The sequence below is a fragment of the Plastoroseomonas hellenica genome, from assembly GCF_018129085.1.
Classification (GTDB): Bacteria; Pseudomonadota; Alphaproteobacteria; order Acetobacterales; family Acetobacteraceae; genus Plastoroseomonas; species Plastoroseomonas hellenica.
In genome coordinates, this window is record NZ_JAAGBB010000026.1 from 1 (window position 1) to 52,623 (window position 52,623).

Here is a 52,623-nt window from a genome sequence, read left to right on the forward strand (position 1 = left end):
TGCCGGTGGAAGACGTGTTCTCGATCTCGGGGCGCGGCACGGTGGTGACGGGTCGTGTTGAGCGCGGCGTGGTGAAGGTGGGCGAGGAAGTCGAGATCGTCGGCCTGAAGGCGACGGTGAAGACGACGGTGACGGGCGTGGAGATGTTCCGCAAGCTGCTGGATTCTGGGCAGGCGGGCGACAACATCGGTGCGCTGCTGCGCGGCACGAAGCGCGAGGATGTGGAGCGCGGTCAGGTGCTTGCGGCGCCGGGCTCGATCACGCCGCACACGAAGTTCAAGGCCGAGGCGTATGTTCTGACGAAGGAGGAGGGCGGCCGCCACACGCCGTTCTTCACGAACTACCGTCCGCAGTTCTACTTCCGGACGACGGACGTGACGGGCGTGGTGACGCTGCCGGAAGGCGTCGAGATGGTGATGCCGGGCGACAACGTCGCGATGGACGTGGAGCTGATCGCGCCGATCGCGATGGACGAAGGCCTGCGCTTCGCCATCCGCGAAGGCGGACGGACCGTCGGCGCCGGTGTCGTCGCGAAGATCGTCGCGTAAGCGCGGTATCAGGAAAGATCGGGCAGCCTTCGATGGACAGCCAGAACATCCGCATCCGCCTGAAGGCGTTCGATCACCGCGTGCTGGACACCAGCACGCGGGAGATCGTGAACACGGCAAAGCGGACGGGTGCGCGCGTGCGCGGCCCGATCCCGCTGCCGACCGAAATCGAGCGCTTCACGGTTAACCGTTCGCCGCACGTCGACAAGAAGTCGCGCGAGCAGTTCGAGATCCGCACGCATCGCCGCCTTCTCGATATCGTCGACCCCACCCCGCAGACCGTGGACGCGCTGATGAAGCTCGACCTCGCCGCGGGCGTGGACGTCGAGATCAAGATCTAAGGCCGGGGGAGTACACACCATGGCCGCGAAGAATGGCCGCACCGGCCTGATCGCCAAGAAGCTCGGTATGAGCCGTATCTTCAACGAGGACGGCTCGACCGTTCCCGTCACCTTGCTGCATGTGGACAATGTCCGCGTGGTGTCCCAGCGCACCCAGGAGACCGACGGCTACGTCGCGCTCCAGCTCGGCATCGGCAGCGCCAAGCCGAAGAATGTCTCGAAGGCCAACAAGGGCCACTTCGCGAAGGCCGGCGTCGAGGCGCCGCAGCGTGTGGTGGAATTCCGCGTCGCCGACGATGCGGTGGTCGCCGCCGGCACGGTCCTGAGCCCCGCGCATTTCGTGAAGGGCCAGAAGATCGATGTCACCGGCACCACCAAGGGCAAGGGCTTCGCCGGCGCGATGAAGCGCTGGAACTTCGCCGGTCTCGAAGCGACGCACGGTGTTTCCGTCAGCCACCGTTCACATGGTTCGACCGGCAACCGCCAGGATCCGGGCAAGACCTTCAAGAACAAGAAGATGGCCGGCCATCTCGGCGTCGAGCGCGTGACCACCCAGAACCTGGAAGTGGCCGCCGTGGACGCGGAGAAGGGGCTGCTGTTCGTGAAGGGCGCGGTGCCCGGCTCGGTCGGCACCTATGTGCTGGTTCGTGATGCGGTGAAGCGCGCGCGTCACGCCGATGCGCCGTTCCCGACGGTCGCGGCCTGAGGACGAAGAAGATGCAGGTCACCGTCATCACTCTCGACAACGCTCCGGCGGGCGAGATCGAGCTACCGGAGGCGCTGTTCGGCGCCGCGCCGCGCAGCGATATCATGGCACGCGTCGTGCACTGGCAGCTCGCGAAGCGTCGTGCCGGCACGCACAAGGCCAAGGGCCTCAGCGAGGTCTCGGGCACCACGAAGAAGCCCTATCGCCAGAAGGGCACCGGCAATGCGCGCCAGGGCTCGCTGCGTGCACCGCAGTTCCGCAAGGGTGGCGTGGTGCACGGCCCGGTCGTGCGCGACCATGGCTATTCACTGAACAAGAAGGTGCGCCGCCTCGGGCTCATCTCGGCGCTGTCGATGAAGGCGGCCGAGGGCAAGCTCGTGGTGCTCGACACCGCAGCGGTCGGCGATGACGCCAAGACCGGCGCGGTGGCGGCGAAGGTCAAGGCGCTCGGCTGGACCAGCGCGCTGGTGGTGGATGCGGCGGCGGATGCGAATTTCCTCCGCGTGATCCGTAACCTGCCGAAGGTGCAGGTGCTGCCGACCATCGGCGCCAATGTCTACGACATCCTCAACCACGACGTGCTCGCGGTGACGCGCGCCGGCGTCGAGGCGCTGAAGGAGCGGCTGGCATGAGCGAGGCCCAGAAAAAGGCGAAGCCCGTCATCTCGCGCGAGAAGATGTATCAGACCATCCTCGCGCCGGTGGTGACCGAGAAGGCGACGCTGCTGACGGAGAAGGGTCAGATCACCTTCCGCGTGCCGCTCGAGGCGACGAAGCCCGAGATCAAGGCCGCGGTCGAGGGTCTGTTCGGCGTCTCCGTGCTGGCGGTGAACACCATCGTCACCAAGGGCAAGACGAAGCGGTTCCGCGGCCGTCCCGGCCGCCGGTCCGACAGCAAGAAGGCGATGGTGCGCCTGGCCGAAGGCCAGAGCATCGACCTGACCACGGGGCTTGCGTAACGCCATGGCGCTCAAGCATTTCAACCCGGTCACGCCCAGCCTGCGCGGCACGATCCTCATCGATCGTTCCGAGCTCTGGAAGGGCAAGCCGGTCAAGGGTCTGACGGAAGGCAAGAGCCACTCCGGCGGGCGCAACAACCACGGCCGCATCACCAGCCGCTTCCGCGGCGGCGGGCACAAGCAGTCCTACCGCCTGGTGGACTTCAAGCGCCGCAAGTTCGGTGTGCCCGGTGCCGTGGAGCGCCTGGAGTACGACCCGAACCGCACCGCCTTCATCGCGCTGGTGAAGTACGAGGATGGCGAGCTCGCCTATATCCTCGCGCCGCAGCGCCTGAAGGTCGGCGACATGGTCGTCTCCGGCGAGAAGGCGGACATCAAGCCGGGCAATGCCATGCCGCTCTCGGCGATCCCGGTCGGCACGATCGTGCACAACATCGAGCTGAAGCCCGGTGCCGGCGGCAAGATCACCCGCTCGGCCGGCACCTTCGCCCAGCTCGTCGGCAAGGATGCCGGCTACGCGCAGATCAAGCTCAGCTCCGGCGAGCTCCGCGTGGTGCGTGCGGAATGCATGGCGACGATCGGCGCGGTGTCCAACCCGGACAACAGCAACCAGCAGATCGGCAAGGCCGGCCGCAGCCGGTGGCTGGGCCGCAAGCCGCATAACCGCGGCGTCGTGATGAACCCGGTCGACCACCCGCATGGCGGTGGTGAAGGCCGCACCTCTGGCGGCCGGCACCCGGTCACCCCGTGGGGCAAGCCGACCAAGGGCTACAAGACCCGCAACAACAAGCGGACCGACGGGCTCATCGTCCGCCGCCGCAACGCGACGAAGGGCTGATCGCGATGTCGCGCAGCGTCTGGAAGGGGCCGTTCGTCGACGGCTACCTGCTGAACAAGGCGGAGGCGGCCCGCGCTTCCACGCGCAACGAGATCATCAAGATCTGGTCGCGCCGGAGCACGATCCTGCCGCAGTTCGTGGGGCTGACCTTCGGGGTCTACAACGGGAAGAAGTTCATCCCGGTGCAGGTCTCGGAGAACATGGTGGGGCACAAGTTCGGCGAGTTCTCGCCGACCCGCACCTTCACCAGCCATGCGGCCGACAAGAAGGCGAAGCGGGGCTGATCCGATGAGCAAGCCGAAGCATCCCCGCGGTCTCGCGGACACCGAGGCGCAGGCGGTGACCTGGAACATCCGGGTCAGCCCGCGGAAGCTCGACCTGGTCGCGGGCCTGATCCGCGGCAAGGCGGCGAGCCAGGCGGTGGCCGAGCTCACCTTCTCCAAGCGCCGCATCGCGCAGACGGTGAAGAAGACGCTCGAGAGCGCGATCGCCAATGCCGAGAACAATCACCAGCTCGATGTCGACCGCCTGGTCGTGCAGAGGGCCGAGGTCGGTCGTGCGGTCGTCATGAAGCGTTTCGCGGCGCGCGGTCGCGGCCGCGCCTCCCGTATCGAGAAGTGGTTCAGCCATCTCAAGATCGTGGTGGCCGAGCAGCAGGTCGCGGCGACACAGCAGGAGGCCGCGTAACATGGGTCAGAAGATCAATCCGATCGGCTTCCGCCTCGGCATCAACCGCACCTGGGACAGCCGCTGGTTCGCCGATCGCGACTACGCCAAGATGCTGCATGAGGATCTGCGGCTGCGCGAGAAGCTGCGTGAGCGCCTGAAGGGCGCCGGCGTCAGCCGCATCGTGATCGAGCGCCCGGCGAAGAAGCCGCGCGTGACGATCCATGCTGCCCGCCCGGGCGTCGTGATCGGCAAGAAGGGCGCCGACATCGAGGTGCTGCGCAAGGATCTCATGAAGCTGGCCGGCGCCGAAGTGGCGCTGAACATCGTCGAGATCCGCAAGCCCGAGATCGATGCGACGCTGGTGGCCGAGAACATCGCCCAGCAGCTCGAGCGCCGCATCGCCTTCCGCCGTGCCATGAAGCGCGCGGTGCAGAGCGCGATGCGCCTTGGTGCTCTCGGCATCCGGATCAACTGCTCGGGCCGCCTCGGCGGCGCCGAGATCGCGCGCGCCGAATGGTATCGCGAGGGCCGGGTGCCGCTGCACACGCTCCGCGCCGATATCGACTACGGCACCGCAACCGCGAAGACCACCTATGGCACCTGTGGTGTGAAGGTTTGGGTCTTCAAGGGTGAGATCATGGCCCATGACCCGATGGCGCAGGACAAGCGCGCCGCCGATCAGGCGCCGCAGCGCTGAAGGATGAATTGAGATGCTTCAGCCGAAGCGCACGACTTATCGGAAGGCCCACAAGGGCCGCATCAAGGGTGTCGCCAAGGGCGGCTTCTCGCTGACCTTCGGCGCCTATGGCCTGAAGGCGCTGGAGCCGGAGCGCGTCACCGCACGCCAGATCGAGGCGGCTCGCCGCGCGATCACGCGTGCCATGAAGCGCGCCGGCCGCGTCTGGATCCGCATCTTCCCGGATGTGCCGGTCTCGACCAAGCCTGCCGAAGTCCGCATGGGTTCCGGCAAGGGCGCGCCGGAATACTGGGTGGCCCGGGTGAAGCCCGGCCGCATCATGTTCGAGATCGACGGCGTCCCGCAGGACACCGCGCGCGAGGCTCTCTCGCTCGGTGCTGCGAAGCTGCCGATCAAGACCAAGTTCATCGTGCGTCTGGGCGCGGAGGCCTGAGGCCATGACGAAGATCGCTGACGTTCGGGCGAAGAGCCCAGACGAGCTGCAGGGGATGCTGCTCGACCTCAGGAAGGAGCAGTTCAACCTGCGCTTCCAGCGGGCCACCGGGCAGCTCGAGGCGGTGAGCCGCATCAAGCTGGTGCGGCGCGACATCGCGCGTGTGAAGACCATCCTGGCGGAGCGCACCCGCGCTGCCGCCGCCAACGCCTGACGAGGAGACCGACGGCCATGCCGAAGCGCGTCCTCACCGGGCGGGTGACCAGCGACAAGATGGACAAGACCATCACGGTTCTTGTCGAGCGTCGCGTCATGCACCCGCTCTATAAGAAGTTCATCCGGCGCTCGAAGAACTACGCCGCGCATGACGACGCCAACCTGTGCAAGGAAGGCGACGTGGTGCAGATCGAGGAGTGCCGCCCGATCTCCAAGCGCAAGACCTGGGTGGTCGTGCAGCGCAATGGCGATGCCGTGGCGGTCCCGGGCTTCCTCGCCGAGGAGGCCGCTTCGGCCTCCGCCGAAGCGTAAGGAGCGCGAGCGATGATCGGCGTTGAAGCCAATCTCGACGTCGCCGACAATTCCGGCGCGCGCCGTGTCCAGTGCATCAAGGTGCTGGGCGGCTCGAAGCGGAAGACGGCCGGCGTCGGCGACATCATCGTCGTTTCCGTGAAGGAAGCGATTCCGCGCGCCAAGGTGAAGAAGGGCGAGGTGCATCGCGCCGTGATCGTCCGCACGGCCTATCCCGTGCGGCGCATCGACGGCACCGCGATCCGCTTCGACAACAACGCCGCCGTGCTGATCAACAAGCAGGGCGAGCCGATCGGCACGCGCATCTTCGGGCCCGTCGTGCGCGAGCTGCGCGCGAAGAAGTACATGAAGATCATCAGCCTCGCGCCGGAGGTCCTGTAATCATGGCCGCGAAGATCCGGAAGGGTGACACCGTCCAGGTGATCACCGGCAAGGACAAGGGCAAGCGCGGCGAAGTGCTGCGCGTGATGCCCGAGGAGAGCCGTGCGCTGGTGCAGGGCCGGAACATGGTCAAGCGGCACACCAAGCCGCGCGGCATGGGCCAGCCTGGCGGCATCGTGGAGCAGGAGGCCTCGATCCACCTGTCCAACCTGGCGCTGATCGATCCGAAGTCCGACAAGCCGACGCGGGTTGGTTTCCGCGTGCTCGAGGACGGCAAGAAGGTCCGGGTGGCGAAGTCCTCCGGCGAGGTGCTCGACGCATGAGCGACGTGAAGGAACTGCCGCGGCTGCGGAAGCAGTACGACGAGACGATCCGCAAGGCGCTCGTCGAGGAGTTCGGCTACAAGAATCCGATGGAAGTGCCGAAGCTCGAGAAGATCGTCATCAACATGGGCGTCGGCGAAGCTGCCGCCGACCAGAAGAAGCTCGAGGCTGCGGTCGGCGACCTCACCGCGATCGCCGGCCAGCGGCCGGTGAAGACGCGGGCCAAGAAGGCGATCGCCGGCTTCAAGATCCGCGAGGGTCAGGCGATCGGCACGAAGGTGACGCTGCGCAAGTCGCGGATGTACGAGTTCCTCGACCGGCTCGTCACCATCGCGCTGCCGCGCGTGCGCGACTTCCGTGGCATCCCCGGCAATCGCGGCTTCGACGGGCGGGGCAATTATGCCCTCGGCCTGAAGGAGCAGATCGTGTTCCCCGAAATCAATTACGACAAGGTGGACACGGTGCGTGGTATGGACATCGTCTTCGTCACGACGGCGAAGACCGACAAGGAAGCGAAGGCGCTGTTGAAGGCGTTCCAGCTTCCTTTCCAGAATTGATCTTGGAAAACCGCGTGGCGCCGCCACGCAGGTTCCGGAGGACCTGAGCGTATGGCCAAGACCTCGGCGATCGAGAAGAACAAGCGCCGCGAGCGCCTCTCGAAGCTGCACACTGCCAAGCGCGCCGCGCTGAAGGCTGTCGTCATGGACAAGGAACTCCCTGTGGAGGACCGGTTCGAGGCGACGCTGAAGCTCGCGCAGCTCCCGCGCAACGGCGCCGCCAGTCGCGTGCGGCTCCGCTGCGAGATCACGGGGCGTCCGCGCGGCAACTACCAGAAGTTCAAGCTTTGCCGGAACCAGCTGCGGGAATTGGCCTCCAAGGGCCAAATCCCCGGTGTGGTGAAGGCGAGCTGGTAAGGGAAGCGCGCCATGGCGATGACCGATCCGCTGGGCGACCTGCTCACCCGCATCCGCAACGCGCAGCGCGCACGGCAGAGCCGTTGCGTCGCCCCCGCGTCGAAGCTGCGTGAGAACGTCCTCGATGTGCTGAAGCGCGAAGGCTTCATCCGGGCCTGGAAGACGGAAGACGTCCGTCCTGGCATCCGGGTGATCGCGATCGAGCTCAAGTATTCCGAGGGCGAGCCCGCCATCAAGGAGATCACGCGCGTCTCGAAGCCGGGCCGCCGCGTCTACTCCAAGATCAAGGAGCTGCCGAAGTTCTACAATGGGCTCGGCATTTCCATCCTCTCCACGCCGCGCGGCGTGATGAGCGACCTTGAGGCCCGCGCCGCCAATGTTGGCGGCGAGGTCCTCTGCCGCGTGTTCTGACGGGAGGGCACAGCATGTCTCGCGTCGGCAAATATCCGGTTACGGTGCCGAGCGGCGTCCAGGTGGCGCTGCAGGGCCGGACCGTGGTGGCCAAGGGCAAGAACGGCGAGCTCAAGCTTGAGCTCACGGATGCCGTGGACGTCACCATCGAGAACAACCTGGTCACGGTGAAGCCGCGCGGCGGTGACCGCCGTGCGCGCACCCTCTGGGGCACCACGCGCAGCCTGATCAACGGGATGCTCACCGGGGTCTCCACGGGCTTCACGAAGTCCATGGAAATCAACGGCACCGGCTATCGCGCGGCAGTGCAGGGTTCGGACCTGGTCCTGAACCTCGGCTACAGCCACGAGATCCGCTATCCCGTGCCGAAGGGCATCAAGATCACCTGCGAGAAGCCGACCTCCATCAAGGTGGAAGGCGCCGACAAGCGCCAGGTCGGTCAGGTCGCCGCCGAGATTCGTGGCTATCGCGGCCCCGAGCCCTACAAGGGCAAGGGCGTGAAGTACGAGAACGAGCAGATCCTCCGGAAGGAGGGTAAGAAGAAGTAATGTCCGACAAGCTCGCATTGCAGGCGCGGCGCCGCCGGCGCCTTCGCTTCCAGCTCAAGCAGAAGTCGGGTGGCCGCGCGCGGCTTTCCGTCTATCGCTCGGGCAAGCACATCTATGCGCAGATCATCGTGGACGCCGAAGGGCGCACGGTGGCCGCCGCCTCCTCCATGGAGAAGGCGATGCGCGAGGGACTGAAGACCGGCGCCGACAAGGACGCGGCGACGGCGGTCGGCAAGCTGGTGGCCGAGCGTGCGCTCGCCGCCGGCATCACCGAGGTCGTCTTCGATCGCGGTCCCTATCTCTACCATGGCCGGGTCAAGGCCCTGGCGGACGGCGCCCGCGAGGGCGGGCTGTCGTTCTGAGGAGCTGACACATGGCGTATCAACCGAGGAGCGGTGGCGGCGAGGGTGGCGAGGGCGGTGATCGCCGTCGCGGCCGCGGCCGCGATCGCGACCAGAACCGGCAGCCCGAGCGGAGCGATGGCGACGAGCTGAAGGACAAGCTCGTCACCATCAACCGCGTCGCCAAGGTGGTGAAGGGTGGCCGCCGCTTCAGCTTCGCCGCCCTCGTCGTCGTCGGCGACGAGAAGGGCCGCGTCGGCTGGGGCGCCGGCAAGGCGCGCGAGGTGCCGGAGGCGATCCGCAAGGCGACGGAGCGGGCCAAGAAGGGCCTGATCCGCGTGCCGATGCGTGAGGGTCGTACCCTGCACCACGACGTGATCGGCGAGTACGGCGCCGGCCGCGTCATCCTTCGCGCAGCACCCGCCGGCACCGGCATCATCGCCGGCGGCCCGATGCGCGCGGTGTTCGAGAGCCTGGGCATGGGCGACGTGGTCGCCAAGTGCCTTGGCTCCGCGAACCCGCACAACATGGTCAAGGCGACTTTCGCAGCACTGCAGCGCTGCACCAGCCCGCGCGCGGTCGCGTCCCGCCGCGGCAAGAAGGTGGCCGACATCCTGGGTCAGCCCGCCCAGAAGGGCGAGGCGGAGGCGACCAATGTCTGAAAAGAAGACGACGGTCACGGTGACCCAGACCGGGTCCCCGATCGGCCGCAAGCCGGGCCAGAAGGAAACCCTGATCGGGCTCGGTCTCAACAAGCTGCATCGCTCGCGCGAGCTGGAGGATACTCCGGCCGTGCGTGGGATGATCCGCAAGGTGGCCCACCTCGTGAAGGTGGAGGGCTGATCCCATGAAGCTGAATGAAATCCGCGACAACGCGGGCGCCCGCCCGAAGTTCAAGCGCATCGGCCGCGGCATCGGCTCCGGCAAGGGCAAGACCTCGGGCCGCGGCGTGAAGGGTCAGAAGGCGCGCACCGGCGTGTCGCTGAACGGGTTCGAGGGCGGTCAGCTCCCGATCTACCGGCGGCTGCCGAAGCGTGGCTTCGTGAACATCTTCCGCGTCGAGTACGCGCCGCTCAATATCGGCACGCTCGATGCGGCGATCGAGGCCGGGAAGCTCCCGGCCGACCAGCCGATCGACGAAGCGGCGCTGAAGGCGGCCGGCCTGGTGAAGCGCTCCGGCAAGCTCGCCGGCATCCGCCTGCTGGCCAAGGGCGCGATCAGCCGCAAGGTCACGATCACCGTCTCCGGCGCCTCCGCGGCGGCCGTGGCGGCGGTCGAGGCGGCGGGTGGCAGCGTCACGGTTACCGCTCCCAAGGCCGAGGCGGTCGCTTCCGAGTGACCGCGCTTGCGCCCGGCCACCTGCCGGCGCTAGGTGACTGCAAGGTTCGTGGCTGGCGGCGCCGGTGGGTAACCCCGGCGCCGCAGTTGCGATAAGGGAATCCCGCGCATGGCGTCCGCCGCCGAACAGCTCGCTTCCAGCATCAATTTCGGGGTCCTGTCCAAGGCCACCGAGCTCAAGAAGCGCCTCTGGTTCACCCTGGGGGCGCTGATCGTCTTCCGCATCGGCACCTATGTGCCGGTCCCCGGCGTGGATGCGGCTGTCATGGGCGAGATCCTCGCCCAGCACGGCGGCGGCATCCTCGGCATGTTCGACATGTTCACGGGCGGCGCGCTCGGCCGCATGACCGTCTTCGCGCTGAACATCATGCCCTACATCAGCGCCAGCATCATCGTGCAGTTGATGACGACCGCGATCCCCGCCTGGGAAGCGCTGAAGAAAGAAGGCGAACAGGGGCGGAAGAAGCTCAACCAGTACACCCGTTACCTGACCGTCATCATCGCGATCTTCCAGGCCTACAGCATCGCGGTCGGGCTCGAGGGCATGCGCGGCAGCTTCGGGCCGGCGGTCCAGGATCCCGGGATGTTCTTCCGGCTCTCCAGTGTCATCACGCTGGTCGGCGGCACCATGTTCCTGATGTGGCTCGGCGAGCAGATCACCGCCCGCGGCATCGGCAACGGCATCAGCCTGATCATCTTCGCCGGCATCGTGGCGCACCTGCCATCGTCCCTGGTGAGCCTCCTGGAACTCGGCCGCACCGGCGCGCTCTCGACCTTCTTCATCATGGCCTTCCTGGTGATCGCGCTCGCCGTGATCGCCTTCGTGATCTTCATCGAGCGCGCCCAGCGCCGCATCCCCGTGCAGTACCCGAAGCGCCAGGTCGGCAACCGCATGTTCGGCGGCGAGAACACGCACCTGCCGCTGAAGCTGAACACCGCGGGCGTGATCCCGCCGATCTTCGCCTCCTCGCTGCTGCTGCTGCCGGCGACCATCACGGCCTTCTCGGCGGATGCGCCGGACAACTGGCTGACCCGGATCGCCGCGCTGCTGGCGCATGGCCAGCCGCTCTACATGATCCTCTACATGGCGATGATCATCTTCTTCGCCTTCTTCTACACAGCGGTGGTCTTCAACCCGACGGAGACGGCGGACAACCTCAAGAAGTATGGCGGCTTCGTCCCCGGCATCCGTCCCGGCCAGCACACCGCCGAGTATTTCGACAAGGTATTGACCCGCCTGACCGGCGTCGGCGCCATCTACCTCTGCATCGTCTGCCTGCTGCCGGAACTGCTGATCAGCAATTACGGCGTGCCCTTCTACTTCGGCGGCACCAGCCTGCTGATCATCGTCTCGGTCACCATGGACACGGTGGCGCAGGTGCAGTCGCATCTCTTCGCCCACCAGTATGAGGGGCTGATCAAGAAGGCCCGGCTCGGCGGCCGCGGCCAGCCATCGCGGCGCTGAGGGGGCCTTCCGAGATGAACCTGATCCTGCTCGGCCCACCCGGGGCTGGCAAAGGCACCCAGGCCAAGCGGCTGGAGCAGGCCCATGGCATCGCCCAGGTCAGCACCGGCGACATGCTGCGCGCCGAGGTGAAGTCCGGCAGCGCCATCGGCCAGCAGGCCAAGGCGATCATGGAACGCGGCGCCCTGGTGCCCGACAGCATGATCACCGACATGCTGGCTGCTCGCGTCTCCCAGCCCGATTGCGCCCGGGGCTTCATCCTGGACGGCTTCCCGCGCACCGTGCCCCAGGCCGAGGCGCTGGACGCCATGCTGGCGGCCAAGGGCCTGCAGCTTGATCATGTGGTGGAGCTGCGGGTCGATGACGCCGCCCTGGTCGAGCGCATTGCCGGCCGCTTCACCTGCGCGAAATGCGGCACCGGCTATCACGACCGCTTCAAGCAGCCGAAGATGGCCGGCGTCTGTGATGTCTGCGGCAGCACCGAATTCACCCGCCGGGCCGACGACAAGGCCGAGACGGTGGCGGCGCGGCTGGAGGCCTATCACCGCCAGACGGCGCCGCTGCTGCCCTACTATGCCGCACAGGGGAAACTGTCGGCGGTGGACGGCATGGCAGAGATGGACGAGGTCTTCGCGCAGATCGAATCAACGTTGAAAGCACCCGCGAAGACTTGACGAGGCGGGGGGTAGGGGCTAGATGGCCCCCTCCCGCGGATGGGGGCTTCCCCCGGCCGCGATACCCTTTGCACTAACGGATACACCACCACGCCGGTACGCCCCATCCGGGGTACGGCCGGCGAGCAGGAGCGGCAAGCTCCGGAGAGAGGCACTGTGGCGCGCATCGCCGGCGTGAACATCCCGACCAACAAGCGGGTTCAGATCTCGCTTCGCTATATCTATGGCATCGGCCCGAAGAACGCGAAGGACATCTGCGATGCGCTCGGCATCCCGGATGCGCGCCGGGTCAACCAGTTGACGGATGAGGAAGTCCTCCGCATCCGTGAGCTGATCGACCGTGAATACCGCGTCGAGGGTGATCTGCGGCGTGAAGTCGCCATGAACATCAAGCGCCTGATGGACATGGCCTGCTACCGCGGCCTCCGTCACCGCAAGGGCCTGCCGGTCCGCGGCCAGCGGACCCACACCAATGCCCGCACCCGCAAGGGCAAGGCCGTGCCGATCGCCGGCAAGAAGAAGGTGACGAAGTAAATGGCTCGCGAACCCGCTCGCGGCGGCCGCAGCGCCGGCCCCGTCCGCCGCAAGGAGCGCAAGAACATCACGTCGGGCGTCGCCCACGTGCTGGCCTCCTTCAACAACACGATCGTGACGATCACCGATGCCCAGGGCAACGCGATCGCCTGGTCGTCTTCCGGCTCCCAGGGCTTCAAGGGCAGCCGCAAGTCCACCCCCTATGCCGCGCAGGTCGCTGCCGAGGATGCCGGCCGCAAGGCGCGCGAGCATGGGATGGAGACGCTTGAGATCCAGGTGAACGGCCCCGGCAACGGCCGCGAATCGGCGCTGCGCGCCTTGCAGTCGGTCGGCTTCTACGTGACCGCCATCAAGGACGTCACGCCCATCCCGCACAACGGCTGCCGCCCGCGGAAGCGCCGCCGCGTCTGAGTGTCCGATGACCGGAGGGCCGAATGGCCCGAAGGTCTGAATCGGACGCTCCTGACAAGAACGCGCGCGTTCCCGGCCCCCACAGCCGATAGGAGAGATTGACAGTGCTCGAGAGGAATTGGCGTTCCCTCATCCGGCCGGAAAAGCTGGCGATCGACCAGGGCGCGGACCCGGAGCGGACGGCCGTTCTGGTCGCCGCGCCGCTGGAGCGCGGCTTCGGCATGACGCTCGGCAATGCGCTCCGCCGGGTGCTGCTGTCGTCCCTCCAGGGCGCGGCCGTGACGGCGATCCGCATCGACGGCGTGCTGCATGAATTCAGCAGCATCCAGGGTGTGCGCGAGGACGTGACCGACATCGTCCTCAACATCAAGCAGCTCGCGATCCGCATGCAGGGCGAGGGCGTGAAGCGCCTGGCGCTGACCGCGGAAGGCCCGGGCGAGGTCACCGCCGGTCAGATCCAGACCTCCGGCGACATCGAGATCGCGAACCCGGATCTGGTGATCTGCACCCTCGACGACGGCGCCAAGCTGTCGATGGAGCTGACGGTCGCGACCGGCAAGGGCTATGTCCCCGCCGCCGAGAACCGGCCCGAGGACGCGCCGATCGGCCTGATCCCGGTGGATGCGATCTACAGCCCGGTCCGCCGCGTCGCCTACAAGGTGGAGCCGGAGCGCGTCGGCCAGCGCACCGACTACGACAAGCTGGTGCTGACCGTCGAGACCGACGGCACCGTGGCGCCCGAGGATGCGGTGGCACTCTCCGCCCGCATCCTGCAGGACCAGCTCCAGCTCTTCATCAACTTCGACGAGCCGCGCGAGCGCAAGGTGGAGGAGGTGCGGGACGACCTGCCCTTCAACCGCAACATGCTCCGCAAGGTGGACGAGCTCGAGCTCTCCGTCCGTTCGGCGAACTGCCTGAAGAACGACAACATCGTCTACATCGGCGACCTCGTTCAGAAGACCGAGCAGGAGATGCTCCGCACCCCGAATTTCGGGCGCAAGTCGCTGAACGAGATCAAGGAAGTCCTCGCCTCCATGGGCCTCACCCTCGGCATGACCGTGACGGGCTGGCCGCCGGAGAATATCGAGGACCTCGCGAAGAAGATCGAAGAGCCGTTCTGAAGCCGGCGCCTATCAGGAACCACGACCATGCGTCACGGAATTGCCGGGCGGAAGCTCAGCGTCACCTCCTCTCACCGGGCCGCCATGTTCCGCAACATGGCGACCTCGCTGCTCAAGCATGAGCAGATCACCACGACGCTGCCCAAGGCCAAGGAGCTGCGCCCCTACGTGGAGCGCATCATCACCCTCGGCAAGCGCGGTGGCCTGCATGCGCGCCGTCAGGCCTATGCGCAGCTGATGGACGAGGCGGTGGTCGCGAAGCTCTTCACCGAGATTGCGGAGCGCTACAAGGCCCGCGCCGGCGGCTATACCCGCGTGCTGAAGGCGGGTGTCCGCTACGGCGATGCCGCCGACATGGCGATCATCGAGCTGGTCGAGCGCAACGTCGCCGCCAAGGGCCTCGACAGCGGCCCGAAGCCGGAAGCGGCCGAGGAGCAGGAAGAAGGCTGAGGCCTTCCTTCCCAACGGTTTCATCGGAAGGGCGGGTCGCGCAGGCGGCCCGCCCTTCGCGCATTCAGCGCCCGCCGACCTGCTCCGCCCGCAGCCTGTCGAAACCCATCATCGCCTCGCCCACCGCGGCCGGCCAGGCGTTCGGGTTGGGCGGCACCGCCAGGCGGGTGCGGCCATCCCGCAGCAACAGGATGAAGACGCGTCCTTCCGCGATATCCTGCGCCAGGAAGATGCCGCCCGCGGCGCAGCCTTCCGTCCCGCAGCCCCAGCCATAGACATAGCGGTTCTGCATCACCGCCAGCCCCGGCCCGGGATCGCGCAGCCGGCGCGAGACCTCGCCGCGCAGGCCGCCCGTCGCGGTGTGCACCAGCGACGCCACGCCCTCATGCCGCGCCAGTTCCAGCACCGGCTGGCCCGCCAGCGCACGCGCATCCTCCTCCGCGACTGCCGGCAGCGTCAGAAGAGCGATCGCCAGACCCCAAAGCCTCGTCATTGCATCACCAGGAAGCCCGCCGGGACGCCCGGCAGCAGCCCTGCGGCATAGGCCTCCGGCCGGCTCGCCGCAACCATCGCCACCGGCGCCGGCAGGGTCCCGCGCGGCGCCGCCTGCCGGTCACGCCGCTCCACGATCCAGGCGCCAGAGCCAGAGCCCGGCCGCGACGATCACCGCCGCACCCAGCGCGACGCCCGGCCCCGGCACGTCGTCGAAGACCAGCCAGCCGAACAGCGCGCCCCACAGGATGAAGCTGTATTGCCACGGCACCACGACGGAGGCCGGCGCGATCCTGAGCGAGCGCGTCACCGCCACATGCGCGAGCGTCGCGGCGATGCCGAGGCCGAGCAGCAATGCGACGTCCAGCACCCCGGGCGGCGTCCAGCCGAAGGGCAGCAGCACCAGCCCGAGCAGCAGGGCGCCGAGCATCTGGAAGGCCACGAGCTGGGTGTCGCGCGCCGCCCGCAGCGCCCGGGTGCAGACCACGAAACACGCATAGAGCAACGCGCCGCCAATCGCGATCAGCACCGGCAGTGGGTCGCCCTGGATGCCCGGGCCCATGGCCAGCAGCACGCCGGCAAAACCCAGCGCCACCGCCGCGAAGCGCTTGGCGCCGACCCGCTCGCGCAGCAGCAGCGCCGAGATCACCGTGACGAAGACCGGTGCGGCCATCCAATAGGTCATGGCATCGGCGAGCGGCATCATCGAGACCGCCCAGTAGAAGCTCGCGACCTCCACGGTACCGAAACTCACGCGCAGCAATTGCAGCCCCGGCCGCGGCACCTCGAGCAGCCGCACCAGCCCGTCCCGCAGCAGGAAGGGGGCCAGCAGCAGCAGCGCGGCGAGGCTTCGCAGCACCAGCACCTGGCCGACCGAGAAGGTCTCGACCAGCCATTTGCCGAGCGTGTCGTTGAGCGAGAACAGCAGCACGCCCGCCAGCATCAGCAGGATGCCGGCTGCGTGCCCCCCAGGCCTGGCCATGGCGCTGCGCTCAGTCGGCGCGGATATTCGCCTCCCGCACCAGCGCCGCCATCTCCGCCCGCCCTTCGGCGAGGAAGCGCGCGAATTCCGCGGGGCGGCTGCCCACCGGGATGCAGCCGATCTGCACCAGCCGCTCCCGCACCGGCGTTTCGGACAGCGCCGCGACCATCGCATCCGACAGCGCCTGCACATGCGCCGCCGGGGTCGCGGCCGGCGCGAAGAGGCCGGCCCATTCGTTGGACGCGAAGCCCGGATAGCCCTGCTCGGCGATGGTCGGCACATCCGGCCGGCTGCTCACCCGCTCCAAGGTGCCGACCGCGAGGAAGCGGCCGCGGCCGCCATCGACGACCGGCCCCGCCGAGACCAGGGTCGTGAACACCGCATCCACATTGCCGGCCGCGAGATCCTGCGCCGCCGCGGCGCCGCCGCGATAAGGCACATGCACCACATCGATGCCGGCCCGGCGCATGAAGGCGATGAGGCCGAGATGCCCGGCGGTCGCATTGCCCTGGGTGCCGACGGTGAGCGTCCCCGGCTGCGCCTTCGCCGCCGCCACGAATTCCTGCAGGCTGCGCGCCGGGAAGTCGTTCTTCACCGCGACCGCGGAGGGGAACAGCACCACCAGCCCCACCGGCGCGAAGGCCGTCGCGTAGTCGAAGGGCAGCCCGCGCAGCAGCGCCGGGTTCACGATATGCGAGGACGCATCCCAGAGCAGCGTGTGCCCATCCGTGGCCCGCGCCACTTCGCCGCCGCCGAGCGAGCCGGAGGCGCCGGTGCGATTCTCCACCAGCAGCGACTGGCCGAGCCGTTCCGCCATGCGCGGGGTCACGACCCGCGCCGCGCTGTCGGCGGCGCCGCCGGCTGTGAAGGGCACGATCACCCGCACCGAGCGGTTGGGCCAGGTCGCCTGGGCGCGCGAGGCGCCGGCGGGCAGGGCGAGGGCCAACGCGCCGAGCGCGCGGCGGGACAGGCTGTTCATGGCGATCTCCCGGATCAACTCGGTCCCGGATGATCCGGGCGCAGGCGCGCGTCAAGCGGCTGCATTGCCCGATTCCCTGGCATCCGCCATCGTCGGCCCCGGAATGCAGGGGCAAGCCAGACCCCACGCCGGAGGAAACCCGCCATGAAGCGCCGCAGGCTTCTGCCCATGCTCGCCGTCACGCCACTGCTGCCGCGCCTCGCCCGCGCCCAGGCCGTCTGGGGCCCCGACCGCCCGGTGCGCTTCGTGGTCGGCTTCGCGCCTGGCGGCAGCACCGACACCACGGCCCGCGTCGTCGCGCAGGGCATCAGCCCCGGCCTCGGCCAGCAGGTGGTGGTGGAGAACCGCACCGGCGCCGCGGGCAACATCGCGACGGAGTTCGTCGCCCGCAGCGCGCCGGACGGCCACACGCTGATCGTCGCCTCGATGGGCTCGCACGCGACCAATGCCGCGCTCTACCGCAACCTGCCCTTCGACCCCGTGCGCGACTTCGCCCCGGTCAGCCTGGTGGCGCTGAGCGCCGCGCTGCTGGTGGTCCGCAAGGACCTGCCGGTCGGCAATGTCGCGGAGCTCATCGCCCGGGCACGCGCCAATCCCGGCGCGCTCAATTGCGGCACCGCCGGCGCCGGCAGCACGCAGCACTTCGCCGCCGCGCTGTTCGAGCATCGTGCGGAGATCCGCTTCACCCAGGTCGCCTATCGCGGCGGCGCGCCAGCCATGGCGGACCTGGTCTCCGGCCGCCTCGACCTGATGTTCACGCCGGTGGTGGAGGCCATGCAGCAGGTGCGCGACGGCCAGGTGAAGGCGCTCGGCATCACCGGCACGAGCCGCTCGCCGGCGCTGCCGGACGCGGCGCCGATCGGGGACGCCCTGCCGGGCTACGCGTTCAACAGTTGGCTCGGCCTTTTCGCCCCCGCGGCCACGCCGCGCCCGGCGATCGAGCGTCTCTCGCGGGAGGTCGCGGCGGCGCTCCGCAGCGCGGCCACGCGTGACCGGCTGGAGCAGCTCGGCTACCAGCCGGTCGGCAGCACGCCGGAGGAATTCGCCAGCTTCTTCGCGGCCGAGATGCCGCGCGTCGCGGAGCTGGTGCGCATCTCCGGCGCCACCGTGGAGTGAATTCTACGCATCCAGGCTCCAGCGCCCGCGCTCGACGGTCGAGAAGAAATCCTGCACCGCGCGGTTGAAGGCGGCCGGCTCCTCCAGGTTGATCGCATGCCCGGTGCGCGGATGCATCCAGAGCCCGGCATTCGGCAGGGTGCGCTTGAGGAAGATGTTCGGCTCGATGCAGGGCGCATCCTCGTCGCCGACCGCGAGCAGCGTCGGCACCCGCATCGCCCGCAGCCTCTCCTCCCAGGCATAGACGGGGTCGCGCGCCCCCTGGTAGTGGCGCATGGTCAGGCCTGATCCCTCGGCCGAATGCTCACGCAGATGCTGCACGAACTCCTCCCAGCCGCGCGGATCCTTCTTCCGGAGCTGGATGCGCGTCGGGCTCAGCCCTTGCTCGACCGCGAGCGCACCCCAGCCCTCCTGTCGGATCTGCTCCGCGCGCGCCGCTTGCGCCGCGCGGAAGGCATCGAGCTCGGCGAGGTCCGATCCGGTGCCGACGCCCGCCACCACCAGCGCCGTCGCCATCTCCGGATGGCGGATGCCGAAGAGCAGCGCCGCGAAGGCACCCATCGACAGGCCGACGACATGCGCGCTGGGGATGCCGAGATGGCGCATCACCGCCGCGATGTCGGCGCAGGCGAAATCCTGTCCGTAGAGCCTGGGGTCGCTCGGCACCTCCGATGGTGCATAGCCACGCGCCGCGAAGGTGATGCAGCGATACTCGCGGGAGAAGAAGCGGACCTGCGTCTCCCATTCGCGGTGATCCGATCCGTATTCGTGCACGAAGACGATCGGATGGCCCTTTCCGGTCTCCTCGTAATAGAGGCGCGCACCTTCCGCCGGGGCATATGGCATGGCTTCCTCCTGCCGGTTCCTGGTCGGGGCGATCCTGGCCCGATCACAGCACCTCCGCCACCACCCCGCGGATCACCCGCGCCACCCCTTCCAGCACCGTCATGCGCGGAAAGGAGGCGCGGGCGACGATGGCGACCTCCCGCCGCGCCCCGCCGGCCAGCGGCCGCAGCACGACGTCCAGCCCCTTCACCGCACCGGCCGCCAGGCCCGGGATCAAGGTCGTGCCATAGCCGGCGGCGACCATGTGGATCAGCGTCTGCAGCCCCGCCGCGCGGAACGCCTCCGCATTCGGCCCGGTACGGCCGCAGGCGGCGATGGTCTGCCCGCGCATGCAGTGCCCGTCGGCCAGCACCAGCAGGTCATTGCCGAGCGCCTCTTCCCGCACCCGGTCCTCGCGCGCCAGCGGATGGCCCACCGGCAAGGCCGCCAGGAAAGGCTCCACGAAGAGCGGGATGGTCGCGAAATTCCCCACCGGCGCCTCGGTCGCGATCAGCGCCGCGTCGATCTGGCGCTGCCGCAGCCGCTCCAGCAGCCCTTCGGTCACGTCCTCCCAGGGGTCGATGGTCAGGACTGGGAAGGCCTCCCGCAGCGGCGCGAAGGCCAGCGGCATCAGATAGGGCCCGAGCGTCGGGATCACGCCGAGCCGGAGCGGGCCGGAGAAGGGGTCGCGCGCCGCCTGCGCGATCGCCATCATCCCATCCGCCGCCTCCAGCGCGCGCCGGGCTTCGGCCAGGACCGCTTGGCCCACCTCGGTCGGCTGCACCCACTTCTTGGTGCGCTCGAACAGCACGACGCCGAGCGTCTCCTCGAGCTTCTTCACCTGGGTCGAGAGCGTCGGCTGGCTGATGTGGCAGGCCTCTGCGGCGCGGCCGAAATGCCGGTGCTCCGCGACTGCGAGAATGTACTGCAGGTCGCGCAGATTCATGATCGCTCCGGACTTGCGCCGCCCGGCGGCGCGGCGTCATCATCGCTTCGCTCAATCGTATCAGTCGGAACAATCAAATAGAACCTAGGATCAGCGCCGCCTAGCCTTCCTTCCATCGAAGCCAGCCAGGGAGCACGCCCGATGACGGAACACCTCACGACCGCGACGAGGTCACCGGTCGCGGCACTGCGGATGCCGGCGCGCTAGAGCGTGCTGCGCGCGCAAGCGCTCACGCATGATGCTCCAGCCCTTCGTTTGAGCGCGTGATTCAGACTCTTCGGCAATTCCGCCTCAAGTCATCACGCTTCAATCCCTTCAGAACGACGCCAAGAATCACAAAGCACGATCGGAGAGAAACATGGATACGAATACCGATGTGAGTGCGGGCAAGTGCCCGGTCATGCATACCCCCGTCAGGTCCAACCGGGACTGGTGGCCGAACCAGCTGAACCTGAAAACCTTGCACAAGAATTCGCCCCAGTCCGATCCGATGGGCGAGGGCTTCAACTACGCCGAAGAATTCAAGAGTCTCGACCTGGCGGCATTGAAGCGGGATCTTCATGCGCTGATGACGGACTCGCAGGATTGGTGGCCGGCGGATTTCGGCCATTACGGGCCCTTGTTCATCCGCATGGCCTGGCACAGTGCCGGCACCTACCGCATCGGCGACGGCCGTGGCGGCGCCGGTGCCGGCCAGCAGCGCTTCGCGCCTCTCAACAGTTGGCCGGACAACGCGAGCCTCGACAAGGCGCGCAGGCTGCTGTGGCCGATCAAGCAGAAATACGGCCGCAAGATCTCATGGGCCGATCTGATGATCCTGACCGGCAACGTCGCCCTGGAATCCATGGGCTTCAAGACCTTCGGCTTCGCCGGCGGGCGTGAGGACGTCTGGGAGCCGGAAGAGGGCGTCTATTGGGGGTCGGAGACCACCTGGCTCGGTGGCGACAAGCGCTACACCGGTGAGCGGGACCTCGAGCATCCGCTCGGCGCCGTGCAGATGGGCCTGATCTACGTCAACCCCGAAGGTCCGGAGGGCAAGCCGGACCCGGTCGCGGCGGCCAGGGATATTCGCGAGACCTTCGCGCGCATGGCGATGAACGACGAAGAGACCGTCGCGTTGATCGCGGGCGGCCACACCTTCGGCAAGACCCATGGCGCCGGCCCCGCATCCCATGTGGGGCTGGAGCCGGAAGGCGCCGACATCGCGGAGCAGGGCCTTGGCTGGAAGAGCAGCTTCGGCACGGGCATCGGCGCCGACGCGATCACCAGCGGCCTGGAGGTCACCTGGACCACCACGCCGACGAAGTGGAGCAACAACTTCTTCGAGAACCTGTTCGGCTATGAATGGGAGCTGACCAAGAGCCCGGCCGGCGCGCATCAGTGGAAGCCGAAGGGGGACGCGGGCGCCGGCACCATCCCGGATCCCTTCGACCCCTCGAAGCGCCGCTCGCCGTCCATGCTGACCACGGATCTCTCGCTGCGGTTGGACCCGGCCTATGAGAAGATCTCGCGGCGCTTCCTCGAGAATCCGGACCAGTTCGCGGATGCCTTCGCCCGGGCCTGGTACAAGCTGACGCACCGGGACATGGGCCCGCTCGCCCGCTATCTCGGCCCGGAAGTGCCGGCCGAGGAACTCATCTGGCAGGACCCCATCCCCGCGGTCGACCATCCGTTGATCGACGCCAAGGACATCGCCGCCCTCAAGGGCAGGATCCTGGCGTCCGGCCTCACCGTCTCGCAGTTGGTGTCCACCGCCTGGGCCGCGGCCTTCACCTTCCGCGGCTCCGACAAGCGTGGCGGTGCGAACGGAGCCCGGCTTCGCCTCGCCCCGCAGAAGGATTGGGAGGTCAACCAGCCCGAGCAACTGGCGAAGGTGCTGAAGACGCTCGAAGCCATTCAGGGCGAGTTCAACGGCGCGCAGTCCGGCGGCAAGAAGGTCTCGCTCGCCGACCTGATCGTCCTGGCCGGTTGCGCGGGTGTCGAGCAGGCGGCGAAGAATGCCGGCCTCACCGTGACCGTCCCCTTCACCCCGGGACGCATGGACGCCTCGCAGGAGCAGACCGACATCGACTCCTTCGCCGTGCTCAAGCCGATCGCGGACGGCTTCCGCAACTACCTGGAAAGCAAGACCGTCAAGGGCGCACCCGTCGGTCCGGCCGAGGCCTTGCTGATCGACCGGGCGGAATTGCTGACGCTGACGGCACCCGAGATGACGGTGCTCCTGGGCGGCATGCGCGTCCTCGGCACCAATGTCGGGCAGAGCAAGCATGGCGCCTTCACCAGGCGGCCGGAGGCGCTGACCAACGACTTCTTCGTGAACCTGCTCGACATGGGCACGGAGTGGAAGGCGGTCTCGGACGCCAAGGACGTGTTCGAAGGGCGCGATCGCAAGACGGGCGAACTCAAATGGACCGGCACGCGGGTCGATCTCATCTTCGGTTCGCACGCCCAGCTCCGGGCGCTGGCCGAGGTCTATGGAAGCTCCGACGCGCAGGAGAAGTTTGTGCATGACTTCGTGGCGGTCTGGAACAAGGTGATGAACCTCGACCGCTTCGACCTGGCCTGATCGCGGTGGTTCGTCGGGGAGGGCGCTGCCCTCCCCGCGTCCCTACCGGAACGCCATCGCGTTCGCCGGGCTGCCGACGCCGCCGCGCAGGTTGAGCGGCGCCGCGGCCAGGAAGGCGGTGACCCGGCCGGTCTCCGCGCTGTGCTCGGCGAGGGCTTCCAGGTCGAAGAATTCACCGAGGCAGAAGCCCATGCGGCCGATGCCCCAGTGCAGGCTCGGCCGCAGCGGGGTGATCGGGAAGGCTTCCACGGTCGGGTTGTCGGCGGCGATCGCGGCGATGCCCTGATCCCAGAGCCATTGCCAGGTCGTGGCGCTGCCGTCGACGCCGCTGTAGTCGCGCCCGCGGATCAGCGCGTCGCGCGCCTCCGCATCCGCGGCGGCGCGAAAGGCGGCGAGCCAGCCGGTCCTGACCAGCAGGATGTCGCCCGTGCGCGGCGTCACGCCGCCTTCCGCGAGGCAGGCGGCGAGGTCCGCGGCGCTGGCGCGCAGGCTGCCGAGCGCCTGCCAGGCGCGGCCCCGCTTCGCGAAGAAACGCGGCAGGTCGGCCAGGATCGCGCGGCCGGCGATGCCATGCGCCAGCGCCTTGTCGATACCGTTGCGACTGGCCGCGCCGTGCACGACGGAGGACAGCGGCGCGTTGTTGTAGAAGCCGTGGATCGGGTCAGCGTAGTGGTTCAACCCATCCCACTGGCTGCTCGCCTGCAGCCAGAACCCGTCGAGCCGATCGTCGCGGGTCATCTTGTCGGGCCCGTCATCGGCCACCAGCACCGGCGTCGGCGCCGCCCGCCTGCGATGCGAGCCGGCCAGTGTCGCGCCGAAGGGCTCGTCGAGCGGCAGGTTCAGGCTGAAGCGCCGGCCTTCGCGGATCTCGGCGGCGCCGGCCGCGACGGTCGCATCGGTGATGCGGTTGAGGGTGCCGATCTGGTCGTCGGGCCCCCAGGCGCCCCAGGCGAGGGGAAGCCCGGTGCCGTCATCGGGGCGGGGAAGCTGGTCATAGGTCGGTGCGCGCATGCGGCGGAGCCTAGCCTGGAATGCGCTGCGCGCCAGCCCGCCGCCGCGCCATTCACAGACGGGCTCTCAGGCGTGCGCGCGGCGCACCCGGCTTCGCGGCGCCATGGACGGCAGCGGCATCGTCGCCTCCAGCTTGGCGCGGCGGATGCTGCCTTCCAGCTCCCGTGCCATGGCCTCGATGCCGGCCAGCATCGCGGCCACGTCGATCGCGACTGGCGCCGGCACCGGCATGTCGATGCTCACCAGGTCATGCGCGAGCCGGGCCAATATCGCGATGCGCGCCGCCGCCTCGTCGAGCGGCGCCTCGGCCATGCCTGTCACGGTCTTTGCCATCAGATCCTCCCTCCGGCCCGGGCTTGCCGCCCGATGCTGTTCCCGCGCCCAGCATTCCGCATGGGCCGGTCAAAGGGAAATAGGTTGTCTCTGTCGGCGCGATAGGCGGCCGCTATCGGAACGCGGTGTCGGCGCTGTCACCGGGCCTGGCCGGACGTGCTCCCCCACGCAGCGGCAGCAGCTTCCACGCCAGGATCAGGGGGGCGCGGCCTGCCCCAGGCCGCGCCCCTGGTCGATCGTTCAGATCTCGATCTGCGCTTCCCGCACCAGACGGCCCATCAGCGCCCGCTGCTCGCGGACATAGGCCGCGAAGCTCGCGGGGTCGCTGCCGACCGGGATGGCGCCGAGCGTCTCCAGCCGCGCCTTCACCGTGGCATCGGCCAGCGCGAATTTCAGCGCATCGTAATAGGCCGAGACCAGCGGCGCCGGCAGCCCGGCCGGCGCGTAGAAGCCGTTCCACTCGTTCAGCTCGTAGCCCGGGAAGCCCTGCTCCGCGATGGTCGGCACGTCCGGCAGCGGCGGGATGCGGGTCAGGGTGGTGACGCCGAGCGCCCGCACTTGCCCATCCCGCACAAGCTGCAGGCCGGAGGAGACCGTCGCGAAGACGAAGGCGGTGGTGCCGGCGATCAGGTCCGGCAGCGCTGCGGTGCCGCCGCGATAGGGCACATGGGTGATGTCGAGCCCGGCGCGGTTCAGGAACAGCGCGGAGGCGAGGTGGGACGCCGTGGCATTGCCCGAGGAACCGAAGGAGAGCGTGCCCGGCCGCGTCTTCGCCCAGGCGACGAATTCCGGGAGCGTGCGCGCCGGCGTGCTGTTCGGCACCACTAGGATCTGCGGCAGCACCACCACCTGGCTGATCGGCGTGAAGGCCGTCGCGTAGTCGAAGGGCAGGTTGCGGATCACGAAGGGGTTCACGGTATGCGCCAGCGCATCGACCATCACCGTGTAGCCATCGGGCGCGCTGCGGGCGACCTCGGCGGCGCCGAGCGAGCCGCCGGCCCCGGCGCGGTTCTCGACCACCATGGTCTGGCCGAGCTTCTGGGCCATCGGCCCGGCCAGTAGCCGTGCCGTGGTGTCGATGCCGCCGCCCGGCGAATAGGGGGCGATGAAGCGGATCGGGCGCGTGAAGCCCTGGGCGCGGGCGACGGCCGGCGCGGCGAGTGCGGCGCCGAGCAGGGCGCGGCGGGTGGTGGCAATGGTCATGTCGGGGGTCCTCCGTCGGCGCCTGTCTAGCAGATCAACCGTGTACGAATAGCAACCGGGCGTGACCGCCTGCCGCACGGCGGAACGCTTCGGCCGGGGCCGCAACATCGCCTGGCCCGATGGCGCCAAACCCGCCGCGACAGCGGAGCCAGAGCGTCATGTCGGATATCTCTATCGCGCAAACGCCCAGCCGGGCAGGATTCTTCGGCTGGCGCGTCACCGGCGCGGCCTTCACCATCGCGGTCTTCGCCTGGGGCATCGGCTTCTACGGGCCGCCGGTCTTCCTGCAGACCCTGCACGGCACCCATGGCTGGCCGGTGGCGCTGGTCTCGGCCGCGATCACCACGCATTTTTTGCTCGGCGCCGCGGTGGTGGCCAATCTGGCAGCTTTGCATCGCCGCTTCGGCATCGTCGCGGTCACCCGCGCCGGCGGGCTGCTGACCGCCCTCGGCCTGCTCGGCTGGGCATTCGCGCGCGAACCCTGGCAGCTCTTCGCCGCGACGCTGCTCAGCGGCGCCGGCTGGGCGATGACCAGCGGCGCCGCGCTGAATGCGATGATCTCGCCCTGGTTCATCCGCCGCCGCCCCGCGGCGCTCGGCATGGCGTTCAACGGCGCCAGCATCGGCGGCGTGGTCTTCTCCCCGCTCTGGGTCGCGCTGATCGCGGGGGCGGGGTTCCCGCTGGCCGCGCTGATCGTCGCGGCGGCGGTTGCCGTCGTGCTCTGGGTCCTGGCCGGCCGCTACCTGGGCCGCCAACCGGCTGCCATGGGCCTGCTGCCCGATGGCGCGGAGGCGGGCGCGACGGCGCCCGCGCCCATCGCTGCGAAGCCGGCAGCGCCCCTGGCCAGCCCCTGGCGGGACCGCCGGTTCCTGACCCTGGCGGGGGCCGCGACCCTCGGCCTCTTCGCGCAAATCGGCCTGGTGGCGCAGCTCTTCTCCCTGCTGGTGCCGCTGCTCGGCGCCGGTGGCGCCGGCCTGACCATGGGGGCGGTCACCGCGCTCGCGGTCGGCGGCCGCACGCTGCTCGGCCTGGTGCTGCGCCCGGGCGCCGACCGCCGTTCCGTCGCCGCCGCCAACGTCGCGCTGCAGGCCTGCGGATCCATCGTGCTGCTCGCGGCCGGCACCTCGGTGCCGCTGGTGCTGCTCGGCTGCGGGTTGTTCGGGCTCGGCCTCGGCAACGTCACCTCGCTGCCGCCGCTGATCGCCCAGGGCGAGTTCGCACCCGCCGATGTCCCGCGGGTCGTCGCTTTGGTTACCGCGATCAGCCAGGCCGGCTATGCCTTCGCCCCGGCCGCTTTCGGCCTGCTGCGGGATATCGGCGCGGAGGCAGCCGCCGTCCCTGCCGGTGCGCCGCTGCTCTTCGCGACGGCGGCGGTCATCCAGCTTCTATCCGCCGGCGCCCTGCTGCTCGGACGCCCGCGCTGACGCCGCCACCGTGCTGCGCAGCGCGGCGAGCGCCGCGGCGTCCTGGCCGCGCTTCGGCACGATGATGCCGTAGACCTCGCCCAGCATGATGAAGAGATGCGCCTCCGTCTCCTCGGCCCCCACCACCGCCGGCCAGCGATAAGTGGCGCGCAGCAGCGGGCTGTCGATGGTGACGCCCTCCGGCCCGACCTCGAGTTGCTGCTTCCCGAGGAAGCTCTCGCGCGGGTTCCGCCCCAGCATGGTCCGCACCTGGGCGCGCAGGCGCCGGCGAAAGGCCAGGTGCGAGAACAGGATCATCGCCACCGCCACCACCAGCCCGAAGCCCAGCTGCGCGGCGAGGTACCAGATCAGGTCCGGGCCGCCCTTGGGCGGCGGAAACAACAGGCCGATGGTCATCACCACGATCGGAAAGAAGATCAGGATCGCGATCGCCTGCCGCCGCCGCTGGGCCCTGAGGCGCGGCTGGTAGGCGATGTGCAGGTTGAACGCCTCGAAATCCGCGGGCGTGACGTCGTATTCCAATCGAATCATATCGCCTGCATGCCATGGATGCAGGATGAGGGACCATCCGGGCATGGATCACATCGCCCGGAAGGCCCATTCTTCAGGCGATGGCCATGCCTCTCCGCCCCGCCCCCGCTCCGTCCGCCGGCAGGTTGCCCGCGTGACCCGGCGCGTCCGCTCCGAACCGGGCCTCTTCGAGGGGCAGGCGCCGCGGCCGCTCGCCGACCGGCTGCGCCCCGCCTCCCTGTCGGAGGTGATCGGCCAGGACCACCTCCTCGGCCCCGACGGGCCCATCACGCGCATGGTCCAGGCGCGAGCCATCACCTCGATGATCTTCTGGGGGCCGCCGGGGACCGGCAAGACCACCATCGCGCGCCTGCTGGCCCGCGAGACGGAGCTCGAGTTCGAAGCGGTCTCGGCGATCCAGGGCGGGGTCGCCGATCTGCGCAAGGTGTTCGACGCCGCGCGCGGGCGGCGTGTGGCCGGGCAGGGGACCTTGCTGTTCTGCGACGAGATCCACCGCTTCAACCGCGCCCAGCAGGATGCCTTCCTGCCCTACCTCGAAGACGGCACCATCACCCTGATCGGCGCGACCACCGAGAACCCGAGCTTCGAGCTGAACGGCGCCATCCTGTCGCGCACCCAGGTCTTCGTGCTGCATGCGCTGGACGAAGCCGCCCTCGCCACTTTGCTGGATCGGGCGGAGGCGCATCTCGGCCGCGCCCTGCCGCTCGATGCCGATGCGCGATCGGCGCTGCTCGGCATGGCCGGCGGCGATGGCCGCTACCTCCTGAACCTGGTGGAGCAGCTTCAGACCATCGATGCCCCGGAACCGCTCGATGTCGCGGCGATGGGCCGCGCCCTGACGCGGCGCCTGCCGAGCCATGACAAGGCCGGTGACGGCCACTACGACCTGCTCTCGGCCTTCCACAAATCGCTCCGCGGCTCCGATCCGCATGCCGCGCACTACTATGCGGCGCGGATGATGGTGGCAGGCGAAGCGCCGGAAGCCGTCTTCCGGCGGCTGGCCTGCGCCGCGAGCGAGGATGTCGGCATGGCCGATCCGCAGGCGATGGTGCAGGTCATCACCGCCTGGCAGGCCTTCGAGCGGATCGGCTGGCCGGAGGGAAGGCTGTTTCTCGCGCAGGCGATCAGCTACGTCGCGACGGCGCCGAAGAGCAACGCCTCCTACATGGCCTTCGAAGCGGCGACCGGGCTGGCGCGGGAGACCAGCCATGTGCCGCCGCCGATGAACATCCTCAACGCGCCGACGCGGTTGATGAAGGAGCTCGGCTATCACGCCGGCTACCGCTACGACCATGACTACCCGGATGCCTATGCGGGGCAGGAATTCTTCCCGGAGGCGCTGCGCGGCGACCGGCAGCCGGAACTCTACCAGCCGAATGAGCGCGGCTTCGAGCGCGAGATCAGGAAGCGCCTGGACTACTGGGCTGCGCAAAAAGCCAAGCGCGGCGGCACGTCATGACGTGGCGGAGCGGCGGTGTAGGCTGGTGTAGGGTTTTGCATTTAGACCGTCCGCGCGCGTGTACGCTCTAAATAGAAAACCCTACACCAGCCTACACCCGGCCGCCGCGCGCCGGAGGAGCCCTCGCCCTGCCCCCGCTTACATGCCCGTGAGCCTCACCTCCGTCCTCTGGGTCGCCGCCGGTGGCGCCCTCGGCTCCGTCGCGCGCTACCTGGTCTCCGCCTGGGCGGTGCTGCAATTCGGCCTCGCCTTCCCCTGGGGGACGCTGGCGGTGAACGTCATCGGCAGTGCCGCGATCGGCGTGCTGGGCGGCATCGGCCTCTCGGGCGACCTGCGGCTCTTCCTGATCACCGGCGTGCTGGGCGGCTTCACCACCTTCTCCGCCTTCTCGCTGGAGACGGGGGTGCTCTGGCAGCGCTCCCCCTGGCTTTCGGTTACCTATGTCGCGGCCTCACTGACGCTGGGGCTCGCCGCCTTCGCACTCTGCTACTGGCTGGCGCGGCGCTGACACGCACCTAACGGACCGGTCGTTTGACCGGTCCGAGGCCGCGAATGCGGCCCGCCGCTAATGCGGCGAAGCCAAGGGCGGCGGATGCCGCCCGCCCGGCGTCTGAGGGGCAATGTTTATCACCCTTCCATCATCATCTTGTCCCAGCGCGCCTGCATCTCGGCGGGGCTCACATCCTCCCGCCGGCTCGCCAGGTGCCAGGCATGCCCGGCCGGGTCGATGATCGTCCCGCTGCGGTCGCCATAGAACTGGTCGGTCGCCGGCCGCTCCACCCTGGCACCAGCCGCGACGGCACGGGCGATCGCCGCATCCACATCCTCGACATAGAGGTGCAGCCGCGTGGCCCTGCCGCCCTCGCCCGGCGGCACCGCGCCATAGTCCGGGTAAGGGTCGGAGAGCATCAGCAGCGTGCCGCCGAGCCGCAACTCGGCATGGCCGACCTTCCCGGAGGGCTCGGTCAGCCGGAACTCCTCCGCCGCGCCGAAGGCCGCGACATAGAAGGCGATCGCGGCCGCCGCATCCGCCACCACGATCGAAACCGTGAGCGCCGGCCGCCCTTCCGGCACCGGGTTGATCCTGCTGGGCATGGCCATTCTCCTCCCCGACATTCGCGCGGGAAGCCTATCACCCCCGCGCGGCCGGCGCTGACGCCGCGGCGCGAAATGCCCTACACACCCGCATGACCATCACCACCCGCCAGGTGGATCCCGGCGACGCCGATGCCCGGCTCGATCGCTGGTTCCGCCGCCACTACCCCCAGCTTTCCCAGGGCGCGCTGCAGAAGATGCTGCGCACCGGGCAGATCCGCGTCGACGGCAAGCGCGCCGAGGCCAATAGCCGCCTCACCGCCGGCCAGGAGATCCGCATTCCGCCCTTGCCAGACGCGCCGCCGCCGGCGATGCGCGGGGAGCGCTTCGTCTCCGAGCATGACGCCAAGGACCTGGTCCAGAGCGTCATCTACCGCGACGACAGCGTCATCGCGATCAACAAGCCCTATGGCCTGCCGGTGCAGGGCGGCCCGGGCATCAAGCGCCACCTCGATGGCATGCTCGACGCGCTGCGCTTCGGGTCCGAGCATCGGCCGCACCTCGTGCATCGCCTGGATCGCGACACCACCGGGGTGCTGCTGCTGGCGCGCAATCCGCGCGCCGCAGCGAAGCTCGCCAGCGCCTTCCGCTCCCGCGATGCCGAGAAGACCTATTGGGCGATCACGGTCGGCCGCCCGGACATCCTGGAAGGCCGCATCGACTTGCCGCTCGACAAGATCGGCGGCCCGCGCGGGGAGCGGGTCACGCCGGTGGAGGACGGGCAGGGCGTGCACGCGGTCACCTATTACCGCGTCATGGACATGGCCCAGAAGCGCGCCGCCTGGCTGGAGATGCAGCCCCATACCGGCCGCACCCACCAGCTCCGCGTGCATGCGGCATCCGCCCTCGGCTGCCCGATCCTGGGCGATGGCAAGTACGGGCAGGCGAGCGCCCATATCGAGGGGCTCTCGGGGCAGCTCCATCTGCACGCGCGGGCCATCACCCTGCCGCACCCGGATGGCGGGACGATCAGCGTCGCGGCGTCGCTGCCGCCGCATATGAAGGCGAGCTTCGAATTCCTGGGCTTCGACCGGCCGCGGACGCCGAAGCCGAAGCGGAGCGCGTGAGGCTCAATCCGGGCCTGGGCTCACCAGCACCCATACTGCGTCATGCAGCGCTGGTACTGCGTGAAGCAGCGCTGCATGCAGCCCGCCCGGTCGGTCGGCGTGAAGGCGGGCGCGGCCGGGTTGCTGCTCCAGGTCCCGGGGCAGGCCACCTGGCAGGAGGACTGCATGCCGAGGCAGCCGTTCGCCAGTTGCGGCGCGCAGCGCTGCGGCCGCTGGCCCTGCTGGGGCCCGGCGGATGGCGCTGGTGCCATGGGGGCCGGCTGCGCGGGCGCATAGCTGCCGCCCTGCGGCGGCAGCGGCTCCGGCTTCGTACCCCAGCCCTGCGCCAGGGCGGGCACCGCCCCGGCGACCAACATCAGCGCCAGACCGAGGCGCCGCAGCCATCCCCGCATCAATCCACCTTCACCACGAGCTTGCCGAAATTCGCGCCCTTCAGCAGCCCGATGAAGGCGGCCGGCATCTTCTCGATACCCTCCACCACATCCTCACGCCAGTGCAACTTTCCGTTTCCGATCCAATCCAGCATCTCGGACCGGAACTGGCCATAGCGCTGCCAGCCGCTGTCGCTGACGATGAAGCCCTGGATGCGCAGGCGCTTGCGCACCACCGGGCCCAGATTCGGCCCGGCCGGCGCGCCCTTGGCGTCGGCCCCCGGTGCCTCGTTGTATTGCGAGATCATCCCGCACATCACCATGCGGCCGAAGTCGCGGAAGCGCGGGAAGACCGCCTCCTGTACCGCGCCGCCCACATTCTCCCAATAGACGTCGATTCCATCCGGGCACGCGGCGTCGAGCTGGGCGTTCAGGTCGCCGCGATGGTCCACCGCCGCGTCGAAGCCGAGCTCGGTCCGGATGAAGTCGCACTTCGCCTGGCCTCCGGCGATGCCGACCACCCGCGCGCCACGCTGCTTCGCGATCTGCCCGACCACCTGGCCGACGGCGCCGGAGGCGGCACTCACCACCACGGTCTCACCCGATTTGGGCTGGCCGATATCCTGCAGCCCGACCCAGGCGGTGAGCCCGGGCATGCCGAGCACCCCGACATTGGCCGAAAGCGGCGCCTCCTTCGGATCCACCTTGATCAGCCGCGAACCCGCCACGGCGCTGAACTGCTGCCAGCCGAAGGCATTGGTCACGTGATCGCCGGGCGCGAAGCGCGGATCGCGGGAGGCGATGACCTCGCCGACCGCCGCGGCCTCCATCACCTCGCCGAGCGCCACCGGCTTGGCATAGGATTTCGCGTCCGACATGCGGCCGCGCATATAGGGGTCGAGCGAGACGAAACGGTGCCGCACCAGCACCTCGCCTTCGCCGGGTTCCGGCACCGGGCCGGCGCTGATCTCGAAATCCTCCGGCACCGGGGCGCCGTTCGGGCGGCGCTTCAGCAGCACGCGCAGATTGGTCTCGGCCATGGGCTGTCTCCTTCTCCTGGGAGCATCCTGACGCGGGATGCCGGCGGAGGGGAGAGGGGCCGAGGGTCAGGCGTCGCTACGCTTCGCCCGTTCCGCTTCGCGCTGCCAGTCTTCGGTTGTCTTGGCGGTCGGGCGCGTAGGGCCGGCATAGGGATCGATGCCACCCTCGGTCGCCTCGATCACCCGGCAATCCTCGCACATCTCGAGCACCCGGAGCCGGGCGGGATCGGCGAACATCCAATGCGCGGCGAGCTTCGCCTTCACCTTCGCGATGCTGCTCGCGGTGCCGAAGGGCTTTTGGCAGCGCAAGCAGTGGAAGGGCGCCTCCTCCTTCACCACCACCGGCTGGCGCGCCTCGGGCGTGAAATTGAGCCGCGGCTCCAGCGTGATCACTTTCTCCGGGCAGGTCGCGGCGCAGAGGCCGCATTGCACGCAGGCATCCTCGAGGAAGCGGAGCTGCGGCGCCTCCGGATTGGCGCTGAAGGCGCCGGTCGGGCAGACGCTGGTGCAGGCGAGGCAGAGCGTGCAGCCATCGGCCGCGACCCGCGCCACGCCGAAGGGCGCCTGCGCCGGCATCGGCACGGTGGTGGCGGTGCCGCCGGAGGCCCGGTGCAGCGCCGATAACCCGGCGCGCAGGATCTCGCGCGGCGCGCCCATCGGCAGGAAGCTCTCCGGCGCATGCGCGTATCCCATGCGCGGCAGCGCAGACAGCGTCTCGCCCAGGGTGAAGGGATCATCCGTCTCGATTGCGGCCACCCGCGGCACCGGCTGCTCCAGCCCCAACCCGCCGAGGGCGGCGGCTGCATAGTCGATCGTGCGGAACAGCCCGTCGCTGCCATGCGGGCGCTTTGCCGGCAGCAGCAGGCGCACCGCGCCGGCGCCCCAGGCCAAGGCGCCGACGATCAGCCCGAGATCGACCGCCGTCACCTCGTTCACGCGCAGCGGCAGCACCGTCGCCGGCAGCCCGTCGCCATGCCGCGCCAGCGCATCCAGCAGGGGCTCGCCCTGCGCCGCATCGTGCAGCAGCAGCACGGCGTCGCGCCCGCCCGCCTCGGTGTAGGCCAACAGCATGCGGCGGATGCGGCCTGCCATCGCATCCGAGGGCGGCAGCGCGTATTGCGCGGCACCGGTCGGGCAGACCGCGGCACAGGCGCCGCAGCCGGCGCAGATCTCGGCGCTGATCGCGACGCTGTCCTTGCCCGGCGTGATCGCACCGGTCGGGCAGAGGTCGAGGCAGCGCGTGCAGCCGGTCCGCCGGTTGCGGCTATGCGCGCAGAGCCCGGCCTCGAAGGCGATGAAGCGCGGCTTGTCGAAGCTGCCGACCAGCTCGCCGGCTTCGCGCGCGATGCGCGCCGCGGCGGCGGCATCGCCGGGATCGGCGCGCAGGTAGCCCTGCCGCGTCTCATGGAACAGCGGCGCCTCGCCGCTGATGTCGATGACGATATCGCAGCGGCTCCGCGCACCGTCGCGCGCCGGCCCCCAGGCATAGGCATCGCGGGAGGAGGGGCGCGGCATCGCATAGCCATCGACCGCCAGATCGAAATTGCCGAGCCAGCCGGTCGCCGTCCGCACGCGCCCGCGCAGCACGGGATACTCAGTGGTGGGGCGTGGCGGCACCGGCTCCGCGCCGGTCAGCAGCACCGTGAGGTCGAGCCGGTCCTTCAACGTCTCCGCCAGATCCAGCGCCGCCGCATCGCGGCCGAGGATCAGCGCCACGCCCTCGCTGGTCAGCGGCGTCAGCGGCACCGTTGGCATGGGTTCGGCGGCGGCGGCCAGGATCGCCGCCATCTTGGGCCCGGCGCGTTTCGCGTCGCGCGACCAGCCGGCATGCTCCCGTACATTGGCGAAGATCAGCGGCAGGTCGCTGCCGGCATCCTCCGCTGCCTCCCGGAACAGGGGCGCCTGCGCGGTGCAGGCGACGGTGATCGGCCGGCCCTCCGCCAGGGCGGCCGTGAAGCGCTCCATCTGCCCGAGGCAGAGTTGTTCCGCCGTGCGCAGCGCACCGCCGCAGCCGCGCGCGATCGCGCCTGCGTCCAGCGGCATCGTATCCTCGCAACTGCACACGAACACGGTCCGCGCTTCGGCCATCCCGCTTCCCCAAGCCCCCGATAGGGCCATATAGGACCCACTGCTTCGTGTTGCGAGAGAGGACACGCCCGCTTGCCGTCCGGCCTGCCCGAGCTGCCGCCCGTCTTCGATCCCATCCTGCACCTGCGGGAAGGGCAGGATGCGATGCGCCGCGCCATCGCCCTGGCGCCGGAGAAGGGCGCCGGCTGCCTGGTCTGGGTGAGCGCGCTGGAGCGGGTGGAAGCGGCCGTGGTGCTGGAGCCGGAGCAGATCCTGCTGGCCGCGCGCCCGGCTTTGCTCTGCGCCGCCAATGCGCTCGGCGATGCGCTGGTGGCACTCGGCGCGCCGGAGATCCCGGTCACCATCCGCTGGCCGGCGACCCTGCTGATGAACGGCGCGGAGGTCGCGGCGCTGCGCCTGGCCGCCCCCGATGCGGCGGAAGAGAATGCGGTGCCGGACTGGCTGGTCGCCGGCTTCGCCCTGCGCCTGGCCTTTCCGCCCGCCCATGAAGCCGGCCGCACGCCGGATCGCACGGCGCTGCAGGAGGAAGGCTATGACGACACCACGGCCGCCGATGTCGTCGCCGCCTGGGCGCGACACCTGATGGCGAATTTTGCCGAGTGGCAAGGACCCGACGGCACCCGCCGCCTGGCGGAGAAATACCTGGCCCGGCTGGAGCATGCGCCCTGGCAGGAGGGCGCCCGGCGCGGCATCGATCCGGTCTCCGGCGATCTGGTCCTGGAACGTGACGGCCAGCGCGAGCGCATCCCGCTCGCCGCCGCGCTGGAGCTGGCGGCATGACGAAGCTGCCGCGCACGCTCCGCCTCGATGCCTCCGATGCCGTGGTCTTCGATCGCGCCGCGGCGCCCGGCGAATGGGCCGTGCCGGGCGGCTTCCATTTCTGGGACGACGACCTGGAAGCGCTGGCGGGCAAGCGCCGCCAGGCTTTCCGCGGCGGCTTCCTCGGCCTCGCCTCCTTCGGCTGGTCGACGCTGGTCGAGGTCGCCGAGGCGACGCCGGCGGAGCGCGAGGCGGCGCTGGCCGCGCTGGCGCGGCATATCCGCGACGCCTTCGGCGCCCCGGACGCCGCCGCCGCCCGCGCCGCGGCCGAGGAGGAGATCGCCTTCGCGGAGAGCCTCTGCGAACATCCGCCCGGCACCGTCATCGCGGTCGCGCGCAGCGTGGAGGATGGCGCGACGCGGGAACGCTTCCGCACCCTGCATCGCCGCCCCGCCGACCGCAACGCGCTGCCGGTCTTCAGCATCGTCGCGACCGAGGGCGAGGAGGACGCGCCCGAACATCCCGACCTCACGCGCCTCGCAGAGGAGCCGCGCTGATGGATGCGCTGATCCCCGGCGATTTCTGGGTCGCCTCCGGCCATCACCTCTGCGACCGCGACGCGGCGGGGCGGCTGGTGGCGACCGACGATCTCTGGCGCGCCTTCCTCGCGCGCCCGGAGCTGCTGCCGCCGGAGGAGGCCTGCGCCGCCGAGCGCGCCCTGTTCGATGGCCTGCGCGACACCCCGCTGCGGGCGGTGCCGCCCACCGAGATCGCCGCCATCGCGGATGCCGATGCGCGCGAGAATTGGCAGGTCTTCCTGGGCTTCCGCGACCGCGTCGCCCAGCATCCGACGCTCGAGGCGGCCTGGATCGCGCTGTTTCGGGCGGGCGTGTCGGGCATCCCGCCGATTTTCCTGCAAATGCTGACTCACCTCGTCGCACGCGCCGCACTGGACGGCGTCGGCGACCCCTTCACCCTCCGCGCCGGGGAGCTGCTGTTCCGCACCCAGCGCGTCGCCATCCACCAGGGCGCCATGCTGCTGGCCGATGAGGAGGTGCTGGAGATGCGCGCCGCCGATGGCGGCTTCGGGGCGCTCGGGCAATTGATGGTCGAAGCCGGCGCGCCGCCGCGCGAGGTGGAGCTCGACGTGCTGTCGGAAGCGAATGGCCCCGCCTATGCCGGACGCTCCGACGCGCATGACATGGCGCTCGACATCGCCGAGAACCGCCCTGGCCAGCATGGCCTCGCCCGCGCGCTGGAACGCTTCATCCTGCACGTCTTCGGGGAGGCGGTGACGATCCGCGCCGTGCCGGTGATCGAGGACCGGGACTGGAACTGGCATGTCGGCCTGGATGCCGAGGCGACGGCGATCGCCAACGACCTCTGGCATGGGAAGAAGGTGAAGCAGGCGCGGCTGGCGCGCATCCTCTGGCTCGGCGTGCTGGAATTCGCCGACCGGTCGCGGGTGCTGCCGCGCGTGGCGGGCAAGCCGATCTATCTCGCGCTCGCGATGGATGCCGCGAACCGGCTGCGCCTGAAGCCGCAGAACCTGGTCGCCGGCCTGCCGCTGATCGCGCGGGAGCAGGCGGCATGACGCTTGTCATCCCCGGCACCATGCATTGGCCCGTCACGGTGATCGTCGAGCGCCGGCGCGGCGTCACGCCCTGGCAGGACTGGGTCTGGCGCGCGGTCGGCGTGCAGGAGGATGCGCCGGCGCTGCCCGACTGGACGCTGCTCCGCGACGATGGCGACCGCGCCCTGTTCCATGCCGGCACTGCGGAGCTGGCGCTCTATCCGACCGACACCACGAATTATCTGCACAACCTGCAGGCCGAGCTGCCGCGCCTCTGGGTGGTGCTGCGGCAAGGCGAGAGCCCGACCGGCCTTGTTCTGCACACCGCGACCGTCGATGCCGGGGAAGCGCATCTTTACACCGACAGCGGCTCCGACATCGTCGAGGCGCTGCCGATGCCGGCGGCGCTGCGTGACCGGGTGGAAGCTTTCGTGGCACAGCACCATGTCGAACGCGCGTTCCACAAGCGGAAGCGCGACCGGCAGGACACCGACTCCCTCGGGCTCCGTCCCGGCGGCCGCCGCATGGAGGAAGACGAGGATGAGTGAGGGAGGCTTCCTCTCCCGCTGGTCCCGGCGCAAGCAGGCGATCGCGCGCGGCGAGGCCCCCGTCGAGCCCGCACCGCCGGAAGCCGCCGCGCCGGTCGCCGCGCTGCCGGACGATGCGCCTGTCGCCGAGCCGGCAGAGGAGGAACCCTTCGACATCGCCTCGCTGCCATCGATCGAGAGCCTGACGGCGGAGAGCGACATCTCCGGCTTCCTCGCCCGCGGCGTGCCGCAGATCCTGAAGCGTCAGGCGCTGCGGCGCATCTGGTCACTGGATACCGGCATCCGTGATTTCGTCGGCCCGGCCGATTATGCCTGGGACTTCAACGCGCCCGATGGCGTGCCCGGCTTTTCCCTGGACCTGCCGGGCGACGTGGGGAAGCTGCTGGCCCAGGCGATCGGCGCACCGCCTGAGCCTGAAGCGCCGGCGGCAGCCGAAACGCCCTCCATGCCCGACGTCCCGCCGGCCGAGGTTGAGGAACCGCAGCCTGCACCGCCGCTGCACCTGGCGGAGGCGGCGCCTGACACGGGCATCGATACGGTGTCGGCGGAACCCGATCCGGTGCCGCGCCCGCGGCGGCATGGTTCCGCAATGCCATCCTGAAGTTGCGAAGCGTTCGCAAGTAACGCGACCCATGCTCTGCATGCACTTTCCGGCGCGCAACTTTCTTGAGCTTCCCTGGTGTTTATGTGATGACAGGAGGGAAGTCCGACCAAGATGATCGGATACGGAAGAGGCAGGCTCGCCGGGGCATGGAAGAGCTGCCGGGACAAGGGATGGCGCTGGTCAGGTCGATGAGCGAAATGGCGGTGATCGACAGGCTGGATGCCGAGCGCGCACGGCTTTTCGCGCTGCTCGGGCGCCTGCTCTCGGCGGCGCCGGATGCGGCGCTGCTCGACGGACTGCGGCGGCTCCCGGGCGATCCCTCGCCGCTCGGCCGGGCCTATGCCGGCCTCGCCGAGGCGGCCACGCGACATGGGCCCGAGGCGATCGAGCGCGAGTATTTCGACCTCTTCATCGGCGTCGGGCGTGGCGAGCTGCTGCCCTATGCCAGCTATTACCTGACCGGCTTCCTGCATGAGCGGCCGCTGGCCGACCTGCGCGCCACGCTGGGGCGCATCGGCGCGCAGCGGGCGGCCGGCGTGCCGGAGCCGGAGGATCACCTCGCCTTCGTCTGCGACGTGATGGCCGGGCTCATGGAAGCCCGCTTCGCCGGTGACCCCGCCGAATTCTTCGCACGCCATATCAAGCCATGGGCCGCGCGCGCCTTCGCCGACCTGGAGGGTGCGGGGTCGGCACGCTTCTATCGTGCGGTCGGCGCGCTCGGCCGCATCGCGATCGAGATCGAGACGGCAGCCGCCGAGCTGCCGGCCTGATGGATGACCCGGAGGGACAGGACATGAGCGGGAAAGACGACAAGATCGCGGAGCGCCGGGGCTTCCTGCGGACGCTTGGCATCGGGGCCGCGGCTGCGGCAGCCGCTGCTCCCGCCGCCGCGCAGCGCGCCGACCAGGTGCCCGCGGGCCAGGCGCGGAAGGAGAATGAGGCCGACCGGCTGAAGGCACGCTACCGCGTCACCGAGGACGTGGCCGCCTTCTACCGCACCAACCGCTACGAATACTGACCGGGGACCCGCGATCATGCTGATCAAGCGCTCCGATGGCCGCGCCGCGAAGCAGCGCCTCGCCTCCGCCTATCAGGGCCTCTCCGCAGGCGGGCTCGACCGCCGCGCCTTCCTGCGCCAGGCCGGCATCACCGGCGCGGGGCTCGCGGCCCTCGGCAGCCTCGGCACCGGCCGTGTGGAGGCCGCCGAAGGCTCCATGGGCGTGCTCGACCATGCGCAGCCGGTCACCCGGGTGAAGAATATCTGCACCCATTGCTCGGTCGGCTGCACCGTGACCGCCGAGGTGCAGAACGGCGTCTGGGTCGGGCAGGAACCCTCCTGGGACAGCCCGATCAACCGGGGCACGCATTGCGCCAAGGGCGCCTCGGTGCGCGAGCTGGTGCATGGCGACCGGCGCCTGAAATACCCGATGAAGCTCGTGGGCGGCACCTGGCAGCGGCTGAGCTGGGACACTGCACTGAGCGAGATCGCGGACAAGATGATGGCGATCCGCCAGGCCTCCGGCCCGGATTCCGTCTTCCTGCTCGGCAGTGCCAAGTTCTCGAACGAGGGCGCCTATCTCTATCGGAAGTTCGCCGCCTTCTGGGGCACCAACAGCGTCGACCACCAGGCGCGCATCTGCCATTCGACCACGGTCGCAGGTGTCGCGAACACCTGGGGCTATGGCGCGATGACCAACAGCTACAACGACATCCGCAATGCCAAGACCATGATCATCATGGGCGGCAACCCGGCGGAGGCGCATCCGGTCTCGCTCCAGCACATCCTGTCGGGCAAGGAGATCAACCGGGCGAACCTGATCGTCATCGATCCGCGCTTCACCCGCACCGCCGCGCACGCCACCGAATTCATGCGGATACGCCCAGGCACCGACATCCCGATCATCTGGGGCCTGCTCTGGCACATCTTCGAGAATGGCTGGGAAGACAAGCAGTTCATCGAACAGCGCGTCTTCGGCATGGAGAAGGTGCGCGCCGAGGTCGCCAAGTGGAACCCGCAGGAATGCGAGCGCGTCACCGGCGTGCCGGCCGCGCAGATGCGCAAGGTGGCGGAGCTCTTCGCGACGCAGAAGCCGGCGACCCTGATCTGGTGCATGGGCGCCACCCAGAAGACGGTCGGCACCGCCAATGTGCGGGCCTATTCGATCCTGCTGCTCGCCACCGGCAATGTCGGCGCGCCGGGCACCGGCGCCAATATCTTCCGTGGCCATTGCAACGTGCAGGGCGCCACCGATTTCGGCCTCGATGTCACCTCGCTGCCCGCCTATTACGGGCTTGACGAGAATGCCTGGCGGCATTGGTGCCGGGTCTGGGACGTCTCCTACGAATCCATGATCGCGCGCTTCGACAGCAAGGCGATGATGGAGACACCGGGCATCCCGACCACCCGCTACTTCGACGCCGTGACGCTGCCGAAGGACCAGGTGCAGCAGCGCGACACCATCAAGGGCATGGTGGTCTTCGGTCACGGCGGCAACACCGTCACCCGCATGCCGGAGGCGAAGAAGGGGCTGGAGAAGCTCGACCTGCTGGTGGTCGTCGATCCGCACCCGACCTCCTTCGCCATGCAGTCCGACCGGCGCGACGGCACCTATCTGCTGCCGGCCTGCACCCAGTTCGAATGCGACGGCTCCCGCACCTGCTCGAACCGCTCCGCGCAATGGGGCGCGCAGGTCGTCAAGCCGATCTTCGAATCGAAGAGCGACTACGAGGTCATGTACCGCCTGGCCGGCGCGCTCGACGTCGCGGCCGAGAAGCGCAACATGCCGGTCCGCTTCCAGGCGGAGATGTTCAAGCCCTTCGACATCCGCGACAGCGCGCCGACGGCGGAAAGCCTGCTGCGCGAGATCAACCGCGGCAGCCTCTCGACCGGCTATTCCGGCATCTCGCCGGAGCGGCTCAAGCTGCACATGCAGCACCAGGACAAGTTCGACCTGGTGACGCTTCGCGCCAAGCCGGACGCGCCGGCCGAGATCCGCGGCGATTTCTACGGCCTGCCCTGGCCCTGCTTCGGCACGCCGGAGATGCGCCATCCCGGCAGCCATATCCTCTACAACACCAACCTGCATGTGAAGGAAGGCGGCGGCGTGTTCCGCGCCCGCTTCGGCGTGGAGCGGGAAGGCAAGACCTTGCTCGCCGAAGGCAGCTATTCGCGCGGCTCCGAGATCCAGGACGGCTATCCGGAATTCACCGTCGCCGTGCTGAAGCGCCTCGGCTGGTTCGATGAGCTGACGGCCGCCGAGAAAGCGAGTCTCGACCGCTATTTCGGCGCGAATATCGACCGCGCGAGCTGGGCGACCGACCTCTCGTGCGGCATCATCCGCGTCGCCATGGAGCATGGCTGCGTGCCCTATGGCAACGGCAAGGCCCGCGCCGATGCCTGGAACCTGCCCGACCCGATCCCGGTGCACCGCGAGCCGATCTACACGCCGCGCACCGACCTGATCGCGCAGTATCCGACGCTTCCCGATCGGCGCGGCTTCCGCCTGCCGCATCTCGGCCAGAGCGTGCAGAACCGCTCGCGCGAGATCGCGCCGAACTTCCCGATCGTGCTGACCTCCGGCCGCCTCGTGGAATACGAGGGCGGTGGCGAGGAGACGCGCTCGAACCGCTGGCTCGCCGAGCTGCAGCAGGACATGTTCGTGGAGATCAACCCCGCCGACGCCGCGGCGCGCAGCATCAGCGACGGCGCCTGGGTCTGGGTTCGGGGCCCCGAGAGCGACAGCAAGGCGCGCGTGAAGGCGCTGGTGACGGAGCGTGTCGGGCGTGGCGTCGCCTTCATGCCCTTCCACTTCGCCGGCTGGTACCAGGGCGAGGACCGGCGCGGGAAGTACCCGCCGGGCACCGACCCGATCGTGCTGGGCGAGAGCGTGAACACGCTGACCAGCTATGGCTACGACCCCGTGACCTTCATGCAGGAAACCAAGGTCACCCTCTGCCAGATCAGCGCCGCGTAAGGGAGGCACAGCATGGCCCGCATGAAGTTCCTCTGCGACAGCGACCGCTGCATCGAATGCAACGCCTGCGTCACCGCCTGCAAGAACGAGCACGAGGTGCCCTGGGGCATCAATCGCCGCCGCGTCGTCACCATCAATGACGGCCGGCCCGGGGAGCGTTCGATCTCCATGGCCTGCATGCACTGCACGGATGCGCCCTGCGCCGCCGTCTGTCCGGTCTCCTGCTTCTACACGACCGCCGATGCGATCGTGCTGCACGACAAGGACCTCTGCATCGGCTGCGGCTATTGCTTCTACGCCTGCCCCTTCGGCGCGCCGCAGTATCCACGCGTCGGCAATTTCGGCAGCCGCGGCAAGATGGACAAGTGCACCTATTGCGCCGGTGGTCCGCAGCAGGACAACACCGCGGTCGAATACACCCAGTACGGCGCCAACCGCATCGCCGAAGGCAAGCTGCCGCTCTGCGCCGAGATGTGCTCCACCAAGGCGCTGCTTGCCGGCGACAGCGACATGATCGCCCAGATCTACCGCGAACGGGTGCAGCGGCGCGGCTACGGCTCCGGTGCCTGGGGCTGGCGGACCGCCTATCGCGAGACGGTGACGATCTGATGCGCGCGCTCCGCACCGGGCTTCTCGCCCTGCTCCTGGCCTTCGGCGCCGTGATCGCCGGCGAAGCCCAGACCACGCCCGCGCCATCCGGCAACCAGCCGAACCCGCCGGCGCCGCTTCCCTTCAGCGACCGCGGCCAGCCCCAGGCCGACGAGCTGGAGCTGCAGCTCATGCTCCAGGGGCGGCGGGAGGTCGGGCGCATCACCATCCCGAACCAGCAGGCGGCGACGCTGATCCAGCCGGCCGGCCGGGAATGGCGCGCCTTCCACAACCGCACCCTCGCCTGGGTGGGCGGCGTCGCGGTGCTCGGCATGCTGACGCTGCTGGCGGTGTTCTTCCTGTGGCGCGGCCGCATCCGCATGCATGACGGCCGCTCCGGCCGCACCCTGCTGCGCTTCAACCTGCTGGAGCGTGCCAATCACTGGATGGTGGCCGGCTGCTTCATCATCCTCGGCCTCTCCGGCCTCAACCTCACCTTCGGGCGGCACCTGCTGCTGCCGCTGGTCGGGCCCGAAGCCTTCTCCGCGGTCGCGCAATGGGGGAAATACGCCCACAACTTCCTGGCCTTCCCCTTCACGCTCGGCCTGCTGCTGATGCTGCTGCTCTGGATCAAGGACAACATCCCGAACCGCCGCGACATCACCTGGCTCCGCCAGGGCGGCGGCATCGTCGGCAGCGCGCATCCGCCGGCGGCGCGCTTCAATGCCGGCCAGAAGATGGTGTTCTGGATTACCATCCTGGGCGGCGGCGCGGTCGCGGTGTCCGGCTATTTCCTGATCTTCCCCTTCTTCGCGACCGATATCGCGGGCATGCAGCTCTCCCACATCATCCACAGCGTGCTGGCGGTGCTGATGATCGCGGCCATTCTTGCGCATATCTACATCGGCACCCTCGGCATGGAGGGCGCCTTCGACGCCATGGGCAGCGGCCAGGTCGACCTCAACTGGGCGAAGGAGCACCATTCCCTCTGGGTCGAGCAGGAACTCGCCAAGGGCCGTGACGCCCCGGCGCCGGGCGGCGCGAAGCCGGTGTGACATCCGCCCGGTTCGGGGCCATATGGAAGGCGGCTCCGGGGACGGAGCCGCCTTTTCTGTTTGTGGGAGACGAGGGGCAGGATGCGCATCATCGGCCTCGCCGGCTGGAGCGGCGCCGGCAAGACCACCCTGCTGGTGAAGCTGATCCCGGCGCTGGCGGCGCGCGGCGTCTCCGTCTCCACGCTGAAGCACGCGCATCACCGCTTCGATGTGGACAAGCCCGGCAAGGACAGCTTCGAGCATCGGGCGGCCGGGGCACGGCAGGTGCTGGTCGCCTCCGAGAACCGCTGGGCGCTGATGACCGAGCTGCGCGGCGGCCCGGCGCCGCCGCTCAGCGCGCTGATCGCCCAGCTCGCGCCTGTCGACCTGGTGATCGTCGAAGGCTTCAAGCGCGATCCGCATCCGAAGATCGAGGTGCATCGCGCGGCCAACGACAAGCCCTGGCTGCACCCGGAGATGCCCGGCATCGTCGCTACCGCATCGGACGTCCCGCCGCCGCATGCGCTGCCGCGCGCCGCGCTCGACGATGTGGAGGCGGTGGCGGCGCTCGCGCTGCGCTTCGCCGTCGAACCCGCGCGCATCTGGCCGGAGAGCGGCTGATGGCACAGCTCACCGATGACTGCTTCGCCTTCGGTGGCGCGCTGATGAGCGTGGACGAAGCCGAGGCGCTGATCGCCGCACGCATCCCGCCCCTGCCCGGAGAGGCTTCGGTGCCGCTGCGCGATGCGCTCGGCCGCATCCTCGCCCGCGACGTCGTGGCGCCGGTGGCGCTGCCGCCCTTCTTCAACAGCGCGGTCGACGGCTATGCCTTCCGCCATGCCGATCTCACGCCCGGTGCCGCGACGCCGCTCGCCGTCGCGTCCCGCGTCGCGGCCGGCGAAGCGGCATCGGGGCTCGGCCCGCGGCAAGCGGCGCGCATCTTCACCGGCGCCCCGATGCCGGCGGGCGCCGACAGCGTGCTGATGCAGGAGGATGCGCAGGTCGAGGACAGCGCGGTCCTGGTGCCGCCAGGACTGAAGCGCGGTGCCAATGCGCGCCCGGCCGGCGAGGATATCGCCGCCGGCAGCCCCGCTTTGCCGGCCGGTCGCCGGCTGGATGCGCCGGCGATCGGGCTCGCCGCGGCACTCGGACTGACTGTGCTGCCGGTGACGCCGCGCCCGCGCATCGGCGTCTTCTCGACCGGCGACGAACTCGCCGAGCCCGGTGCGCCGCTCGGCATCGCGCAGACCTATGACAGCAACCGTTTCACCCTGCTCGCGCTGCTCGCCGGGCTGCCGGTGGAGGCACGCGACCTCGGCATCCTGCCCGATCGCGCGGCCGCGACGGCGGCGGCGCTGCAGGATGCGGCGGCGGCACATGACCTGCTGCTGACCACCGGCGGCGTCTCGACCGGGGAGGAGGATCACGTCCGCGCCGCGATCGAAGGTGCCGGCCGCCTGGTCTTCTGGCGCCTCGCGATCAAGCCCGGCCGCCCCGCGGCCATGGGCGTGATCGGCGGCACCCCGGTGGTCGGGCTGCCCGGCAATCCCGTGGCCGCGGTCGTCACCTTCCTGCACCTCGCGCGGCCGCTGGCGCTGCGCCTCGCCGGCGCCGTGCCGCGGCCCTTGCCGCGCTTCGCCGCGACCGCCGATTTCGCCTACCGCAAGAAGGCGGGCCGCCGCGAATACGTGCGCGTCACGCTGCGTGACGGAACCGACGGCCTGCCGGTCGCCACGAAATTCCCACGCGAGGGCGCCGGCCTGCTCTCCTCCCTCACGCAGTCGGATGCCTTCGCCGAACTGCCGGAACCGGTCACCGAGATCACCCCCGGCGACCGCCTGCGCGTGCTGCCCTTCGCAATCAGGGCTCCAAGTGAAGCAGGTCAAGGAGCCTCCAGGCTCCTTGCGGGGAGGGTTCGGGAGGGGCAGCGCCCCTCCCGAGGCACGCCTACAACCGCACGCCCTGCGTCTGGAACGCGTTCTCCGCCGTGCGCTGCACTTCGGTGTCGAGGACGAAGGCGGCGCCGATGGCGATGAGGATGGCGGCGGTGATGCCGACCAGGAAGGCCTTCATGCTGACGAGCTCCCGGTGCCGAGACGTTGTGGATTGGATATGGCGTCCGGCGATGACGCCCGCAAGAGAATCTCGGCTTCGGCGAGTTCTTCCGGCGTATTGGCGTTGAAGAAGGGATCGATGGGATCGGTCGGCCACTCCGCTTCCGCGATGCCGTGCTGCGCGGTCCAGCGATCGATCTTGCGCTCGCCGCCGAGCAGCGCCTCGCGCAGCGCGCTGCGCAGCGAGACGGGCCAGAGCCCGACCGGCGGATGCGCCCAGCCGCCGGAGCGCGCGCAGGCCAGCGGCACGCCGGCGGCGGTGCGCGCCGCGGCCAGCCGGGCGACCAGGTCGCGCGGGATGAAGGGGCTGTCGCCGGGGACGGAGGCGATATCGGCAAAGCCTTCCGCCGCTGCCCAGTCGAGCGCCGCCAGGATGCCGGCGAGTGGCCCGGGGTGATCCGGCAGCCCATCCGGGATCACCGGCAGGCCGTACTGCGCGAAGCGTGCCGGGTCGCCATTCGCGTTGATCGCGACGCGGGTCACCTGCGGCGCCAGCCGCTCCAGCGCATGGTCGAGCAGGGGGCGGCCGCCGAGCAGGCGGAGCGGCTTGTCGCCGCCGCCCATGCGCCGCGCCAGCCCGCCGGCCAGCACCACGCCGAGGATGCTACTCATGGGTCGCCTCGGCCTCGCGCGAGTTCTTGCGCCAGTGGCGGGCGCTTTCCTCCTCGACCTTGTCGGGGTCGGTGTCGAAGCGGATGCGCTGCTCGCCGGCCAGCGCCACGAAGCGCTTGCCCTTGCAGCGGCCGATCAGGGTGAGGTTCGCTTCCCGCGCCAGCTCCACGCCCCAGGCGGTGAAGCCGGAGCGCGAGATCAGGATCGGGATGCCCATGCGCACTGTCTTGATGACCATCTCCGAGGTCAGGCGGCCGGTCGTGTAGAAGATCTTGTCCTCGGGCGGCACGGCTTCGCGGAACATCCAGCCGGCGATCTTGTCGACGGCGTTGTGGCGGCCGACATCCTCCATATAGGCGATCGGTGCATCGGCGACGCAGAGTGCGCAGCCATGGATGGCACCGGCTTCGAGATAGAGCGTCGGCAGCGTGTTGATCGCCTTCAGCAGCCCGTAGAGCCAGGAGGTGCGGAGCACCGCATCGGCCGGCAGGTGGACGCCGGCGAAATCCTCCATCAGGTCGCCGAAGGCGGTGCCCTGGGCGCAGCCGCTGGTCAGGGTCTTCTTCTTCAGCTTGGCTTCGAAATTGGTGCGCGCCTCGGTGCGCACCACGACCACCTGCAGGTCGTCGTCGTAGTCGATGGCGGTGACCCGGTCGCCCCGCTTCAGCATGCCCTGGTTGAGCAGATAGCCGAGGGCGAGGTCCTCCGGCCGATCGAGGATCGTCATCATGGTGACGATCTCCTGCCCGTTCAGATAGAGGGTCAGCGGCCGCTCCACGGTGACGCTGGTCTCGATGCGGGCGCCGGTGTGATCGATGCCGGCGACGCGGCGGGTGAGGCGCGGGTCGGACGGATCGGGCCGGACGCGTAAGGTGTCGTCCATCTGTAGAGCCTATACCAACGGCACGCGTTCGGCTCGTGCCGAGCGCCCGAATGGGTGCGCTCCCCCCGCGGCCGCAGGCCGCCGCCCATCCCTGCGGGGCGAGCGAAGCGATGCCCTGGGGCCGCACATGCGCCCCCGCGCGCGACCATCAGCCGACGCCAATGCCACCCTGACCGCGCGGAAGCCAAGCCGCACGGATGTGCGGCGCTGGCGTCTGAGGGCGCAATATTACCGCATTCGACCTCGGAGCGTCGCCAGGATCAGGCCGGTGCCGAACCCCCAGATACCGTTCACCAGGAACGGGCGCCACCAGCGCGATGGGTCCAGGATCGGCATCGGCAACCCGCGCAGCGCCGGCGCCAGGGTCATGCTGATGGTCGCCGCCCCCAGAAGGCCCACGGTCACTGCCGCGACCATGGTCGACAGCCGCGGCCGGGCAAGCAGGATCAGCGCCACCAGCATGCCCCAGACGCCGCCCCAGAAGGAGATCCAGAGCAGCCGCGGCAGGCCGAAGGGCTCCACCGGGCGCATCGAGAAGGGCGGGTTCATCACCAGCCCCGCATTGTACAGCGCCCAGATGGCCAACTGGTGGAAGGTCGGCACCGCGAGCAGCCCCGCGGCGAAACCCGACAGCAGCAGGCGCATGGGCATGGCGGAGCTTTCCCCCTCAGGCATGGATGGTGGGGACGACCCCGGTCAAAACTATGGCCGCGCCGCGCTGGCGGCGCCGAGGATCGGATTGTTGAGGTAGAACTCGTCGCGTGGCCAGACGTCGGAGAGCGGTGCCCGCCCGCGCGGCGTCGCCGGGGTCCAGACGGCGGCGCCTCCGGCGAACAGCCCGGCATAGTCGGTGAAGTCGCGATTGCCGGCGGTGAGGTGCCTGCGCGCCGCGGGTGCGGTGAAGCGCGCGGCCAAGGCATCGGCATCGAGTGGGATCGGGCGGTCGCTGCCGATCAGGACGCTGCCCGGCAGCAGCAGCAGCGCATGCGGGAAGGCGGCGGTGAAGGTCTCGACGACGCGCGCGGTCGGCGCCCATTGCACATAGAGGCCCCCCGGCGCCAGGCGGCGCCGGACCTGGTCCAGGAACTCCTCGGAATAAAGCAGGCCGGAATGCGAGCCCTCGGGCAGGATCGCATCCGCCTGGATCACGTCGTAGAGCGCCTCCTCCTTCGCGAGCGTCCGGCGGCCGTCGCCATACTCCAGGTTCCAGCGCGGGTCGGCGAACATGCGGGCGATGGGACCGTCCGGGTAATGACGGCCGACCTCTGCCAGCGCCTCCAGCACCGGCGCGACCAGCTCGATCGCGCGCACCCGGCTCTCCGGACGGATGCCGGCGGCCCAGGGCGTGCCGCCGCTGCCGACGCCGATGACGAGGACACGCAGCGGCTCCGGATGCAGCAGCGGGCCCAGGCTGCCCATGAACTGGTGGATGGGCAGGAAGGGGATGCGGCCCTGCGAGAAGCCCTGGATGAAGAAGGGGCCATCCGGCTGGCCGGGCTCCCGCCGGTCGTCGCGGAAGAAGACGACGCCGGAGCGGTCCTCCGACCAGGCGATGCGCTGCCCGGGACGCTCGGCATGCATGCGCGACCAGAAGGCGGCATTGCCGGGCAGGGCGATGAGCGCCGCTGCGCAGGCCAGCCCCAGCGCCAGCTCCGGCCCGCGGCGCCAGCCGCCGCGCCAGAGCCAGCCGAAGACCAGCAGCAGCGACAGCGCCGCCAGCAGCTTCAGCGTGCCCGCGGTGCCGAGCAGGTGCAGCGAGACGAGGCCGGTGCCGACCGATCCCGCCGCATTGCCGGCGATGTTCGCAAGCTGCACCCAGCCGACGCGGGCGCCGACTTCCGCCAGATCCTGCTGCACGGCGCGTTGCACGAAGGGGAATGTCATGCCGATCAGCAGGGAGGGCGGGCCGACGATGACGATGGCGAGCAGCACCATGGCCAGAAGCGGTCCGCCGCGCAGGCGCGAATGGTCGACCGCCATGAGGTCGGACAGCGGCGCGTAGGGCAGCACCCACCAGAGCGCCAGGATCAGCGCCGCCGCCAGCGCGAAGCCGGCTGCCTGGGTGATGAAGAAGGCGGGGCGCGGATCACGGATGCGCCGCACCAGGCGGGAGGCGATCTCGATGCCGAGACCATCGGCGAGCAGGAAGATGCCGAGCACGGTCGGGAACAAATAGGCGTGGTACTGGCCGACCTGCCCAATCAGTCGCACCCAGACGATCTCGAGCGCCACGATCACGTAGCCGGACAGGAAGACGAGCAGGCACCAGAGCGGCAGCCCGCCGAAAGGGGCCGGCTGCGCAGGCCGCGCCGCGCGGGGCGCGGGCCGTGTGCGGTCCATGCGCGGCAGCAGCGTGAGCGCGAGCAGCGCGGCGGCGAGGTCGAGCGCTGCCGCCAGCACCAGCGCGCCGACGAAGCCGAGCTCACCGACCAGCAGCCAGCCGCCCGCGAGCGCCCCGATGCCGGCCCCCAGCGTGTTCAGCCCATAGAGGCGGGAGACGCGCTCGGCGACGGCGTCGAGCGAGGTCGCGACCGCGCGCGACAGCAGCGGCAGGGAAGCGCCCATCAGCGTCGTCGGCAGCACGAGGCCCGCGAAGCAGAGCGCGAAGATCGCGGCGGGTGCATCGACGACACCGGCGAGATCGGTCGCCAGCCAGTCATAGAGGAAGGCCTTCGACAGCAGGGCGAAGGCAGCGACCCCGGTCTCGGCGAGCGCAAAGCCGAGCAATGCGCGGGCGGGGGAAAGGCGGTCGGCGATCCGGGCGCCGAGGATGGAGCCGAGCCCGAGCCCGGCCAGGAAGGCGCCGACCACCAGCGCCGCGGAGACGGTGTCGGAGCCGGCGAAGATGCCGAGCATGCGCTGCCAGACGATCTGGCAGAGTAGCGCCGCGAAGCCCGAACAGAAGAACGCGAATGCCAGTCGCGGCATGCTCCGATCATCCCCCAGCCTTGCCGGCGCCGCCCCCTGGCGCCTTTCCGTCCCGTCTGCGCGGAGCGTCGACACATCCTTGTGAAAAGCTGGCGCTTCCGCAAGCTTGGACGGCTTGCCGCGAAGCCCGGGCTCGCGCACCCTCCGCCCCGCAATACCGAGGAGGATGTGCTCGTGAACGGTGCCGAAAGCCTGGTCCATACCCTGTTGAAGAGCGGGGTGGAGGTCTGCTTCTCCAACCCGGGCACGAGCGAAATGCATTTCGTCGCCGCGCTGGACCGGATCCCCGGCATGCGCTGCGTGCTCGGCCTGCAGGAGAACGTGGTCACCGGCATGGCCGATGGCTATTGGCGCATGGCCGGCAAGCCGGCGGTGACGCTGCTGCATTGCGGCCCCGGCCTCGGCAACGGCTTCGCCAACCTGCACAACGCCCGGCGCGCGCGTTCCGGCATCGTGAACTGCGTGGGCGACCAGGCGACCTATCACCGGCCCTATGACGCGCCGCTGACCGCCGACACCGAAGGGGTCGCGCGCGGCGTTTCCGGGTGGATGCGCACCGCGCGGCGCGCGACCGAGGTCGGCCGCGACGCGGCAATCGCGGTGCAGGCGGCGCGCACGGCGCCGGGGCAGGTCGCGACGCTGATCCTGCCCTCCGACACCTGCTGGGATGATGGCGGCGTGGTCGCCGATCCGCTGCCGGTCCCCGTGGCGCAGCCGGCCGATCCGCTGGCGGTGCGCAACGCGGCGCGCATTCTGCGCGAGAAGAAGAACGTGCTGATCCTGCTCGGCGGACCCGCCCTGTTCGAGGGTGCCCAGGCCTTCGCCTGGCGGGCCGCACAGGCGACCGGCCACAAGCTGATGGCGGAGGGGTCGAACGGCCGCACACAGCGTGGCCGCGGCCGCCTGCCGCTGGAGCGCGTGCCCTATCCGGCGGACCAGGCGATCGCCGCCCTCTCCTGGGTGGAGCACCTGATCCTGGTGAATGCCAGGGCGCCGGTCGGCTTCTTCGCCTATCCGAACATGCCCTCCATCCACTACCCGGCGAGCGCCGAGGTGCATGTGCTGACCCGCTACGAGCAGGACGCCGAGGCCGCGCTGCGGGCGCTCTGCGAGGAGCTGAAGGCGCCCGCCGCCGCGCTTCCCGATCCCGGGCCCCGGCCGGAAGGCGCACGCGGCGCGCCCACGCCGGAAGGCCTGGCGCGCACCATCGCCTCCATCATGCCGGAGGGCACGGTGATCGCCGATGAGAGCGTCTCCTTCGGCCGCGGCTTCTTCAAGGAGACCCATGCCGCGGCGCCGCATGACTGGCTGCAGATCTGTGGCGGCGCCATCGGCTGCGGCCTGCCGCTGGCGACCGGGGCCGCGATCGGCGCCGGCGGGTCGCGCCGCGTGATCGGGCTGCAGGCGGATGGCTCGGCCATGTACACGCTGCAGGCGCTCTGGACTCAGGCGCGGGAGAAGCTGCCGGTCACCACCATCCTGCTGTCCAACCGCAAGTACCAGATCCTGCTCGGCGAATATCAGAATGTCGGCGCCAATCCCGGCCGCACGGCGATGGACATGCTGGATCTCGGCAATCCTGATCTGGATTGGGTGAAGCTTGCGAACGGCATGGGCGTGGAAGCGGCCAAGGCCACCACGCTCGAGGCCTGCGGCGATCTTCTGGCGCAGTCCTTCGCAGGCTCCGGGCCCTTCCTGATCGAACTGGCGATCTGAGGATGCGGGCGGCGCGTTGCGGGACGCGCCGCAAGCGGCGGTGCCGACCGCTCACTTCGGCGAAGATCGCGGCGCTGCTGCTCGCGACCCCAGCCTGGGCGGAGGGCAGCGCCTGCGAAGCGGGGGCCGCGGTCGCGGCCGGCATCTGCCTCCAGGGCGAGGCGCTGGTCGATGCCGTCACCGTGGCGCGGGGCGGCGTGCGGCGCGGGGAAACGGCGCTCGGGCAGTTGCGGCTGCGGTTGGAGGCCGATCTCGGCATGACGGCCGGCCTCGATCGCTGGCGCTTCGCGGCCGGTGTCGTCGGCATCTACGGGCGGCAAGCCACGGCGACCCATGCCGGCAGCCTGGCCGCGGTCAGCAGTGCCGAGGCGCTCTCCACCTTGCGCCTCGGCGAATTGTGGCTGGAGCGGGAGCTCGACGGCATCGGGTCGCTGCGCTTCGGGCAATTGGCGGCCGATGCCGAATTCGCGGTGGCCGATGCGGCCGCCAATCTGGTGAACGGCAGCTTCGGCTGGCCGGTGGCGCTGAGCACCAGCCTGCCCGCCGGCGGCGCCGCCTATCCTTTCGCGGTGCCCGGGTTGCGCCTGGCGTTCGGCGATCCCGTTGATGGCCCGGCATTCAGGATCGGGCTCTTCTCGGGCAATCCCGGCGGGCGCCATGGCGCAGCGACGGATCCCCAGCGCCACAACCGCTACGGCACGCTGTTTCCCGTCCATGGCGGGGGCTTCGCGATCGCCGAGGGCAGTTTCGCGGTTGCCGATACGGCCAGCCTGAAGCTCGGCGGCTGGTTCCACAATGGCGGCTTCGATGACCAGCGGCGCGACGTGGCCGGGCTGTCGCTCGCCGATCCCGCCGGCAACGGCGTACCGCGCCGGCATGGCAGTAATTTTGGCGGCTATGGCGTCGCGGAAGCGACCATCTGGCGCGGCGAGGCGGGGCAGCGCATCGCGGTCTTCGGCCGCGCCTTCGCGCAGCCGGGGGACCGCAACCTGGTCAGCGCCCAGTTCGATGCCGGCCTGGCCTGGTACAATCCCCTCGGGCGCGATGGCGAGGCCTTCTCGCTCGGCGTCAGCCAGGCCCGCATCGGCCGCGCCGCGCGCGGGCTGGACCGCGACCGGCAGGGCTTCGGCGAA

General features: G+C 69.8%; 66 protein-coding genes (1 of these 66 only partly in view). 48 read left to right on the top strand and 18 right to left on the bottom strand.

The annotated features are described in order from the left end of the window. The 28 genes from GXW71_RS20340 to rplQ all read left to right on the top strand — a co-directional run. A partial coding sequence (locus GXW71_RS20340; RefSeq protein ID WP_246526742.1) for an EF-Tu C-terminal domain-related protein occupies nt 1-548 on the top strand: 548 nt, incomplete at its 5' end. A gap of 32 nt (nt 549-580) precedes the next feature. Beyond that, the gene (rpsJ, locus tag GXW71_RS20345; RefSeq protein ID WP_211854477.1) at nt 581-889 is read left to right on the top strand and encodes a 30S ribosomal protein S10; all 309 of its coding nucleotides are present in this window, start codon (nt 581-583) and stop codon (nt 887-889) included. Nucleotides 890-908: 19 nt separating this feature from the next. Beyond that, the gene (gene rplC, locus GXW71_RS20350; protein ID WP_211854478.1) at nt 909-1,595 is read left to right on the top strand and encodes a 50S ribosomal protein L3; all 687 of its coding nucleotides are present in this window, start codon (nt 909-911) and stop codon (nt 1,593-1,595) included. An 11-nt stretch (nt 1,596-1,606) separates the two neighbouring features. Then, nucleotides 1,607-2,227, top strand: coding sequence for a 50S ribosomal protein L4 (gene rplD / locus GXW71_RS20355; RefSeq protein WP_211854480.1), 621 nt, complete (start codon nt 1,607-1,609; stop codon nt 2,225-2,227). Between the two features lie 29 nt (nt 2,228-2,256). Further along, complete coding sequence (locus GXW71_RS20360; RefSeq protein ID WP_456315913.1) at nt 2,257-2,553, top strand: 50S ribosomal protein L23; 297 nt, start codon at nt 2,257-2,259, stop codon at nt 2,551-2,553. A gap of 4 nt (nt 2,554-2,557) precedes the next feature. Further along, entirely contained in the window at nt 2,558-3,391 is an 834-nt protein-coding gene (rplB, locus tag GXW71_RS20365; protein ID WP_211854484.1) for a 50S ribosomal protein L2, read from the top strand. Nucleotides 3,392-3,396: 5 nt separating this feature from the next. Then, nucleotides 3,397-3,675, top strand: coding sequence for a 30S ribosomal protein S19 (rpsS, locus tag GXW71_RS20370; protein WP_211854486.1), 279 nt, complete (start codon nt 3,397-3,399; stop codon nt 3,673-3,675). 4 nt (nt 3,676-3,679) lie between these two features. Next, entirely contained in the window at nt 3,680-4,078 is a 399-nt protein-coding gene (gene rplV, locus GXW71_RS20375; protein ID WP_211854488.1) for a 50S ribosomal protein L22, read from the top strand. 1 nt (nt 4,079) lies between these two features. Further along, nucleotides 4,080-4,757, top strand: coding sequence for a 30S ribosomal protein S3 (gene rpsC, locus GXW71_RS20380; protein ID WP_211854490.1), 678 nt, complete (start codon nt 4,080-4,082; stop codon nt 4,755-4,757). 13 nt (nt 4,758-4,770) lie between these two features. Next, nucleotides 4,771-5,190, top strand: coding sequence for a 50S ribosomal protein L16 (gene rplP / locus GXW71_RS20385; RefSeq protein WP_211854492.1), 420 nt, complete (start codon nt 4,771-4,773; stop codon nt 5,188-5,190). 4 nt (nt 5,191-5,194) lie between these two features. Continuing rightward, nucleotides 5,195-5,404, top strand: a complete 210-nt coding sequence (gene rpmC, locus GXW71_RS20390) for a 50S ribosomal protein L29 (protein WP_211854493.1) — start codon at nt 5,195-5,197, stop codon at nt 5,402-5,404. A gap of 17 nt (nt 5,405-5,421) precedes the next feature. Next, a complete protein-coding gene (gene rpsQ / locus GXW71_RS20395) occupies nt 5,422-5,718 on the top strand; it encodes a 30S ribosomal protein S17 (RefSeq protein ID WP_211854494.1) in 297 nt (98 codons plus the stop codon). A gap of 12 nt (nt 5,719-5,730) precedes the next feature. After that, complete coding sequence (rplN, locus tag GXW71_RS20400; protein WP_211854495.1) at nt 5,731-6,099, top strand: 50S ribosomal protein L14; 369 nt, start codon at nt 5,731-5,733, stop codon at nt 6,097-6,099. Nucleotides 6,100-6,101: 2 nt separating this feature from the next. Beyond that, a complete protein-coding gene (gene rplX / locus GXW71_RS20405) occupies nt 6,102-6,422 on the top strand; it encodes a 50S ribosomal protein L24 (RefSeq protein ID WP_211854496.1) in 321 nt (106 codons plus the stop codon). After that, nucleotides 6,419-6,979 carry a 50S ribosomal protein L5 gene (gene rplE / locus GXW71_RS20410; RefSeq protein WP_211854497.1) on the top strand — a complete coding sequence of 187 codons (561 nt, stop codon included), beginning with the start codon at nt 6,419-6,421 and terminating at the stop codon, nt 6,977-6,979. The genes rplX and rplE overlap by 4 nt, the downstream gene beginning before the upstream one ends. Before the next feature lie 51 nt (nt 6,980-7,030). Next, on the top strand, nt 7,031-7,336 hold the full coding sequence (gene rpsN, locus GXW71_RS20415; RefSeq protein WP_211854498.1) for a 30S ribosomal protein S14: 306 nt from the start codon (nt 7,031-7,033) through the stop codon (nt 7,334-7,336). Nucleotides 7,337-7,348: 12 nt separating this feature from the next. After that, nucleotides 7,349-7,747, top strand: a complete 399-nt coding sequence (rpsH, locus tag GXW71_RS20420; protein ID WP_211854499.1) for a 30S ribosomal protein S8 — start codon at nt 7,349-7,351, stop codon at nt 7,745-7,747. Between the two features lie 14 nt (nt 7,748-7,761). Continuing rightward, nucleotides 7,762-8,295, top strand: a complete 534-nt coding sequence (gene rplF, locus GXW71_RS20425) for a 50S ribosomal protein L6 (RefSeq protein ID WP_211854501.1) — start codon at nt 7,762-7,764, stop codon at nt 8,293-8,295. Further along, complete coding sequence (gene rplR / locus GXW71_RS20430) at nt 8,295-8,657, top strand: 50S ribosomal protein L18 (RefSeq protein ID WP_211854503.1); 363 nt, start codon at nt 8,295-8,297, stop codon at nt 8,655-8,657. Before rplF ends, rplR begins: the two co-directional genes overlap by 1 nt. An 11-nt stretch (nt 8,658-8,668) precedes the next feature. Next, on the top strand, nt 8,669-9,298 hold the full coding sequence (gene rpsE, locus GXW71_RS20435; protein ID WP_211854505.1) for a 30S ribosomal protein S5: 630 nt from the start codon (nt 8,669-8,671) through the stop codon (nt 9,296-9,298). Next, entirely contained in the window at nt 9,291-9,479 is a 189-nt protein-coding gene (rpmD, locus tag GXW71_RS20440) for a 50S ribosomal protein L30 (RefSeq protein ID WP_211854507.1), read from the top strand. The genes rpsE and rpmD overlap by 8 nt, the downstream gene beginning before the upstream one ends. Before the next feature lie 4 nt (nt 9,480-9,483). Then, nucleotides 9,484-9,975 carry a 50S ribosomal protein L15 gene (rplO, locus tag GXW71_RS20445; RefSeq protein ID WP_211854508.1) on the top strand — a complete coding sequence of 164 codons (492 nt, stop codon included), beginning with the start codon at nt 9,484-9,486 and terminating at the stop codon, nt 9,973-9,975. Between the two features lie 108 nt (nt 9,976-10,083). Then, a complete protein-coding gene (gene secY / locus GXW71_RS20450; protein ID WP_211854509.1) occupies nt 10,084-11,439 on the top strand; it encodes a preprotein translocase subunit SecY in 1,356 nt (451 codons plus the stop codon). 14 nt (nt 11,440-11,453) lie between these two features. Beyond that, a complete protein-coding gene (locus GXW71_RS20455) occupies nt 11,454-12,113 on the top strand; it encodes an adenylate kinase (protein WP_211854510.1) in 660 nt (219 codons plus the stop codon). Between the two features lie 156 nt (nt 12,114-12,269). After that, nucleotides 12,270-12,647 carry a 30S ribosomal protein S13 gene (rpsM, locus tag GXW71_RS20460; RefSeq protein ID WP_211854511.1) on the top strand — a complete coding sequence of 126 codons (378 nt, stop codon included), beginning with the start codon at nt 12,270-12,272 and terminating at the stop codon, nt 12,645-12,647. Then, on the top strand, nt 12,648-13,058 hold the full coding sequence (gene rpsK / locus GXW71_RS20465) for a 30S ribosomal protein S11 (protein ID WP_211854512.1): 411 nt from the start codon (nt 12,648-12,650) through the stop codon (nt 13,056-13,058). It abuts the gene before it with no gap. Between the two features lie 104 nt (nt 13,059-13,162). Further along, the gene (locus GXW71_RS20470) at nt 13,163-14,179 is read left to right on the top strand and encodes a DNA-directed RNA polymerase subunit alpha (protein ID WP_211854513.1); all 1,017 of its coding nucleotides are present in this window, start codon (nt 13,163-13,165) and stop codon (nt 14,177-14,179) included. A 27-nt stretch (nt 14,180-14,206) separates the two neighbouring features. Continuing rightward, nucleotides 14,207-14,629, top strand: coding sequence for a 50S ribosomal protein L17 (gene rplQ, locus GXW71_RS20475; RefSeq protein ID WP_211854514.1), 423 nt, complete (start codon nt 14,207-14,209; stop codon nt 14,627-14,629). A 64-nt stretch (nt 14,630-14,693) separates the two neighbouring features. Here the strand turns inward: rplQ and GXW71_RS20480 are convergent, their stop codons facing one another. From GXW71_RS20480 to GXW71_RS20495, 4 genes are read right to left on the bottom strand one after another with little or no spacing between them, the layout of a single operon-like run. Further along, nucleotides 14,694-15,122 carry a hypothetical protein gene (locus GXW71_RS20480; protein ID WP_211854515.1) on the bottom strand — a complete coding sequence of 143 codons (429 nt, stop codon included), beginning with the start codon at nt 15,120-15,122 and terminating at the stop codon, nt 14,694-14,696. Then, nucleotides 15,119-15,256 carry a hypothetical protein gene (locus GXW71_RS20485; RefSeq protein WP_211854516.1) on the bottom strand — a complete coding sequence of 46 codons (138 nt, stop codon included), beginning with the start codon at nt 15,254-15,256 and terminating at the stop codon, nt 15,119-15,121. The genes GXW71_RS20480 and GXW71_RS20485 overlap by 4 nt, the downstream gene beginning before the upstream one ends. Beyond that, a complete protein-coding gene (locus GXW71_RS20490; RefSeq protein WP_211854517.1) occupies nt 15,243-16,103 on the bottom strand; it encodes a DMT family transporter in 861 nt (286 codons plus the stop codon). The genes GXW71_RS20485 and GXW71_RS20490 overlap by 14 nt, the downstream gene beginning before the upstream one ends. 10 nt (nt 16,104-16,113) lie before the next feature. After that, complete coding sequence (locus tag GXW71_RS20495; RefSeq protein WP_211854518.1) at nt 16,114-17,082, bottom strand: Bug family tripartite tricarboxylate transporter substrate binding protein; 969 nt, start codon at nt 17,080-17,082, stop codon at nt 16,114-16,116. A gap of 144 nt (nt 17,083-17,226) precedes the next feature. On the opposite strand from GXW71_RS20495, the gene GXW71_RS20500 reads away from it, so the two are divergent. Beyond that, the gene (locus GXW71_RS20500) at nt 17,227-18,198 is read left to right on the top strand and encodes a Bug family tripartite tricarboxylate transporter substrate binding protein (RefSeq protein WP_211854520.1); all 972 of its coding nucleotides are present in this window, start codon (nt 17,227-17,229) and stop codon (nt 18,196-18,198) included. Nucleotides 18,199-18,201: 3 nt separating this feature from the next. Here the strand turns inward: GXW71_RS20500 and GXW71_RS20505 are convergent, their stop codons facing one another. Both GXW71_RS20505 and GXW71_RS20510 read right to left on the bottom strand, forming a co-directional pair. Beyond that, entirely contained in the window at nt 18,202-19,044 is an 843-nt protein-coding gene (locus tag GXW71_RS20505) for an alpha/beta fold hydrolase (RefSeq protein WP_211854522.1), read from the bottom strand. A gap of 43 nt (nt 19,045-19,087) precedes the next feature. After that, nucleotides 19,088-19,969 carry a LysR substrate-binding domain-containing protein gene (locus GXW71_RS20510; RefSeq protein ID WP_211854524.1) on the bottom strand — a complete coding sequence of 294 codons (882 nt, stop codon included), beginning with the start codon at nt 19,967-19,969 and terminating at the stop codon, nt 19,088-19,090. A 358-nt stretch (nt 19,970-20,327) separates the two neighbouring features. On the opposite strand from GXW71_RS20510, the gene katG reads away from it, so the two are divergent. Beyond that, nucleotides 20,328-22,535 (top strand): catalase/peroxidase HPI, encoded by a 2,208-nt coding sequence (gene katG / locus GXW71_RS20515; RefSeq protein WP_211854526.1) that lies wholly within the window; start codon nt 20,328-20,330, stop codon nt 22,533-22,535. A 42-nt stretch (nt 22,536-22,577) separates the two neighbouring features. Here katG and GXW71_RS20520 read toward each other — a convergent pair whose 3' ends face one another. The 3 genes from GXW71_RS20520 to GXW71_RS20530 form a co-directional block, all read right to left on the bottom strand. Then, on the bottom strand, nt 22,578-23,546 hold the full coding sequence (locus GXW71_RS20520; RefSeq protein WP_211854528.1) for a cyclase family protein: 969 nt from the start codon (nt 23,544-23,546) through the stop codon (nt 22,578-22,580). Nucleotides 23,547-23,612: 66 nt separating this feature from the next. Continuing rightward, nucleotides 23,613-23,879: a hypothetical protein gene (locus GXW71_RS20525; RefSeq protein ID WP_211854530.1), complete on the bottom strand. Its 267-nt coding sequence runs from the start codon at nt 23,877-23,879 to the stop codon at nt 23,613-23,615. A gap of 240 nt (nt 23,880-24,119) precedes the next feature. Continuing rightward, nucleotides 24,120-25,082 carry a tripartite tricarboxylate transporter substrate binding protein gene (locus GXW71_RS20530; RefSeq protein WP_211854532.1) on the bottom strand — a complete coding sequence of 321 codons (963 nt, stop codon included), beginning with the start codon at nt 25,080-25,082 and terminating at the stop codon, nt 24,120-24,122. A gap of 158 nt (nt 25,083-25,240) precedes the next feature. Here GXW71_RS20530 and GXW71_RS20535 point away from each other — a divergent pair, with 158 nt between their 5' ends. Further along, nucleotides 25,241-26,506: an MFS transporter gene (locus GXW71_RS20535; RefSeq protein WP_211854534.1), complete on the top strand. Its 1,266-nt coding sequence runs from the start codon at nt 25,241-25,243 to the stop codon at nt 26,504-26,506. Here GXW71_RS20535 and GXW71_RS20540 read toward each other — a convergent pair. Further along, nucleotides 26,468-27,037 carry a YcxB family protein gene (locus GXW71_RS20540; protein WP_211854536.1) on the bottom strand — a complete coding sequence of 190 codons (570 nt, stop codon included), beginning with the start codon at nt 27,035-27,037 and terminating at the stop codon, nt 26,468-26,470. The genes GXW71_RS20535 and GXW71_RS20540 overlap by 39 nt on opposite strands. 133 nt (nt 27,038-27,170) lie before the next feature. On the opposite strand from GXW71_RS20540, the gene GXW71_RS20545 reads away from it, so the two are divergent. Then, on the top strand, nt 27,171-28,496 hold the full coding sequence (locus GXW71_RS20545) for a replication-associated recombination protein A (protein WP_367617338.1): 1,326 nt from the start codon (nt 27,171-27,173) through the stop codon (nt 28,494-28,496). A 142-nt stretch (nt 28,497-28,638) separates the two neighbouring features. Beyond that, the gene (crcB, locus tag GXW71_RS20550; protein ID WP_211854537.1) at nt 28,639-29,004 is read left to right on the top strand and encodes a fluoride efflux transporter CrcB; all 366 of its coding nucleotides are present in this window, start codon (nt 28,639-28,641) and stop codon (nt 29,002-29,004) included. A gap of 119 nt (nt 29,005-29,123) precedes the next feature. Here crcB and GXW71_RS20555 read toward each other — a convergent pair whose 3' ends face one another. Continuing rightward, entirely contained in the window at nt 29,124-29,591 is a 468-nt protein-coding gene (locus GXW71_RS20555) for a VOC family protein (protein ID WP_211854538.1), read from the bottom strand. A 92-nt stretch (nt 29,592-29,683) separates the two neighbouring features. Here GXW71_RS20555 and GXW71_RS20560 point away from each other — a divergent pair, with 92 nt between their 5' ends. Continuing rightward, the gene (locus GXW71_RS20560; protein WP_211854539.1) at nt 29,684-30,658 is read left to right on the top strand and encodes an RluA family pseudouridine synthase; all 975 of its coding nucleotides are present in this window, start codon (nt 29,684-29,686) and stop codon (nt 30,656-30,658) included. Nucleotides 30,659-30,678: 20 nt separating this feature from the next. Here GXW71_RS20560 and GXW71_RS20565 read toward each other — a convergent pair whose 3' ends face one another. From GXW71_RS20565 to GXW71_RS20575, 3 genes are all read right to left on the bottom strand, one after another. Further along, nucleotides 30,679-31,050 carry a hypothetical protein gene (locus GXW71_RS20565; protein WP_211854540.1) on the bottom strand — a complete coding sequence of 124 codons (372 nt, stop codon included), beginning with the start codon at nt 31,048-31,050 and terminating at the stop codon, nt 30,679-30,681. Continuing rightward, a complete protein-coding gene (locus tag GXW71_RS20570; RefSeq protein ID WP_211854541.1) occupies nt 31,050-32,069 on the bottom strand; it encodes an NADP-dependent oxidoreductase in 1,020 nt (339 codons plus the stop codon). The genes GXW71_RS20565 and GXW71_RS20570 overlap by 1 nt, the downstream gene beginning before the upstream one ends. Before the next feature lie 66 nt (nt 32,070-32,135). Further along, on the bottom strand, nt 32,136-34,112 hold the full coding sequence (locus GXW71_RS20575) for a 4Fe-4S dicluster domain-containing protein (protein WP_246526744.1): 1,977 nt from the start codon (nt 34,110-34,112) through the stop codon (nt 32,136-32,138). A 117-nt stretch (nt 34,113-34,229) separates the two neighbouring features. On the opposite strand from GXW71_RS20575, the gene GXW71_RS20580 reads away from it, so the two are divergent. The 12 genes from GXW71_RS20580 (at nt 34,230) to GXW71_RS20635 (ending at nt 45,273) form a co-directional block, all read left to right on the top strand. After that, nucleotides 34,230-34,937 (top strand): biotin/lipoate--protein ligase family protein, encoded by a 708-nt coding sequence (locus GXW71_RS20580; RefSeq protein WP_211854544.1) that lies wholly within the window; start codon nt 34,230-34,232, stop codon nt 34,935-34,937. Next, nucleotides 34,934-35,473, top strand: coding sequence for a DUF6505 family protein (locus GXW71_RS20585; protein WP_211854546.1), 540 nt, complete (start codon nt 34,934-34,936; stop codon nt 35,471-35,473). Before GXW71_RS20580 ends, GXW71_RS20585 begins: the two co-directional genes overlap by 4 nt. Next, the gene (locus tag GXW71_RS20590; RefSeq protein WP_211854548.1) at nt 35,473-36,510 is read left to right on the top strand and encodes a DUF6352 family protein; all 1,038 of its coding nucleotides are present in this window, start codon (nt 35,473-35,475) and stop codon (nt 36,508-36,510) included. The genes GXW71_RS20585 and GXW71_RS20590 overlap by 1 nt, the downstream gene beginning before the upstream one ends. Continuing rightward, nucleotides 36,507-37,037, top strand: a complete 531-nt coding sequence (locus GXW71_RS20595) for a DUF3305 domain-containing protein (RefSeq protein ID WP_211854550.1) — start codon at nt 36,507-36,509, stop codon at nt 37,035-37,037. Before GXW71_RS20590 ends, GXW71_RS20595 begins: the two co-directional genes overlap by 4 nt. Next, complete coding sequence (locus GXW71_RS20600) at nt 37,030-37,638, top strand: DUF3306 domain-containing protein (protein WP_211854552.1); 609 nt, start codon at nt 37,030-37,032, stop codon at nt 37,636-37,638. The genes GXW71_RS20595 and GXW71_RS20600 overlap by 8 nt, the downstream gene beginning before the upstream one ends. Nucleotides 37,639-37,787: 149 nt before the next feature. Then, a complete protein-coding gene (locus GXW71_RS20605; RefSeq protein ID WP_246526745.1) occupies nt 37,788-38,411 on the top strand; it encodes a TorD/DmsD family molecular chaperone in 624 nt (207 codons plus the stop codon). A 23-nt stretch (nt 38,412-38,434) separates the two neighbouring features. After that, entirely contained in the window at nt 38,435-38,659 is a 225-nt protein-coding gene (locus tag GXW71_RS20610) for a twin-arginine translocation signal domain-containing protein (RefSeq protein ID WP_211854554.1), read from the top strand. A gap of 16 nt (nt 38,660-38,675) precedes the next feature. Then, entirely contained in the window at nt 38,676-41,615 is a 2,940-nt protein-coding gene (locus GXW71_RS20615) for a formate dehydrogenase subunit alpha (RefSeq protein WP_211854556.1), read from the top strand. 12 nt (nt 41,616-41,627) lie between these two features. Then, on the top strand, nt 41,628-42,224 hold the full coding sequence (gene fdh3B, locus GXW71_RS20620; protein ID WP_211854558.1) for a formate dehydrogenase FDH3 subunit beta: 597 nt from the start codon (nt 41,628-41,630) through the stop codon (nt 42,222-42,224). Then, nucleotides 42,224-43,258 (top strand): formate dehydrogenase subunit gamma, encoded by a 1,035-nt coding sequence (locus GXW71_RS20625; protein WP_211854560.1) that lies wholly within the window; start codon nt 42,224-42,226, stop codon nt 43,256-43,258. The genes fdh3B and GXW71_RS20625 overlap by 1 nt, the downstream gene beginning before the upstream one ends. A gap of 81 nt (nt 43,259-43,339) precedes the next feature. Further along, the gene (gene mobB / locus GXW71_RS20630) at nt 43,340-43,858 is read left to right on the top strand and encodes a molybdopterin-guanine dinucleotide biosynthesis protein B (protein ID WP_211854561.1); all 519 of its coding nucleotides are present in this window, start codon (nt 43,340-43,342) and stop codon (nt 43,856-43,858) included. Further along, nucleotides 43,858-45,273 carry a molybdopterin molybdotransferase MoeA gene (locus tag GXW71_RS20635; protein WP_211854562.1) on the top strand — a complete coding sequence of 472 codons (1,416 nt, stop codon included), beginning with the start codon at nt 43,858-43,860 and terminating at the stop codon, nt 45,271-45,273. Before mobB ends, GXW71_RS20635 begins: the two co-directional genes overlap by 1 nt. Before the next feature lie 33 nt (nt 45,274-45,306). Here GXW71_RS20635 and mobA read toward each other — a convergent pair whose 3' ends face one another. The 4 genes from mobA to GXW71_RS20655 all read right to left on the bottom strand — a co-directional run bounded on the left by mobA (nt 45,307) and on the right by GXW71_RS20655 (nt 49,774). Next, nucleotides 45,307-45,963, bottom strand: a complete 657-nt coding sequence (gene mobA / locus GXW71_RS20640; protein WP_211854563.1) for a molybdenum cofactor guanylyltransferase MobA — start codon at nt 45,961-45,963, stop codon at nt 45,307-45,309. After that, complete coding sequence (gene fdhD / locus GXW71_RS20645; protein ID WP_211854564.1) at nt 45,956-46,846, bottom strand: formate dehydrogenase accessory sulfurtransferase FdhD; 891 nt, start codon at nt 46,844-46,846, stop codon at nt 45,956-45,958. The genes mobA and fdhD overlap by 8 nt, the downstream gene beginning before the upstream one ends. Before the next feature lie 228 nt (nt 46,847-47,074). After that, the gene (locus GXW71_RS20650) at nt 47,075-47,497 is read right to left on the bottom strand and encodes a hypothetical protein (RefSeq protein ID WP_211854565.1); all 423 of its coding nucleotides are present in this window, start codon (nt 47,495-47,497) and stop codon (nt 47,075-47,077) included. A 51-nt stretch (nt 47,498-47,548) separates the two neighbouring features. After that, complete coding sequence (locus tag GXW71_RS20655; protein WP_211854567.1) at nt 47,549-49,774, bottom strand: fused MFS/spermidine synthase; 2,226 nt, start codon at nt 49,772-49,774, stop codon at nt 47,549-47,551. A 174-nt stretch (nt 49,775-49,948) separates the two neighbouring features. On the opposite strand from GXW71_RS20655, the gene GXW71_RS20660 reads away from it, so the two are divergent. Next, the gene (locus GXW71_RS20660; protein WP_211854568.1) at nt 49,949-51,490 is read left to right on the top strand and encodes an acetolactate synthase large subunit; all 1,542 of its coding nucleotides are present in this window, start codon (nt 49,949-49,951) and stop codon (nt 51,488-51,490) included. 2 nt (nt 51,491-51,492) lie between these two features. Further along, nucleotides 51,493-52,623, top strand: partial view of a carbohydrate porin gene (locus GXW71_RS20665; RefSeq protein ID WP_211854569.1) — the 5' portion only. 195 nt of this gene lie beyond the right edge of the window; the window shows 1,131 of its 1,326 coding nt (coding positions 1-1,131); its start codon is at nt 51,493-51,495; its stop codon lies beyond the right edge, outside the window.

What these genes read in the sequence shown, in the direction of transcription:
- rpsJ (WP_211854477.1), top strand. Translation starts at nt 581, where the DNA reads ATGGACAGCCAGAACATCCGCATCCGCCTGAAGGCGTTCGATCACCGC.
- rplC (WP_211854478.1), top strand. Translation starts at nt 909, where the DNA reads ATGGCCGCGAAGAATGGCCGCACCGGCCTGATCGCCAAGAAGCTCGGT.
- rplD (WP_211854480.1), top strand. Translation starts at nt 1,607, where the DNA reads ATGCAGGTCACCGTCATCACTCTCGACAACGCTCCGGCGGGCGAGATC.
- rplB (WP_211854484.1), top strand. Translation starts at nt 2,558, where the DNA reads ATGGCGCTCAAGCATTTCAACCCGGTCACGCCCAGCCTGCGCGGCACG.
- rpsS (WP_211854486.1), top strand. Translation starts at nt 3,397, where the DNA reads ATGTCGCGCAGCGTCTGGAAGGGGCCGTTCGTCGACGGCTACCTGCTG.
- rplV (WP_211854488.1), top strand. Translation starts at nt 3,680, where the DNA reads ATGAGCAAGCCGAAGCATCCCCGCGGTCTCGCGGACACCGAGGCGCAG.
- rpsC (WP_211854490.1), top strand. Translation starts at nt 4,080, where the DNA reads ATGGGTCAGAAGATCAATCCGATCGGCTTCCGCCTCGGCATCAACCGC.
- rplP (WP_211854492.1), top strand. Translation starts at nt 4,771, where the DNA reads ATGCTTCAGCCGAAGCGCACGACTTATCGGAAGGCCCACAAGGGCCGC.
- rpmC (WP_211854493.1), top strand. Translation starts at nt 5,195, where the DNA reads ATGACGAAGATCGCTGACGTTCGGGCGAAGAGCCCAGACGAGCTGCAG.
- rpsQ (WP_211854494.1), top strand. Translation starts at nt 5,422, where the DNA reads ATGCCGAAGCGCGTCCTCACCGGGCGGGTGACCAGCGACAAGATGGAC.
- rplN (WP_211854495.1), top strand. Translation starts at nt 5,731, where the DNA reads ATGATCGGCGTTGAAGCCAATCTCGACGTCGCCGACAATTCCGGCGCG.
- rplX (WP_211854496.1), top strand. Translation starts at nt 6,102, where the DNA reads ATGGCCGCGAAGATCCGGAAGGGTGACACCGTCCAGGTGATCACCGGC.
- rplE (WP_211854497.1), top strand. Translation starts at nt 6,419, where the DNA reads ATGAGCGACGTGAAGGAACTGCCGCGGCTGCGGAAGCAGTACGACGAG.
- rpsN (WP_211854498.1), top strand. Translation starts at nt 7,031, where the DNA reads ATGGCCAAGACCTCGGCGATCGAGAAGAACAAGCGCCGCGAGCGCCTC.
- rpsH (WP_211854499.1), top strand. Translation starts at nt 7,349, where the DNA reads ATGGCGATGACCGATCCGCTGGGCGACCTGCTCACCCGCATCCGCAAC.
- rplF (WP_211854501.1), top strand. Translation starts at nt 7,762, where the DNA reads ATGTCTCGCGTCGGCAAATATCCGGTTACGGTGCCGAGCGGCGTCCAG.
- rplR (WP_211854503.1), top strand. Translation starts at nt 8,295, where the DNA reads ATGTCCGACAAGCTCGCATTGCAGGCGCGGCGCCGCCGGCGCCTTCGC.
- rpsE (WP_211854505.1), top strand. Translation starts at nt 8,669, where the DNA reads ATGGCGTATCAACCGAGGAGCGGTGGCGGCGAGGGTGGCGAGGGCGGT.
- rpmD (WP_211854507.1), top strand. Translation starts at nt 9,291, where the DNA reads ATGTCTGAAAAGAAGACGACGGTCACGGTGACCCAGACCGGGTCCCCG.
- rplO (WP_211854508.1), top strand. Translation starts at nt 9,484, where the DNA reads ATGAAGCTGAATGAAATCCGCGACAACGCGGGCGCCCGCCCGAAGTTC.
- secY (WP_211854509.1), top strand. Translation starts at nt 10,084, where the DNA reads ATGGCGTCCGCCGCCGAACAGCTCGCTTCCAGCATCAATTTCGGGGTC.
- GXW71_RS20455 (WP_211854510.1), top strand. Translation starts at nt 11,454, where the DNA reads ATGAACCTGATCCTGCTCGGCCCACCCGGGGCTGGCAAAGGCACCCAG.
- rpsK (WP_211854512.1), top strand. Translation starts at nt 12,648, where the DNA reads ATGGCTCGCGAACCCGCTCGCGGCGGCCGCAGCGCCGGCCCCGTCCGC.
- rplQ (WP_211854514.1), top strand. Translation starts at nt 14,207, where the DNA reads ATGCGTCACGGAATTGCCGGGCGGAAGCTCAGCGTCACCTCCTCTCAC.
- GXW71_RS20480 (WP_211854515.1), bottom strand. Translation starts at nt 15,122, where the DNA reads ATGACGAGGCTTTGGGGTCTGGCGATCGCTCTTCTGACGCTGCCGGCA.
- GXW71_RS20490 (WP_211854517.1), bottom strand. Translation starts at nt 16,103, where the DNA reads ATGGCCAGGCCTGGGGGGCACGCAGCCGGCATCCTGCTGATGCTGGCG.
- GXW71_RS20495 (WP_211854518.1), bottom strand. Translation starts at nt 17,082, where the DNA reads ATGAACAGCCTGTCCCGCCGCGCGCTCGGCGCGTTGGCCCTCGCCCTG.
- GXW71_RS20500 (WP_211854520.1), top strand. Translation starts at nt 17,227, where the DNA reads ATGAAGCGCCGCAGGCTTCTGCCCATGCTCGCCGTCACGCCACTGCTG.
- GXW71_RS20505 (WP_211854522.1), bottom strand. Translation starts at nt 19,044, where the DNA reads ATGCCATATGCCCCGGCGGAAGGTGCGCGCCTCTATTACGAGGAGACC.
- GXW71_RS20510 (WP_211854524.1), bottom strand. Translation starts at nt 19,969, where the DNA reads ATGAATCTGCGCGACCTGCAGTACATTCTCGCAGTCGCGGAGCACCGG.
- katG (WP_211854526.1), top strand. Translation starts at nt 20,328, where the DNA reads ATGGATACGAATACCGATGTGAGTGCGGGCAAGTGCCCGGTCATGCAT.
- GXW71_RS20520 (WP_211854528.1), bottom strand. Translation starts at nt 23,546, where the DNA reads ATGCGCGCACCGACCTATGACCAGCTTCCCCGCCCCGATGACGGCACC.
- GXW71_RS20525 (WP_211854530.1), bottom strand. Translation starts at nt 23,879, where the DNA reads ATGGCAAAGACCGTGACAGGCATGGCCGAGGCGCCGCTCGACGAGGCG.
- GXW71_RS20530 (WP_211854532.1), bottom strand. Translation starts at nt 25,082, where the DNA reads ATGACCATTGCCACCACCCGCCGCGCCCTGCTCGGCGCCGCACTCGCC.
- GXW71_RS20535 (WP_211854534.1), top strand. Translation starts at nt 25,241, where the DNA reads ATGTCGGATATCTCTATCGCGCAAACGCCCAGCCGGGCAGGATTCTTC.
- GXW71_RS20540 (WP_211854536.1), bottom strand. Translation starts at nt 27,037, where the DNA reads ATGATTCGATTGGAATACGACGTCACGCCCGCGGATTTCGAGGCGTTC.
- crcB (WP_211854537.1), top strand. Translation starts at nt 28,639, where the DNA reads ATGCCCGTGAGCCTCACCTCCGTCCTCTGGGTCGCCGCCGGTGGCGCC.
- GXW71_RS20555 (WP_211854538.1), bottom strand. Translation starts at nt 29,591, where the DNA reads ATGCCCAGCAGGATCAACCCGGTGCCGGAAGGGCGGCCGGCGCTCACG.
- GXW71_RS20560 (WP_211854539.1), top strand. Translation starts at nt 29,684, where the DNA reads ATGACCATCACCACCCGCCAGGTGGATCCCGGCGACGCCGATGCCCGG.
- GXW71_RS20565 (WP_211854540.1), bottom strand. Translation starts at nt 31,050, where the DNA reads ATGCGGGGATGGCTGCGGCGCCTCGGTCTGGCGCTGATGTTGGTCGCC.
- GXW71_RS20570 (WP_211854541.1), bottom strand. Translation starts at nt 32,069, where the DNA reads ATGGCCGAGACCAATCTGCGCGTGCTGCTGAAGCGCCGCCCGAACGGC.
- GXW71_RS20575 (WP_246526744.1), bottom strand. Translation starts at nt 34,112, where the DNA reads ATGCCGCTGGACGCAGGCGCGATCGCGCGCGGCTGCGGCGGTGCGCTG.
- GXW71_RS20585 (WP_211854546.1), top strand. Translation starts at nt 34,934, where the DNA reads ATGACGAAGCTGCCGCGCACGCTCCGCCTCGATGCCTCCGATGCCGTG.
- GXW71_RS20590 (WP_211854548.1), top strand. Translation starts at nt 35,473, where the DNA reads ATGGATGCGCTGATCCCCGGCGATTTCTGGGTCGCCTCCGGCCATCAC.
- GXW71_RS20595 (WP_211854550.1), top strand. Translation starts at nt 36,507, where the DNA reads ATGACGCTTGTCATCCCCGGCACCATGCATTGGCCCGTCACGGTGATC.
- GXW71_RS20600 (WP_211854552.1), top strand. Translation starts at nt 37,030, where the DNA reads ATGAGTGAGGGAGGCTTCCTCTCCCGCTGGTCCCGGCGCAAGCAGGCG.
- GXW71_RS20605 (WP_246526745.1), top strand. Translation starts at nt 37,788, where the DNA reads ATGGAAGAGCTGCCGGGACAAGGGATGGCGCTGGTCAGGTCGATGAGC.
- GXW71_RS20610 (WP_211854554.1), top strand. Translation starts at nt 38,435, where the DNA reads ATGAGCGGGAAAGACGACAAGATCGCGGAGCGCCGGGGCTTCCTGCGG.
- GXW71_RS20615 (WP_211854556.1), top strand. Translation starts at nt 38,676, where the DNA reads ATGCTGATCAAGCGCTCCGATGGCCGCGCCGCGAAGCAGCGCCTCGCC.
- fdh3B (WP_211854558.1), top strand. Translation starts at nt 41,628, where the DNA reads ATGGCCCGCATGAAGTTCCTCTGCGACAGCGACCGCTGCATCGAATGC.
- GXW71_RS20625 (WP_211854560.1), top strand. Translation starts at nt 42,224, where the DNA reads ATGCGCGCGCTCCGCACCGGGCTTCTCGCCCTGCTCCTGGCCTTCGGC.
- mobB (WP_211854561.1), top strand. Translation starts at nt 43,340, where the DNA reads ATGCGCATCATCGGCCTCGCCGGCTGGAGCGGCGCCGGCAAGACCACC.
- GXW71_RS20635 (WP_211854562.1), top strand. Translation starts at nt 43,858, where the DNA reads ATGGCACAGCTCACCGATGACTGCTTCGCCTTCGGTGGCGCGCTGATG.
- mobA (WP_211854563.1), bottom strand. Translation starts at nt 45,963, where the DNA reads ATGAGTAGCATCCTCGGCGTGGTGCTGGCCGGCGGGCTGGCGCGGCGC.
- fdhD (WP_211854564.1), bottom strand. Translation starts at nt 46,846, where the DNA reads ATGGACGACACCTTACGCGTCCGGCCCGATCCGTCCGACCCGCGCCTC.
- GXW71_RS20650 (WP_211854565.1), bottom strand. Translation starts at nt 47,497, where the DNA reads ATGCCCATGCGCCTGCTGCTGTCGGGTTTCGCCGCGGGGCTGCTCGCG.
- GXW71_RS20655 (WP_211854567.1), bottom strand. Translation starts at nt 49,774, where the DNA reads ATGCCGCGACTGGCATTCGCGTTCTTCTGTTCGGGCTTCGCGGCGCTA.